Genomic DNA, 57,443 nt, shown 5'->3' with positions numbered 1-57,443 from the left:
GCACTAAGAATGACTAATTAATGAGAATAATCCTTTTTCTGTTACTTTTTATTTCCACGCTCAGTTTTGCGCAGGATAAAACTCCCGTGAAGAGAGATCCTTATTTACAGACTCCTTCAACGGCACAACCAAAGCAGGTAAAACCGGAAGACAAAGTAAAAATCATCCACGCGGATAAAATTATAAAAGACCCTGCAAAATATGAGGGAAACCAATACTTTACGGGAAATGTTCAGATAGAACATCAGGGATCTATTCTGACAGCAGATGAAGTTGTATTATATAGTGAAGAGAACTTTGTAAAAGCAATGGGCAATACAAAGCTTCAGAATGCTGATGGTTCGGTAATTACTGCCGGAGAAATGGAATATGACGGAAATACCCAAAAAGGGGTTGCCCGAAAAAATGTTGTCCTTACAGATCCGAAGCAAACCATAAAAACAGATATTCTGTATTATGACAGACTTGCCAATCAGGCCTATTTTAACACAGGAGGAACGATTGCAGACAGTCAGGGAAATGTGATGTACACAAAGTCAGCCACCTATTTTCTGAACACTAAAATGATCGACTTTGTAGGGAATGTAAAAATAGATAACGCCCAATATATTATTGAAGGGGTTAATATCAAACAGAATCAGAATACCAATACAGCCGAATTTTTCGGACCTACTACGATTACCAACAGAGCAAACCCTAAAAACAGGGTATATACCGAAAGAGGAACTTATAAAATGGGGAGTAAGGAAGCTTTCCTTAACAAGAATTCCAAGATATTTTATAACGATAAAATCCTTACCGGTGATGATATGTACTTTAATCAAATTACGGGATTTGGTAAAGCGACAGGAAATGTAACATTAGATGATCCGAAGGAGAGAAGATATATAAAAGGAGGGTACGGAGAGATTTTTGAAAAGAAAGACTCAGCGATGATGACTAAAAATCCATATGCAGTAAAAGCAATGGAAAAAGATTCAGTCTACTTTGCCGCAGAAAAAATTATCTCTTACCAAAGACCGGATTCTCTCGATATTAAAATTAAAAAAAGCTTCTTAAGAGCCTATAAAAAAGCAAGGGTTTACAAATCCAACGCTCAGGGAAGAGCCGATTCTATTGCTTTTAACGAAACCGATGGGATCATGCATATGTATACAAAACCGATTCTTTGGAGTGGAGAGAAACAGGTGACCGGTGATAAAATTGAAGCGTACTTTAATACAAAAAATGAAAATATAGATTCCTTACGGGTGATCGGAAATGCTTTTGCCATCAGTAAGGTTGATTCTTTAAATCTGAAAGATGAATTCAACCAGGTAAAAGGTAAATTTATGACCGTTTACTATGAGAAGAATGATATCAAAGAAGCCAGAGTTGTTGGAAATGCCCAGTCAATTGTATATGTTGACGATACCGATCAGGAGACCAAAAAACCGGAGAGAATAGGAATTACCCTTTCTGCCTGTGGAATTATTGGTGCACTTTTCGAAGAAAGAGCTTTACAGATTATTTCATGCAGCATCGGAGCAACTTCAGATACTTATCCGATGAGTAAGATTGAACCTGGCAGAAGGAAGTTTCCGGATTTCAACTGGAATACCAGAGACAGGATCAAGAAATGGCAGGATATCCTTGTAGACAGCCCTGAGTACGAAGAAACAAAATATACGTCGGATAGTGAACTATTTGATAAAGCGCAGAAAGCTATAGATGATGAAAAAGCTAAAGAAGAAGCGAAAAAGCCGAAGCGAACCAGAAAATAAGAAAAGAAGCAATTTGCTTCTTTTTTTGTTTTAAACCTTAAAATAGACGAGCTCTTTTTCGACAATATTGTTTTATATTTTTTTAAGATATATTAAATTCTGTGATAGCAATTAATAATACTTTTAGCAAACCAAGTTCATAAAAAAATAAAAATGAAATTAAAATTTGCCATTAGTATTTTTATTCTCACTACTATGAAAGTGAATAGTCAGGTAGGGATATCTAAAAATTTGACTTTTCAATCTGATCCCAGAACACAACTTCATGTAAAGCAAGACAACTACGCAGTGAGACTGCCAATAGCAAGCTCGGCAACAGTATTGCCGGTCTCGTTATCCGGAACCTCCGGAGATGGAACTCAGGGTTCGGTTATTTTTAACAGAGAAACCGGAAGTATTGTTCAGAATGATGGGACGAGCTGGAAAATATCAGATCCGATTGTTACCACAGTGAAGAATAATAAAATAGCCCGTTTTATTAGAAACGGAACCGTTACCACGACTTGCCAGCCATGCACTATTTTATCGCCTTGCATAGGTGGATCCGACAGGGATTGCGCAGCAGTTAATGTGCCTTTTACTTCCAATACTCCCAGTATCAATGAGATTTCAAATGATGTAAGTCTGATAAGTCCCACAAGCAATATCATTAGCTTTAAAACAAGGGGATTATACAAGCTTTCTTTTAAAAGTGGAGCGCTTGATATCGGGGAAGCTACCTGTGTAGGTGCAACAACCAATCTTTATTCCAGATTGAATTTAGAAATAAGTTCCGATAACGGAGCTTCATGGAAACCCATTAATAACACCGTAAGCAATTCCACGGGAGGACTGCTGTCGTTAGGCTCCATACCGCTAGGCTCTGTAGATGTCGGACATTCATTGGCATTCACTTATGTTGGTGTTTTCAATCAGGGAGATAGAGTGAGGCTGCGTTTTTTCGGTAATCAGACCATGTCCGTAGGAGGTTGCCTGGGTTACAATATGTATTTTGCGATGAATACCACAGGGAATTCTGTGTCAGAAATTATTGTAGAAAAAATAAATATGTAATAAGATGAAAAAAATACTACTTATAACAACATTATTTTTTCAATTTTTGTCACAAGCGCAGATTGGAATTGGAGGAAATATCTATAGTGCTAAAAATATTGTAAAAATTCAGGATGGAACCAAGGGAGTACTATTTCCTTATGCAAATAATTTTACATCTTTTCCAAAATATAATGCCTCTTTAACGGATCTTTTTAATAATTACCCTAATCTTGTTGGTGGTCTTATTTATAATAAAAGTGATGATCAATATTACAAATATGATGGTTATGCCTGGAATCCGGCAAGACAAATCCAGGGAATATTCCATTCTAAAGGATCAAGACTGGGCATCTCTTCAGGAATCACAATTCCTTGTATTGCCTTTGGATTGGGAGTATGTTTTTCAGCCGGCTCAGCAGAATATCTTGCACCGGATAATAAAAGTGAAGTTCTGGTAGATAATCTTGGGTTAAAAAACTCCGGTTCAGTAACTATCAAACAAAATGGAATCTATGACATAGGCGCTGCTTTAGGATTTACGGGCGGATCTATAGGACTTCAGGTAGGTGTTACGGAATTTAAGCTGACACTCCAGGTAAGATATACATCCGATGGAGACTGGGAAACAATTGCTACCAAATCAAACTATTCCATTGTAATTATTGTGGATACCGGCAGAAACAAGACATGCAGTTTTGCTCAGACGATTTCCTTGCCGGCTGGTGCTGAATTAAGAGTAATACCTACCATCAGAACAATTGGTGGCTCCGGTGGCTCATTATCAGCTTATGGTACAGACTCCGATTCAATCAGTTCCTATATTGCAGTACGTCTAATTAAAGCCTATTAAAATGAAAAAAAATATATTTGGATTGTTTTTGTTGATCATAAACACTTACATCGCACAGGTCAATTTCACCAATATTCCGAACCCGGATTCCAACGCAAACGGAAATGATCAGGTGATGATGTATATCACCAATACAAATGAAACTTCGGGAGTGAAAGGTTTCGGGCTTCCTGCGGTAGATGCAGAAGTGAATCTGCCTTATACAGGAGCCAATGCACCGGCAACAAGAATAGAGGAATTAAGAGGAATGCTTTTATTTGTTAAAAGTATTGGTCAGGTTATGGTTTTTGATGGTCTGATATGGACAAAAGCCTTCGAGATTGAATCTGATAACATATCGAGATTCCAGCTGAATTCTGTATCTACGACGTCAGGTGACGTTATGCTGTCAATCAATTCGTTAATCAATAAAGCAAACTTTCTTGCAGATCCATTAAAATTAAAAACCAACGTACCTACGACAGGAGCTAATCTAAACAGACTATATATCCGGCAAACCGGATTGTACAGGATTAATCTGAACTTAAATTTTACAGGTTCTGCAGGCTCATTCAGTGATAGACTAGGTGCCGGTCTGTATGTTAATGATAACGAAAGATTTCAGCTCCTCGAAGATACTGTCAATTTTGATGGAACCAATCGTAAAATCAACCTTGATTTTTCTGTATATGCCCAACAAGGTCAGTATATTACTTTGGAGGCTATTTCCGAGACAGGAGGTACAAGATCGTATAATGTTACAACAGATAGCTACGTAACGGTTGAGAAAATATTATAGAGTTGCTTGAATTAGTATGATTTTAAAATCATTTTTATTTTGTAAGATTGACTTTTTATTCTAACCAATAATTTCGGCATTTGGGTAATCTTTTATAGCTTTGCTGAAATTTTTCGTGGTCATGGAAATGCAAAAAGATTTTTTTATATATCAGGCTCAGACAACAAAGTTTGCAGCAGGTTTTGAAGTTGAAAAAGCCGTAGGAAGTTATATTTACGGTACAGATGGAAGAAAATATCTGGATTTTGTAGCCGGAGTTTCTGCCAATACCTTAGGACATTCGCATCCTAAAGTGGTAGATGCCATCAAAGAGCAGGCGGATAAATACCTTCATGTCATGGTGTACGGCGAATATGCACAGGAGAAACCGATAGCATTATGTAAATTACTTGCAGAAGCCACTCCGGATCCTTTAGAAGTTACTTATTTGGTAAACAGTGGGGCAGAAGCGATTGACGGAAGTTTAAAGCTTGCCAAAAGATATACCGGAAGAGAGGAAATTGTTTCTTTCAAAGATTCTTATCACGGAAATACCCATGGCGCTTTAAGCGTTTCAGGACATGAAGCTCATAAAAGAGAATTTCGTCCCCTTTTACCCATGGTTTCCTTTATTGAATTCAACAATGAAAATGACTTTGATAAAATCACGGAAAAAACAGCCTGTGTCATCCTGGAGACTATTCAGGGAGCAGCAGGTTTTTTAGTCCCGGATAGTGATTATCTGATCAAACTGAAGAAAAGATGTGAAGAAGTTGGAGCCCTTTTAATTCTGGATGAAATTCAGCCCGGATTCGGAAGAACCGGAAAACTTTTTTCTTTCGAGCATTTTGGAATCGTTCCTGATATTCTTGTCATGGGAAAAGGGATGGGAGGAGGAGTTCCTGTAGGAGCTTTTATGAGTTCCAGAGAAATGATGGAAACATTATCCCACTCTCCTAAATTGGGACATATTACGACGTTTGGAGGAAATCCATTAATTGCTGCCGCCAGTTATGCAACATTGAAAGAAGTTCTGGATAGCGGTTTGATGGATGAAGTGGCAGAAAAAGAAAAACTGTTCAGAGAACTTCTTGTTCATCCTAAGATTAAAAATATTAATGGAAAAGGATTAATGCTTGCAGTCAATTTAGGAACACCGGAATATACATTAGAGGTTGCTAAAAAATGTATGGAAAAAGGACTTATTGTTTTCTGGCAGCTCTATAGAAACGAATACCTGAGGATTTCTCCACCACTGACATTGTCGCTGGAAGAAATCAAAGAAGGTTGTCAGATTATTCTCGATATTCTTAACGAAAACTAAATATAAAGTCTCTCCGGAAAAGGAGAGATTTTTTTATGCCTTACATCGTAGTTTATATTGTTCTTATTTAACATAATACAGATTTAAAATCAGTGACAAATATCATGAAGATTCTTTAAAAAAGTAATCCCTTTTTTGTGTAATAAAAAAATTAATTTATATATTGCGGGACGATAAAAACAAAGATTATATGGCGAAACATAAAGTCCATTACGAATTTCCAATGCACTGTTTATCAGAGATTTTATACGAATATCTGGCAACTGCAGAAGGATTGTCTGAATGGTTTGCGGATGAGGTAACAGAGAAAGGCGATGACTTCTTTTTTAGTTGGGGCGGAGGACCTGCTGAAAAGGCCACTTTGATCAGATATAAGCCAGAAGGTTTCGTGCGTTTTAGATGGGAAGAAGACGAAGGAACTAAGAATTTCTTTGAAATGACTATCACAATTGATGATATTACAGAAGATTTGGCACTTAATATCACAGATTTCTGTGAAGAAGGTGACGAAGAAGAAAACGCAATGTATTGGGAAAATCTTATTGAAAACCTTAGAATAAAATTAGGTGCAGCATAATGTCAAGCTGTATTAAATGATAAAACTGATGAACGATTTATCGTTCATTATTTTTTTGTAAATAAATCACATCAAAAATTGGAAAATCAATATTTTACATCAGACGCATTACATGTAGAGAACAGAGCCTTTCTTTTAGGCGATGCCGTGAAGGTTTCTTTCTTTGTGAGAAACGGTAAATTGATCATGGATGAAGAATGTTATTTCTTCCTGATGGCTTCCATGAGAAAGATGAGAATGAATATTCCTTTGACTTATACCCTGGAGTTTTTTCAATCCCTTTTTCAAAAAGAAATTATAGAGGGTGCCGGAATACAAAATGGAATTATCAATTTCCAGGTATTTAGAAATAATGATGGGGTGACGTTGTCAAAATCTTCAATTTCCTATTTTTATGAAGTTCAGGAAATGAATGACGTCCTGGATGTTCACCAAAGACCACAGGAACTGGATCTGATTAAAGAAATCAATGTCAACAATAATTTGTTGAGCAATATAAGAGTGCACTGCCCTGAAAATATTTATGGCGGAATTTATGCTCAGGAAAACGATTTGGACGATGTTATTCTTTTAAATCCTAATAAAAGAATTGCCCGTACTACTTCCGGAAATCTTCTCTTTTTAGAAGGGAATGTGATTAAGGTTCCCAAGCAGACCGAAGGGGCTTACATTTCTCCTTTCATGGAAAATTTTGTTACTTTTTTACATAAAAATAACCTGGCTGATATTCAGGAACATGAAATTATTGCATTTGAATCTCAGAAAGCAGAAGAGATTCTGATGATTTCTGAGGAGAAAGGTATATTTTCTGTAGGTAAAATTAGAAATAAGACTTTTGAAACTTCCCGTTTTTCGGAACTGGTGAAAAGTTGGAGAGAAAGTTTTAATTCATAAAATTGACAAACCCGGTAAACAACACTATATAGTCCTTTACCGGGTTTTATTCTGAATACATCAGAAATTGTTTTTTATTTAGTTCTCGTTGATGACTTCAACGAATTTCTGTGCGATTTCTTGTTGCCCTTTTTCACTGGTCATGTAATTCCTGTCTGCAGCGCTATTGATAAAACCAAGTTCTACCAATACAGCAGATGCTTTGGTTTCTCTTAGTATATGAAGGTTGCGTCCTTCAATGGTACGGGCTTTGAATTTTTTTGAGATTTTGTCAGCAAGCTCTTTTGAGGCTTCCGAATTCTGAACAAATACTTCGAATCCCTGTTGAGGCGTTTCTGCCTTAGGAGAGCTATTCACATGGAGTGAAATCACCATTTCAGGGTTTAGCTTGTTGATTTGATCTGTTCTTTCAAAAAGGGTAGGGGAACTATCAGAATCCCTGGTTAAAATTACCTCATACTTGCCTTGACTTTCATTAATTCGCTGAATTTCTTTAGCGATATTCAATGAAATATCCTTTTCGGAAAAATTACCATATACAGATCCCATATCATTTCCGCCATGCCCGGCATCAATGACAATATACTTTTTGTTCAGTGGTGTAAATGATAAAAATGCAGTAGAAAAGATGGATATAGCAAGTAGATTAATACCTTTCATTTCAATGATTTTGATTTTTCAAATAACGTGAAAACTTCTTTAAAAATTGGTTAACATAATCATAAATTTTGTTAATTATTTTTAATGGATTATCAATTGAATTGTTAGTTTAGTGAAATATCCTCAGGTGAATTGGCCCACAGTAAGAATTCGCCACCCAGATTTTGCATGATTGATTTCCAAAGAGTCTGATCATTGGGTAAAGTGTAATCCAGGTTATAGACATCTACTACCGTCCACATTTTTCTTTGAACCTCAGTATCGAGCTGATTTGGCGACCATCCCGAATAGCCGGAAAATATTTTCACATTATGGATATCAAGTTCCTTAGCCAAAACAGCATTGATGATGCGCTCAATATCTTCTGTAAGATAATATTCATCAGTGATTTCAGTGTAGATTTCAGTAACTTTTTCACTGCTCTTTACGATGAAAAAGACTTTGTCATTTTCTACGGGACCACCATCGTATACTTCAATTTGAAAATCAAAGAAATCATTGAATTTAGTACTCATCTGGCTGTTCTTTTTATTTAATATCAAACCAAATGCGCCACTTTCATTATGTTCTATAACCAACACTACCGATCTTGAAAAAAGATCGCCGGAAATGTCAGGGGTCGAGATTAATATTTTACCTTTGTATGAGTGATTCATACTCAAATTTAATAAAAAATATTTATGGAAAACCTGCACGACAAAAGAAAAGTGTACGAGAAATCCCAACTTATTGAAAGTGAGATAAAACAAAATCCAATTGAACAGTTTAGAGACTGGTTTTTGGAGGCAAGTGAGAGCCCAATGATCTCAGAAGCTAATGCTATGGCCGTTTCTACTGTTGAGGAAGATGGTTGCCCGAGAACAAGAATGGTATTGCTTAAGGCATATACCCATGAAGGATTTATTTTTTATACCAATTACAATAGCAGAAAAGGAAAGGCGATAGAACATAATCATAAAGCATGTCTTCACTTTTTCTGGCCGAATCTTGAAAGACAAATTATTATTAAAGCCGATCTCGAGAAAATAGCTGAAAATCTTAGTGATGGTTATTTCCATTCAAGACCGAAAGGAAGTCAGTTGGGAGCTGTGGTGTCTCCGCAGAGCCAGGTGATTCCTGACAGAGAATTTTTGGAAAAGAAATTAAAAGATCTGGAAAAGGAATATGAGAACAGCGAAATACCACGACCTGAAAATTGGGGTGGTTATCTTGCGAAACCTTATGAAATTGAATTCTGGCAGGGAAGGCCAAATCGCCTTCATGACAGGATTATTTATCAACTCGAAGATCTGGATTGGAAGATCTCACGATTGGCACCCTAGAGAGTTGAAAATTAAAAATTGACGAGATTTATATCTCAATATCAAAATAAGCGGACTTTGGTTCGCTTATTTTATTTTTGGGCTTTAGCGTACTTATATAGACAAAAAAAAGGCTATTTCTAAGAAACAGCCCTTGAATTTTCGTAATCTGAATGATTATTTTTTCTTAGCACCAGATACTGCGTTTGATAAATCAGCTCCGGCTTTGAATTTAGCAACTTTTTTAGCAGCGATTTTGATCGGTTTTTTAGTTGCAGGGTTGATCCCTTGTCTAGCTGCTCTCTCAGCTACTGAGAAAGTACCGAAACCTACTAAAGAAACTTTTCCGTCTTTTTTCTTTAAAGTAGTAGTTACGTTAGAAATGAAAGATTCTAAAGCAGCTTTTGCTGCAACTTTAGTGATACCTGCATCTTTTGCGATTGCGTCGATTAATTCAGACTTGTTCATAATTTTTAATATTAAAGTTAGTTCGTAATTATAGCAAATATAATACTATTTTCTAATTGTGCAATTTTTTTATTAAAACTTATACAATTTTTTTACTTTTCAGTGAAAACAGTTAAAATATGATAATTCGGTTTTTCACGAAAAATCTACGTTACGCGTTACTAAAATCATGCCAAATGCTTATGTGTATTGACTTTAGCAAAAAGGTAATATTATTTCCTGTATTTATTAAATCCTAAATTGTGTGTAAACTATTAATGTTTTTGATCATATGCTTATTAATTTTATAATCAAAGTTTGTTTTTTTTGTATTTTCTAAAATTAAATACCTGTGTTAGTGGGAGTTTTAAAATAATAAAGAAGGTCTGTTTTATTAATTTTTATTAATAAATTTGCAGTATGTTAATAGAAGTTTTTAAGTCTAAGATTCACAGGGTGAGAGTAACTGCCTCTGACCTTAATTATATAGGAAGTATAACGATTGATGAAGATCTTATAGAAGCTGCCGGATTGGTAGTGGGAGAAAGAGTCTATATCGTGAATGTAAACAACGGAGAACGTTTTGATACATATGTTATCAAAGGGAAAAGAAAATCTGGAGAAGTATGCCTTAATGGCCCTGCCGCAAGAAAAGTTCAGAGAGATGATATTATTATCATTATTGCCTATGCGCAGATGACACCTGAAGAAGCCAAAGACTTCCAGCCGAAAATAGTTTTCCCGGATGAAAAAACAAACCTTCTTACGTAATTCATGGAGAAAACATCAAAAAGTCCTTTAAAATCAATACTCACAATAGTAATATCGCTTGCTTTTGCAGGCTTTTTTTTATGGCTTGCCTTAAAGGGGCTTGATTTTAAAGTGATTCAACAGTCATTGGCAAAGGCAAACTATCTCTGGGTATTATTTGCTTCCGTATTTGGTCTGCTTGCTTACTGGTTCAGAGCAATCCGCTGGAACCTGATGCTTGAACCGATGGGGCACAGAATTTCAAATTCAAACTCACTTTGGTCGATTTCTTTCGGGTATCTAATGAATCTTACCATTCCGCGAAGTGGCGAATTGGCCAGGGCAACAGCGTTATATGGAGTAGAAAAAGTTCCTGTAGATAAATCTTTTGGAACGATCATTCTGGAAAGAGTGGTAGATCTGATTTGTATGATGGGATTTTTGGGATTGACTTTATTATTTAAATATGATGCAATTTTGTCCTTTTACAAAAACTCTGGAGTTCAGGTAAATCCAAATAAAATTTTATTGGCTCTGTTGATATTGATCGGGGGTACTATTCTGTTTTTTGTATTTAAAAAGAGACTTTCAAACCTTCCTTTTCTAGGCAAAGTTGTTAGTTTTATTGATGGAATTTTTCAAGGGTTAACTACTATTTTCAAATTAAAAGAAAAAGGAAAATTCATTATATATACCCTGGGGATATGGATTTGCTATTATCTGGCTGCGTATCTGGTATGTTTTGCACTTCCTGAAACATCGGGTTTCAGCCCGGCAGACGGTTTTTTTATTATTGTAGTAGGGACACTGGGAATGATTATTCCTGCCAGTGGCGGAATCGGGGCTTATAACCTGGCTATGAAGTTTGGGTTTATGGCATTGTTTATTTCGATGGGTAAAAGTGCTGAGCTTGGAGGAGAGATGGGGCTTACGTATTCGTTTATTTCCTTACCACTTCAGATCGTTATTATGCTGGTAATGGGACTTATTTCTATTCCCATGTTGACGAAGGCCAGAAACGCTTCTGTTTCGCACAACGATTGATAAAAAATAGATTCTAACCTATATTATATAAAGTCCAATTGAAAAATTGGACTTTTTTATGCCCTAATACTACATAAAGGTATAGTGGGAGGATATTTTTTTGAAATAAATTTGGTCAATTCATAAATCAAATTTATCTTAATGGAAAAAATAAATCATAATATAAAACACTATGGCAATTAATCTACAGAAAGGACAAAAGATCGAGATCGGATTGACAAAAATGACGATAGGACTTGGTTGGGATCCTAATGAAGGGACAGGCTACGACTTCGATCTCGATGCATCTGCAATTATGATCGATTCTGACAGAAAATTAGTAAGCGAAGAATATTTTGTTTTTTATAATAACCTGCATTCTCCGGATGGGGCACTTACCCATACCGGTGATGATCCCAGTGGAAAAAACAGTGATGGGGATGATGATGAAGCTATTGTGATCGATCTTGATAAAGTAGATTCAAGGGTGGAGGAAATACTTTTTGTGGTAACCATCGAAGATTTTGAAAGGAGAAAACAGAATTTCGGACAGGTGAGGAATTCATACATCAGGGTCGTTGATAATCATTCAAACCAGGAAATTGCAAAATATGAACTGGATGAGGATTTCTCTATTGAAACCGGTGTTGAATTCGGAAGACTGTATAAAAGAAACGGAAGCTGGAAATTTGAAGCTTCAGGAATAGGATACAGGGCAGACTTAGGATTCTTCCTTGAGAAATATTATAAAGGGCAGATCATCAAATAAAACAAGCAAATACACAAAACGATAACTATGGCAATTAATTTACAGAAAGGTCAAACGATAGATTTAAGAAAAAATGACCGCGGAGAGAGTGTTTATGACCTTTCAAAAGTAACAATCGGCTTAGGATGGGACGTGAAAAAGCAGGGAGGAGGTTTCTTGGGGAAACTATTCAATAAAGAAGCTGAATATGATCTCGATGCAATAGCCTTTCTTCTGGATGGAAACGGTAAGGTAGCCAATCTTGGAAAGACGGTTCAGACAAATGATGGAAGGCAAATGGGGTTGTACCAGGGAGATGTTGTTTTTTTCAATTCTATGCAGCATCCTAGTGGAAATGTGTGGCTGACGGGAGACAACAGAACCGGTGCGGGAGATGGAGATGATGAGCAGATCATTGTCAAGCTGGATCAATTGGATCAAAGCTATCAGAAAATTGTATTTCTTGTTACAATTTATCAGGGAAGGACCAATAATCAGCATTTCGGATTGATTGAAAATGCTTTTGTCCGTGCAGTGGATGCCACAGGAAAAGAAATTACAAAATACAGTCTTTCCGGAGATTCAAGTATGAACGGAATGTGTGCGATGGTTTTTGCTGAAGCATACCGTCACAATGGAGACTGGAAATTCCGTGCAGTAGGAGAACCTCATCATACAGATAACTTCATTGATATTCTGAGACAGCAGTATTCCTATTCAAACTAAGTTTTACATTTTATTCAACATATCTAAAGCCGGCTTGGAAGTCTTCGACTTCCTCCGCCGGCTTCAGAATTAATATTGTCTTATAATGACCAGAAGATTATTAGCCTATTTTTTATTGGATACTTCCGGTTCTATGAACGGAGAACCTATCCAGGCATTGAATAACGGATTCAATGGGCTTATCAGTATGCTTCGTGCAGATCCGCAGGCGATGGACAGCCTTCACCTTAGCGTGATCACTTTTGACAGGGAGGTCAGGAATATTGTTCCATTGATTGGTCTTGCCAATTTTTATCCTATGGAAATTACCTGCCCTGATAGTGGGCCAACGCATACGGGAGCTGCATTGGAAATGGTTGCAGAGCTTGTAAAAAAAGAGATTGTGAAAGGTTCTGCCGATGAGAAAGGAGACTGGCAGCCGTTACTTTTTATATTTACTGACGGGAAGCCTTCGGACCTTCAGAAATACAGACAGATGATTCCTGTGCTCAGGGATCTTGAGTTTGGGGCTATTGTAGGTTGTGCAGCGGGTCCTAAAGCAGATGAACAGTTTCTTAAGGAACTTACAGATCACGTAGTAAAATTGGATACTACAGACGCTATTACACTTTCTTCCTTTTTCAGGTGGGTCAGTTCATCTATCACTCAGGGAGGGAAATCACAAAGTACGGGAGAAGTAATTACATTGCCTCCGCCACCATCAGAACTTAATATTATTATTTAAAAAATTGTTTGTACAGGTATGAGAAGATTACCTATTTATTTTTTAGTAGATATCTCCGAATCTATGGTAGGAGATCCTATTGAGCAGGTACAGGAAGGTATTGCCAATATCATCAGAGAATTAAAAAAGGATCCCTATTCCTTAGAAACAGTTTACATTTCTGTGGTAGGTTTTGCGGGAGAGGCAGAGGTGATTACTCCGCTTCAGGATATTATCAGTTTTTACCCACCGAAGATTCCTATCGGAAGCGGTACTTCATTATCTCAGGGTTTAATTAAAATTATGGACTGTATCGACCGTGATATTGTAAAAACCACATATGATCGGAAAGGTGACTGGAAGCCTATTGTTTTTCTGTTTACAGACGGAGTGCCAACCGATGATGCCACGAAAGCTATTGAACGATGGAACAATAAATATAATGGGAAAGCCAATACAATTGCAGTATCCATAGGTGAAAATACAAACTACAAGCTTCTGGGTTCTCTGGCCGAGAATGTTTTATTGTTTAATAATACGGATGAAAATTCTTATAAAGAATTCTTTAAATGGGTTACCGATTCTATCAAAACAACCAGCCAGAGTGTTACCGAGGCAAAGAAAGAAGGGATTAATCTTTCTAAAATAGATTCTGTTATTCTTGAAAAAGTAGATCCGGAAATGGAACAGAGATTCCCGGACAATAATTTTGTTGTTTTAAACGGAAAATGTTCGGAAACTGAAAAGTTATATCTGATGAAATTTAAAAAGACATTCGCAGAATCGAGTATTCCTGGAATGTCTACGAGATATTACAGATTAGATGGAGCTTATAAAATTGATGAAAAGGCATATTACAGGCTTTCGTCTTCACAGAGGAGTAATTTGAAGATTTCCATAGAAGAATTGCAGGGAGGGACTTCCTGTCCTCATTGTGCCAATCCTATAGCATTGGCAACTTGCTCTTGTGGAGGTATTCATTGCTTGAGCGGTGAAGGATATAATAAATGTCCGTGGTGTGGAACATCCGATTATTATGGCTTTTCCAGCGAAGGATTTGATATCAACAGAACATTGGGATAAAGCCTATGAAAATACCTTCATTTTATTTTGGAGCTTCAAAAAAAAATATGGACAAATCTGTTATTGAAAAAGAGAAAGAAGAGTTCAGGGAAGCTCATTGGGTCTTAAAAAATGCAAGTTCTAAACAGTTTTATGAATTCTGTTTTGATATGGATGGTTTTTCAAATATAAAAATCAAAAATATTGAAAACCTGGAAGAAACCGGACTTGTTTTTGAGAGTGATAAAATATCGGGAATTCCGGCAGCGGCCAATGTTTATAATTTAACTATTGAATTTTACCATACCGGTGATCCAAAGAATCTTGAAATAAAAAAAATACAGCTATTTGTCAATGCCAATCCAAAAGATTTGTGGAAGAATATTCCGGCTGACAAAAATGCTGATTTCTATAAACCGGATGAAGCCTCATTTAAAGGAAAATTTTCAGACAAAAAAATTGTCATTGCCTCGAAAAGAGGAAGATCTCACGCGCATGAAGGGAAATTCAGAGAAGATGATTTTTCCGTTCTTGAACTTCCTTCGGGGTGGAATATTATTTCCATTTCAGATGGTGCCGGATCAGCAAAGTTGGCAAGAGAAGGTTCCAGGGTTGCAGTCAATTCAATCAATCATTTTTTTAATTCTTATCAGATTATAAAGGAGGTTGATGAAAATATTCAGGAGCTTTATTCTTCTGATACATCCTGCGAGATAGAATCTGTAAGCAGACAAAATATCCTAAGGCTTTTGTATCAGGGAACTTTGTCTGCTTATCAATCGCTGGAAAAGATCGCGACAGAAAATAATCTTTCCGTGAATGACCTTAATGCCACCCTTATTTTTGCATTGGTTAAAAAATTCAGTTTCGGGTATGTGATCCTGACTTTCGGAGTGGGAGACTGTCCCATTAACCTTATCAATTCTGATTTTTCTAAAGTGCAACTTTTGAATACAATGGATGTGGGAGAATTCAGTGGTGGTACACGTTTTATCACGATGAAAGAAATTTTCAGCGAAAAGATTGTTTCCCGTTTTGGAATTACCTGTGTGGATAACTTTTCACACCTTGTCCTAATGACTGATGGTATTTATGATGCTAAATTCGCTACCGAAAATAAACTGGAAGATCTGGAAAGCTGGAAGACCTTCTTCAATGATCTGAGTGGTAATAATGATGATCAGGCACAAGTCGATTTTACTAATGATATAGAAATTGAACAACAACTCCTGGATTGGAGTGATTTCTGGAGCAGAGGAAATCACGATGACAGAACATTGGCTATAATTTATTAAAACATGAAAAAGACCATTAAGGTTGTTTCCGTTCTGGACACAGCCAAATCTTACGAATATGTTGATGAAAAGCCCATTCAGGGAGGCGTAAAGGATGTTTACTTTTCTCCGGACAGAGACTATGTTATTGCTTTTTACCGAAGTCCGCTGGATGAAGGTCAGAAAGAAAGGATCATGAGAATTGTCTCTACATATCTGCAAAATATACAAAAAGGAAATGCTGCTGAATATTTCCTGAATGAAATTTTCAGATGGCCGTACGATATTGTTGAAAAGGGAAAGCTAACAGGAATTGTTGTTCCTGTTTATCATCAGAAATTTTTCTTTTCCAAAGGGTATATAGGTTCAGATAATATTCAGGGGGAAGATAAAGTAGGGAAATGGTTTACAGCACCGATGTTCAGGAACCAGCAATACCCGCTGAGGCTTGATCAATCGGAGTTGGGTGATTGGCTTAGCTATTTTCAGATCGGAATTAATATAAGCAGGGGTGTTAAAAAATTACATCAAATGGGACTGGCGCATTCTGATCTTTCTTACAATAATATTTTGGTAGATCCTGTTACCAAATCTGCCTGTATTATTGATATTGACGGACTCGTCGTTCCGAAACTCTTCCCACCTGAAGTCATTGGTACTGCCGATTTCATTGCTCCTGAGGTTTTAAAAACAAAACACCTGGGACTTCAGGATCCAGGCAGGCATCTTCCCAACCAGAAAACGGATTTACATGCTCTTGCAGTCCTTATTTATATGTATCTGTTGAGAAGACATCCTTTGCGGGGCGGAAAAATATGGGATCTTGATTCCGAAAAGGATGAAATAATATCTATGGGTGAAAAAGCCCTGTTCATAGAACATCATAACGATCCATCCAATAAAGTAAGAGCCGACCATCTTAGAAAATGGGATGCTTTCTGGGGTGATCCTGATACCATTCCCTACACCATAACGGGACCTTATATTTCGGATTTATTTAAAAAAGCCTTTGTAGACGGATTGCATGATCCGATCAGACGCCCCACTGCTAATGAATGGGAAACTGCTTTGTTGAAAACAGTTGATCTCATACAACCTTGTCAAAATTCCGGTTGTACTGAAAAATGGTATGTTTTTGATAATACCAGCAATCCAAAATGCCCTTTCTGCGGGACTCTGCATCAGGGAACACTTCCGGTTTTAGATTTGTATTTCAAATTTGATGATGAGGTATGGAAACCGGAAAACCACCGGTTGATGGTCTATCATAATCAATATTTATTCAAATGGCATGTTTCCAGGAAAGTGATCCGCAACGAAAACCTGACGATGCAGGACAAAATGCCTGTCGGGTATTTCACCTTTCATCAGGGGAAATGGGTATTAGTGAATCAAAGCTTACCGGATATGAAAGACATTACAGAACAAAAAGAGATTCCTCCGGGTTCTATGGTAGAGTTAACGGACGGTAAAAAAATACTGTTGTCTGCGGAAGAAGGAGGAAGATTGATGTATGTGACAATGGCAAATAATGGGTGAGATTGTGTCGGAGAGTGAGAGAATATTAGAGTTAGAGGGTTTGAGAGTGAGCGTGTAATTGAGTTTGTTATTTATGCTCGGTTTTCTATTTTCATAAAGTAAGAATGTTCATCTTCGCCTACAATTTTAAAACCGAGGCTGGAATAGAGATGTTGTGCTTTATTGGTTTTTAAAACACTTAATGTTACTGTTTTTCCTTTGTTTGACGCTTCTTCCAGAATATCAGTCAGAATCATTCTTCCCAATCCTTTACCTTGTTGATTGGGATCAATCTGAAGTTGCATAACCTCTATATTATCATGCTCCTTATTTATTTTGAGTAGTCCAACGGGAAGATGATCCAGAAAAATAACGTTTGCTTTTTCAAATTCAAAAAGAACTCTTTGAAGAGTTGTTTCCCTGTCTGTTGGAAGACCGGAATCCCCATAATGCGGAACCATTGTTTTGATTCTGAGATCAAGCAGATAGTCAATATCGTTTTCTGTGGCTTTTTGATAGGTAAGTTGAGGCTTCATCATTTTTTGAGTTCCAATTAGCATTAATAAGAATCTAAGATAACAATTCTCGGATTGTTTTTAGTATTAATCATGGATTTCATTTGTATAGATTGTTTTAAAAACTCACAAGCATGATAGACGGTGTGAACATAAGGACTTCGGTCATCCGGATAAAATATCCTGACAAGAAATTTCACCTGCTCCTCAATAATCTCAAGAAGCAGAACATGATCCTGGTATTCAGTTTTTATTGTCTCGATTATCAGTTCTTCATGACTGGTCAGTTCACATTCATATTCAATTACTTTAGTATCAATAAGTCCTTTGGCTACCAGAATTACATAGTCATTGAAATGTAAAAAATCATCTGATCGGATGTTCGCACCTTTGTCTTTATACAACCGGTCAATGGGAAAAGTTTCCGTATACCATTCGTATTGATAAGAATACGCTGTACAGGCTGAATCAGGAAGTTGGTAGAGGCAGGTAATCCCTAAATAATCATACAGGTCCTCAATATATTTTACTCTTACTTCCGAAGAATCCTGTGAAAACAACGGATACAACTGACTATTGAAGAATAAGGTGATTTCAAGCAGGTCGTCAATAGTAATGAGATTAATATCATTTTTTACAGTTTCCAGAATATTTTCGAAACTGATGTTATCGGTATTAGGCTCTCTTTTTCTTTCTTCAATGTAATCCCTGAACGTCTGGGTATGATATAACCTGTGCTGAAGATCTTCATAAAGCCGGGTGGAAGCTTTGTCTTTATCAAACATATACATTGAGAGTGCTCTTTTCATGATTGGCTGGTGGAGATTATTTAAAACTTATTTTAAGTCCCATTTCTTTCTTCATGTACAGAAGAACTTCTGCGTTTCCTCTGGCATCATCCACGGGATTGTGCGTATGTTCTGTCTTGCGAAGATGCTTCCATTGGGCAAAAGTATCTTTTTCCAGACCACAATACAGGTCAGAAAGTCTTCTGGAAGAATAACCGAAAGGATTTTTGCCGGTAAAATGATGAAAATACCAACAGATAAACATCCAGTCGAAACCATTATTGTCACTGATGAAAATAGGTCTTCCTTTGGAATGTTTCTCAATCCATTCTTCAAATTCGAGCATGACCTTCTTGGGATCGTCAAACTGCATTGTTTCTTCTCTGCTGAAGCCGGAAACAGCTAAAGCATCAGGATTAAACTTCTCAGAAACAGGCTTCAGCTTTCCATAGAATGTTGTATCCAGTTCTTCATTGACAAGAACGGCACCAAAACATACCATTGAAAAATCTCCCGGAATCGGCCCATCCGATTCAATATCGACCATGATATAGCTCATTGATACTGGTTTTTAATAGAACGAAGATATTGATTTAAGATGATGCAGTAACAAAAAAGTTTCTTAGGTTGGAAGTGGGAAGCCGCAGGTTAGAAGTATTATTATCTTATCAGTTCTCGTAGCTATTAATTACAAATAATCTACAATAAGTTTTTACCCTTCAGGCAGATCCAGCTTCTGGCTTCCATCTTCGTTATACAAGCTCAAAAAATGCCCTTTTTCCAATCTTTATCTTAGTTTGAGGGAAGAGTTCAATTTTTTCATTGGGATCAGTTATTTTCAGGTTATCCACCTGAACGCCTCCGTTTTCAATTAATCTTCGTATTGCTGATTTGCTCAGATCTTTTTTCAATTGATGACAAAGTTCTATTAATAAAGCTTTGCTGTTATCATGCTGTAAAGTAGTGATCTGAACCGATTCATAGGATTTTTCCTCAAAATTTTTATTCTGAAACTGATTGGTAAAGAACTGTTCAGCATGTTCTGCTGAGGTTTCATCATGGTATTGTCTGATAATATTTTTGGCAATCAGCTTTTTGATATCCATTGGATTTTGACCGCTTTCTATTCTGGATTTTAATTCCTTTTTTTCTTCAACGGTAAAATCTGTAGTGAGGTCAATAAATTCATCGATCAAAGTATCCGGAGTAGACATGGTTTTTCCAAACATTTCGTTGGGTGCATCAGTGAGGCCAATGATGTTATGTAAGGATTTGCTCATTTTTTCTTTGCCATCAAGACCTTTCAGCAGCGGCATACACATGACAATCTGAGCCGGCATCTGATGAACTTCCTGAAGCTGTCTGCCCATGGTACAATTGAACAGCTGGTCGGTTCCTCCCATTTCAATATCACACTCGATTTTGACAGAATCAAAACCCTGAAGAATAGGATAAACCAATTCATGCATCGCAATCGGAGTGTTTTCTGTAAATCTTTTATTGAAATCATTACGATGCATCAGTTGCGCGACTGTAACTTTTGACAGGAGCTGAATGACTTCCGAAAAATCAAGAGCATCAAGCCAATCGGAATTGAACACGATCTTGGTTTTTTCTACATCAATAACCCTGGAAAGCTGATTAATATACGTTTCAGCATTATGTTGCACTTCTTCAGGAGTTAAAGACATCCTTGCCTTGTTCTTTCCTGTTGGATCTCCGATTCTGGCAGTAAAACTTCCTACAACAATAATAATCTGGTGCCCAATATCCTGAAATTGTTTCAGTTTTTTTAGTACGACGGCATGCCCCAGATGAAGATCAGGTGCTGTAGGATCAAAACCCAGCTTAATGGATAATGTTCTGTTTTCTTCTTTGGCCAACTTTAATTTTTCTTCCAATCCATTCTCAGGTAGGATGATGGCCACATTTTCTTTTAATGTATTGATCATATTGAATTATTTTAAAATGAAAAAGCCCGGACAGGTACTGTCCGGGCTCTATATATCGTTAGATTATTTTATTGAATGATAGCTATAGAAAGTTTTCCCGAACGATAGTACGGGTTGTAATACTCACTGAAAAAAGGAAGACGCAATATGCTGTTTAAATGTTTCATTAGTATTGCAAATATAGAAATTTTTGAAAGATCCAATATTTAAACCATTAAGATAATTTGTAAGGTTATAACAAGATTTGTTTTTAAAAAAAACTTAACCTTTTACGAATCTTAATGGTTTAAAATAAAGGTTCAAAACAATTTTACTTATCCTCTCTGAAGCGAATTCCATGCCACAAATCCTCTATCGGTAAAATATCCGATAATGATATGAAAGTCTTACTGAATCAGGTTTATTAATCATTCAAAACAGACTGATAATAAGTGTTTTCGATTTGCTTTTTCCACAAATCTATATTTTCAGAGGTTGCCTTATCTGCTTTATCAAAAAAGAAATGACGGATGATTTCAAAACCGGAGTAGATAAAAATACCATGATCTGAAGTAAGAGACAAGGCCTTGTCCATCCCGGATTGCTGATACTCTTCATGAGACTTCCCATGAGTATTGATAATAACTATTTTTTTTCCCTTTAAAAGACCTTTTTGAATACCTTGATCATAGCGATACGCAAAACCATAACTGAAAACACGGTCTATATATCCTTTCATCATCGCTGGTAATCCCGTCCACCATATAGGATAGATAAATGTAATCTGATCTGCCCAGGAAATATGATCCTGCTCTGTTTTAACGTCTTCCGATACTTGTCCGGTATGCCAGCCGTTCATATCATCTAAGGATAAAACAGGATCAAAATGAAGAGTGTACAAATCCCTTACTTTAATCTCGTGATTTTCTGATTGAAGAATATTTTCAACATGTTCTAACAGGTTGTGGTTTAAACTGTTTTCATTCGGATGTACATAAATGATTAAATGTTTCATTACTCTGTTTTTTTAATTTATAGGACAAAATTAGAGCAGCGATCCGTTTAAAAATTGTAAGAAAACGAAATCTGTCTATTCAGATTTCGGATTGCAGATATCCTGTTGAAATTTTACATATTGGGAAGGAGAGATATGCAAGAAATGTTTGAAATCATGGATAAGCTGGCTTTGATCATAATAGCCGCATTCATCAATAATGGCAAACCAGTTTATTTTATTCTTTTTTACCATTCCGTTTTCAATGATTTTGATGGCTTGTAAAAAGCGGTTGTACCGGGTAATTTCCTTTACAGAATAACCAAACCTTTCCTTTTGCTTGCGTTGAACATTTCTTTCAGTCTGGTGGGTTTGTTCTGCGATCGTTTTCACCGGATCCAGATGATGATTTTCAAAACGGGTCAAAAGCTGGCTGGTACAATCCTGCTGTTGCAAATAAGGTTTTGAAAATTCTAAAATATGATCAACTTTCTCAGTTACGGACCCAATTTCACTAAGCTGGTGCCATAGATCGGTAAAACAATTTTCTGCCAGCAACTGATCAGGGTGGCGTACAGAATGATTCTCATATGCTATTTTTCCAAAAAATCTGAAGAAAGCATCTTCCTTAAAATTGGCAACAAGAATCGATGTTTCCGGGAAAAGGGTGTACTCAAAGGCCTGTCGTACCGGCCCGAAAAATAAACACTGATCAACATCTACAATTGTTTCTTCCCGGGTAGACATGGATGCTTTTCCGAAGCAAAACAATAGAATAGTTTGAAAAGTAGGAAGCAGGGTTTTCGTCACAGGATGATCAGACCTGTTTTCTGCAAAATAAAAATGGGTAAATACATTTTCAAATTCAACAGATACCGGAATTCGATATTGGTGATATTCTTCTTGTGGATCCTGCATATGTCACATTTTTATTTGATGTTTTTCTGCATTTTATAGTTGATGAGGTTAATACCTTTTACAGTGACAATTTGCTCTTTCACCACCTGGAATCCTTTCTTTTCAAAAAAATGTTTTGCCGTTTTACTAACATCCGCAGACAGTGTTACCTCATTTTTCCGGAGTGCTTCCTCTTCCATCAATGCGTAAAGACCGGAGGCAATTCCATGATGTTGCTCATTTTGATGCACAAACAGGAGGTCAATATAATTTCCCTGATCTAAAGTACAAAAACCAACGATCTTATTTTCCGATAAAGCAATCAAAACAAATTGTTCCTTTATTACTTTTTCCCATCTTTGATGATTGTCAACACCGGACTTCCATGCCTGAAGCTGTTCCGGAGTATAGTCTTTTTTACAGATTTCAGTAATCGTTTCTGCAAAAAGCTGTTTCATCCCGGGCAGGTCACTTTCAACACCTCTTCTAATGATCATTTTATACATTTTGTGGTTGAATATATTGTTTCTCGTAAAGTTGTTGCTGTTTTTCAGTCAGCAAAGGATAAAAGAGATTCATCTGAAGCAATGTATAATGCCATACTGCTGCTTCTTTTTCAAGTTTTAAAATTAATCTGTTATGGGTAAGCCAGTTGTCTGCAATGATGAAAATTTGCTCAATAAGGCTGTGCATAAGAAAATCCGGAATGTCTTTTTTAAAGATATTATGTTTTTGAAATCCTGAGAATATGAGTTGAAACTCTTCCTTTCTGTTTACATGAATTTCTTCATACTGTAATTTTATTTCAGAAATTTCTTTTAGAATATCGACGAAGTTGACAAAAATAAAACGGTATGAATAAAATATTTCACAAGTAGAAAAAGTAAATGAATAAAGATCTTTAAGCGTTTTTATCTCCATTTTCTTCATCCGGTTCAAAAGCTCATCCATGTTGATAACCAGTTGTGAAAACAAAATCTTGATGATGTCTTCAGAATGCTTGAAATGATAATGCAGATTTCCGGCACTGATACCGAGCTCCGCCGCAATATGCCTTGTAGTAACAGTGTTGTAGCCTTTTTCATTAAACAATTCCAGCGCCTTAGACAGAATCTTTTCTTTGGTGTTCATAATACCTCAAAGATAAGAATATAAGAGTGGAATAAATCATATTTTTAAAATTAGAACAAATGTTCTAATTTGATATCTTTGCAATATCAAATCTTATAGCAATGGAAGGAAAACAAAAATTTAATTACGAGGCAACGGAGAAAGACGAAAATAAAAGTGAAACTGATGTACAGGAAATCATGTCGAAGATCCTGCAGGTGATTATCGGGTTAATTATGGCAATACTTCATATGTAATGAAAAGCAGGGTTTCATATTGGTTTTTGTTGGGATTGGCGGCATGGGCCGGAATTATTTTATTGAGAAGAAAGGGTATTTACATTTCTGTGATCAACAATCATTTTACAGATTTTATCACAGTACCGATGTATTGTTATCTGATAGAATTGATCATGAATTCAGTATTGAAATACCGGTGGAAACCTGATCTGAAATTTGTGATCACTTCAGTGCTATACCTGTCTTTTCTTTTTGAAGTACTTTGCCCTCAGCTATCCAACGTATTTACCGGAGATTTTTTTGATGTGCTTGCCTATTTTGCCGGTGGAATGTTATATTATATTTTTAAAATAAAACCATTTCATTTTTCTAAGAATAAAAAAGTGAGGATTTGATTTGAATCCTATCTTCATAAAAAATGGCCAACAGATCCCATAAACAGGAGCCTGTTGGCCGTGGTATAGTTTTTATCCTCTTGAACTGATCATTTTAATTACCAGAGCCACCTGCTCTGTTTGACTCTTCAAACTTAATTTGTTTTGTAGCACCCTTTACATCATTGTTTCCGAATTTATACGTCAGAGAAAGATGTACGTTTCGGGTAATTCCTTTGTATTGATAATCCACATTGTATGAGGGATAGTATTCTATTCCCTTTTCACGATTGGTATTCAGAATATCGTTTAAATACACATTGAGAAGCAGCTTTTTGTTCATCAAACTTAGCTTCATTCCGGTATAAAGCGAAGCACTTGAATAGTAATAAGTATTTCCATTTCTATTAGGAAGACTGCTCCAAAGCCCCAACAGTAAGGTTACCGTTTTCTCTTTATTAAGGAAAAAACTATTATCGAGATTAAAATTGGCACTGTATCCTGCCGGTGCGGGAAGAACCAAAGGATCGTAAGATTTCGATTGGGTATAATAACCGTTCATAAAAATACTGGATTCAAGCCATTTCAGTTTATTGTAATTGTAGCTGATATTGATTCCTGCCTGATTTTCATCGTAGAAATTTTTGACGATACTGTATTTTACATTTCCATCTACCATCTGAATTCTGTCCCAGTTATTTTTATTTTTATTGTAATACAGGGTGACATTGAAGCTGTTTTTTAAAACATATCCGAATTCAAAAATATCTGAAAATGAAGGCAGCAAATAAGGATTTCCCGTATTGTATTCATATTCCGAGGTGTAATATTTGAAAGGATTGAGGTTTCCGAAATACGGACGGGAAATTCTCCTTGAATAGTTGAGTGAAAATGCATGATTTTCATTAGGCTTATAACTTAAATAAGCTGTAGGAAAGAATTTTCCATATTTAATCTGATTGGATAGGTTATCATTCATTGAAATACCTTCCAGGGTCGTATATTCATAGCGAAGCCCTGCTTTTGCGTCCCATTTTTCACTGATTTTAAAATTGGTTGATACATAAGCAGCATAGTTTTGCTCATTGTAAAGGAAAGTATTGGTACGGGCAGGATTTAAATTGTACTGGTTATTTTCAATAGTAAAAAAATTAAATTCTGAATTATTTTTAATCCTTGTATACTTTAATCCTGCTTCCGTTTTTATTTTAGCAAAAGTTTTCTCAAAATCAGCCTGCCCTGAATAAATTCTGTATTTGCTGATAGGATTCGCCATGGTAGAAATAGTCTCAGAGGTAACGGTGTTCGACAAATTTTTCGCATTAGAATTATTGATCATCAGGTTGGCGGTAAGGTTCAGTTTACCTCCGGCACTGTCTAGTTTTACTTCATAAAATGCACTGGCATTATGAACATCTCTGCTGTTTCTGTTACTGAAATCAGAAAGAATATTAAGAATACCATCGCTATTAGCCCTTACCGAATTACTTTTGCCTTTCTCTAAAGGATTGCTGTGTGAGTAATTATAATTAATTCCTACGAGGTTTTTGTCATTGATTTTATATTCTGATTTTATGTTTCCACTGGTATACTTATAATTATTCAGATTGTCACTGTCGCGGTTCCAATAATCAGAATTGACGGTACTTTTCAGGTAATTGTAGGTATCATACTGCCAGAAGTTATCTCCGGCAGATAAATTGGTGCTGAGAGACAATTTTTCACCCTGATAATTGAAAGTTGCTCCGCCTCTTGAGGAAACAGTAGGTTTTCCCCAGAAATAATTTCCTGAAGTCTGAATAGATCCGTTCCAGTCCAGATTTGCACTTTTTTTAAGAATAATATTGATCAGTCCGCTCTTTCCTTCTGCTTCATATTTTGCAGGTGGAGTAGTGATGACCTCAATTTTTAAGATATCATCAGAACGCAGTGTTTTCAAATAGTTAATAAGTTCCTGCCCGTTGAGGTTGAGTAATCTGTCATTGATCATCACGGCCACATTACTTTTTCCGGCAATACTGATCGCATCATCACTGGTTTTTACCATTGGCGTTTTGGCTAAAGCTTCAATAGCATCGATACCCTGTGAAGCCACAGAATTTTCTACATTGAAAACCAGACGGTCTACTTTTCTTTCGAATAATTTTTTCTTTGCCGTAACGGTTACTCCCTCTATCTTTTGCTCCTGAATAGGAGCTTCTTTAATCTGGTGGTCTTTTCTTTCATTGCCTTTTACCGTAATAGTATCACTGCTAGTTTTTACACCGTCTTTTATGATTTCAAGTAAATAATTTCCTTGTTCTTTCAAAGGAATCTTAAACGTTCCTTTGTCATCTGTAATAGCAGAAAATTTAGCATTGTCTTTTGTGAGTACAACTTCGATCTCTCCCGCCGGTTTGCTGTCTTTATCTGTAATCGTTCCTTCCAGACTTTGCGCAAAAAGAAATGATGTGGAGATAAGACTTAAAAGAATAATGATCTTTCGATTCATACTTAGTTTTTTTATATAAGACAATTTTTGAACGTAGAGTATTACATGAAGTGGTGAAAAATCTTTTTAAGTTAGTGCAGGATTTTACCATTTTCTTTGAGTATTTTTGTGTCAGACAGAGAAAAATATTCACTTCAATGCACGATAAACTTCTACAGCACATTCGCTCCGAACATGATTTTAGTCAGGAGGAAATTGAAGCTGTCCAAATGTATTTTGAACCGGTTACATATTCCCGGAACACCATCATAGAAGAAGCCGGAAAAGTGCCGGAATATCTGTATTATATCGTTTCCGGATATCTCCGGATATTTTATTCGGATGAAAGTGGAAATGAAGTGACCACACATATCAATTGCCCACCCGGCTTTTTTACATCCTATTCTCATTTTATAAACGCAACAGTTTCTGCAGATCATGTGGAATGTATTACAGATTGTGAACTTCTAAGGATCAGTAAAGACAATCTTGATCTCCTGGTAACAAAAAGCCGGGCGATGAAAGATTTTAGTATTTCTGTTTTTCAAAAATCAATTACGTATAACGAGAACCGTTCAAGAGAATTGTCAGTTCTGAACGCGGAGCAACGATATCTTAAACTGATGAAAGATTATCCCGGAATCATTCAAAATGTTCCCATTCAATACATCGCCTCTTTTTTGGGAATGAAACCGGAAAGTCTCAGCAGGATCAGAAGAAAAATAATTAACTAACAAAAGTCAAGCGGTTCAGGAAGCCGAAGATTGAACTTTGTAGCATTAAAATTAATGCAATGGCAAAGAATAATTTGAGTCTGGTTTCAGGAGCAAACGGACATTTAGGAAATAATCTGGTAAGGTTTTTATTGAGTAAAGATATTCCCGTACGGGCAACAGTGCGGAATATCAATAATAAACAGCCTTTTGATGGGTTGAATTGTGAAGTGATGCAGGCTGATATTACTGATAAAGCCTCATTTGTGAAAGCGCTTCAGGGGGTTGAAACATTCTATGCCGTTGGCGCGTCTTTTAAACTTTGGGCTAAAGATCCCAAAAAAGAAATCTACGACGTCAATATGAATGGTACCCGGAATACCATTGAAGCCGCTGCTGAAGCTGGAGTAAAAAGAATTGTTTATGTGAGTTCCATCGCAGCTCTGGATTATACAAAACTTCCTGCTAAAGAAAGTAATGGCTATAATCCTGACAGAAGAGATATGTATTATAATTCTAAAAATGACGGCGAAAAGCTTGCTTTTGAATTGGCTGCCAAATATGGAATCGAACTGGTTTCCGTAATGCCCGCCGCAATGATTGGCAGTGAAGCATTTTTACCATTGAATGTTTCCTATGGAGTATTAAAACTTATCCTGAATAAAGAAATTCCCGTCGACACTAAGATTACACTGAATTGGGTCGATGTGAAAGATGTAGCGGAAGGCTGTTTCCTTGCAGCTGAAAAAGGACGACCCGGTGAACGCTATATTTTAGCAAATGAACGATGTATGACCATTACCGATACGACAATTCTGGCGGGAAAACTTTATCCTGAACTTAAACTTAAAGCCCCCAATTCCGTTCCGAAAGCTATTCTTTTTTCTATAGCGACCCTGATGGAATTTACTGCTAAACTAAGCGGAAAGGCTCCGTTGTTAACGAGAAAAGATATTTCTATGTTTTCTGGATTACAGCAGAATTTTGATATTTCCAAAGCCAGAAATGAACTGGGATTCAATCCCAAAAGTCCTGAACAGGCCGTGAAGGAAGCCTTAGATTACCTGATGAAAAAACCGGAATTTTTAAAAGGGACATAATAATGTCCTTTTATTGATGTTCCAGTTGGATAATAGATCCTTTGTAGAACTTGGTAAGATCATACAATTCCGTAAAATCATGTTGAAGAATAAGTCCCTTATTTCCATCAAAATTTTGTTCTCTGCTTTGGTTTTCAGCAAGTACATATAAATCCGGGTAGTCCGGTTTCAGATAATCGGAAAGAATATTTTCCTTGCCTTGTTCTCTGGTAAGAATTTCAGTGAAAAATATTCCATAGACCAGGAATTGATTAAAATTTTGAGCATTAACAATATAATCAAGGTGCTGTTGAGAAAATTTTTCATAATCAGAAAGAATCTGTAGAAAATGCTGTGCCTCTTCTGTAGACGGAATTTCATAAAAAAGATCTATCCCATGGACAAAAAGTTGTGTTTTAACCTCTTCATGATCTGACGGATAAAGAGCATGAAACCAGGAGAATATGTTGGAAAGCTCTTCTTTGGTGAGCTCTTCAACAGAATCTTTTACTTTTTCTTTAATGGTCTCAAGATGAGTCTGGGTGTCATTTTGTAGAAAATTCAAAATATTTTCTTCTTCACGGCAAAGTTTATTGTACAAATTAATTTTGGCAATATTCGGATTGGTTTTTATGAAATAAAGTTCTTCTGCCATGGCTGTTTTACCAAATAATTTTTGTGGAAATGGTAATTAAAGATACAAAATAACATTTAAAAAATAGTATGCAATGAATGGTAATGCTACTATTGAAAAGTCTGATCCCGAGATGGTAAGAAGAATGACGGAGATCATAACAGAAAATTTGAAACAATTATAATTCTGCTAAATTCCAAATCATAATTAAAATATGTTTCATTTGTCTTTTATACTTTAATCTTCCCGCTTTTTTTAAGAGAAGAGCGAAATATGGTAATCTCTTAGAAAATGTTTGTAAACACCCTGACTATTTCAATAAAACCAAGATAAAAATTTTATTCATTTTAAAAAATAGATAGACTTATCTATTTTTTGTCTAGATTTGTAAAAAGTTTTAGTATGAAAAAGGAAAAGGTCAGAGAGAGAATTATCCGGGTGGCTTCAGAACTATTTTATAAACAAGGTTTTAATTCTACGGGAATCAATCAGATTATAGCGGAGGCAGATATTGCTATCGGTTCGCTCTACAATCACTTTTCATCTAAAAATGATTTGCTTCAGGCTTATCTTTTAAAAGAGGAAGAGAATTGGTTCGAAGGTTTTGAGAGCAGTGTAATTAATATTTCGGAGCCTAAAGAAAAAATACTTGCTTTGGTAGATTATCGTAAAAAATTGCAGCAATCTTCGAAATTTGCAGGATGTCATTTCATTAAGATTATTTCTGAAATAGGAGACAGCAATCCTGTAGTTTTTGATTTTGTGAAAAAGCATAAAGAAAAACAGAAGGATTTAATCAAATTATTGATAATCAATTGTGGAGAAACAAGTAGCGCCTCTGAACCCGATATCACTACAGACAATATTTTCCTGTTGATCGAAGGTGCTGTCGTAACCTCAACAATCAACAAAAACAGTGATTCTTTCGGACAGGTGAAAAAAATTGTAGAGGGCTTATTACCCTAATTTTTTTTAATATTAAAAAATAGATATATCTATATAAAAATGATACATAAAAATCTGATATTGATCATTATACTTTTTGGACAGCTGCTGACCATTATGGATATTTTCATTATTAACGTCTCGATCCCTTCTATCCAGCGGGATATCCATGCCTCCAACGGTGAAATACAGTTTATGATTGCCTCTTATCTAATCGGGTTTGCCTCTTTCCTGATTACAGGGGGAAGGCTGGGAGATTTATACGGCAGAAAAAAAATCTTTGTCATTGGATTGCTGCTTTTTATGCTGAGCTCTTTGGCTTGTGGAATTTCTGCAAATGCTCTCCAGCTTGTTATTTCAAGATTTATACAGGGAATCAGTGCGGCGGCAATGGCTCCACAAGTGCTGGCGATGATACAGATTTTATTCTCAACCCATGAAGAACGGACTAAAGCTATGGGATGGTACGGAATTACAATTGGAATAGGAACGATTTTAGGGCAATTTCTGGGCGGATATTTTTCATCACTAACCGTTATTGATGAGTCATGGAGGTTGATTTTCCTGATGAATATTCCGATTTGTCTGCCGGCCATCTTTTTTAGCCTCAAATTGTTGAAAGAATCTAAATCCCCGGTTAAAAAATCCTTTGATATTCTGGGCGTTTTTATACTTTCAACAGGGTTGTTTTGTTTTACTTATGCTCTTACTGCCGTGGAACATGCAGGAATAGGTTGGCAAAATATCCTTGTAATCATTATTTCTGTTGGGATATTAATTTATTTTATAAAAAATCAGAGAACCAGAATTCTGAAAAATCGATCCTATCTGATTGATTTCAAATTGTTTCGTTATCAAAATTTTAATCTTGGGATCATAGCCGTTTCCTTCTTTTTTATCATGCTGGATTCTTATTTTTATATTTTATCCTTATACTTTCAGGATGGATTAAAGATGAATCCACTGGCAGCCGGGGAAATCATTGTTTTCCAGGGAGCAGGTTTTATACTGGCATCTTTGTTTTCTCCGGGAATGATTCTCAGACATGGAAAAAATGTTTTGATTGCGGGTCTTAGTCTCATTAGTTTGGTTCTTATTATACAAGTTCTGGTATTCAATACCCAAACTCCTTTTTATCTTTTTTATCTCCTTTTGTTTTTACATGGAGTAGGAGTAGGTTCAATAATTCCTTCATTGGCCAATATTGCTTTATCAGGAATGCCTGAATCTCTTGTAGGTAACGCATCCGGAGTGTACAATACTTTTCAGCAGGTGGCGGCTATCGTTGGGATTGTTGCTGTCGGAAGTGTTTTTTATTATTTTCTGGGTGAAAAGCCAACGTCCGGAGATTACCATATTGCATTTACCGTAGCCACTTTTATTAATATTTTTTGTTTAGTACTGGTGATGATTTTCATTATTAAAGTGCCGGATCATATCCTTCCCAAAAAAAGAATGCTGAGAATGTAAATGAATTGGAACTTTTGTAGGTTTTAGCTACTTATAAATTGGGCATTAATTCTATGGTCCTGCCTTTTGGAGCAATTATTTTTTTACCAATGCCTGGGTGATTTTTGCGATATTTCTGGTGATTTCTGTAGGAGAATGGCAATCACAGTTGCTAAGGCCTATCACATAGATGTCTTCGACGGGAATATAAACTCCCATGCTTTTAAATCCAAAAACGCTTCCACCATGTTCACGATCAGGGATTCCATTGATTTCTTTCAGATGCCATCCATAACCGTAAGTGAATTCCTCACCGTTATTAAGCTTATATTTTTGAAATGCCTTTTGTGTTTCTGCAGGATTTAACAAAATATTCTGGCCTAAAGCCTGTTGCCATTTTAGCATATCATCTACCGTTGACATTAATGAACCGGAAGAAAAAGGAACACTAAAGCTGATGACGGTTTTATTCACAAAACCATTTTCTTTTTTGTGATAACCATATGCTCTTTTTGGAATAATTTTCCGGTCGGAGGCATAATAAGAATGGGACATTCCTACTTTGTCAAAGATGTTTTTCTGTATAAAATTCTCATAGGTATCGCCGGAAACAAACTCTATAATATATCCCAAAACGACATACCCGGAATTGTTATAATCAAACTTTTCTCCCGGAGAAAAATCAACAGGTTCGTTTTTGAAGAAATCAACCATTGCTTCAGGTTTCATTTCCTTCTGTGCTATAGTCGACAGAGATTTCATCTTTGTAAAATCCTTAATACCCGAAGTATGTGTTAAAAGATGGTGAATGGTAATTTGATCACCATTAGGATAATCCTTACTATATTTTGAAATGGGATCATTAACATTAAGCTTACCTTGCTGCTCCAGCATCAGAATAGCAACGGCAGTAAATTGCTTGGTCATAGAACCAATCTGAAAAACCTGTTCCGGAGACATATTCACATCGAGTTCCAAGTTGGCTTTTCCGAAAGCTTTCCGGTAAAGTATTTTTCCATTCTTTGCCACCAGAAATACTCCACCAGGTTCATTTATGTTACCAAATTCAGTCGAAATCAAACTGTCGATTTTCTTTTCATACGTTTTTGAATGCTGTTGTGCACTCATGGTATTGCTAAAGAAAGCAAGCAGTATAAGAACGGTTATAAGTTTTTTAATAATCATATCGATGTATTTTGTTATACAAAGATATAATTTATTTTTATTACTATGTAATACAATATAGTAATTTGTGTTTTTTTGAATTAATATGATATGATTTTGATCTTTAATGACCTATGTGGAAGCTAATAAGAAGACTTCTCCGCTTGCAGGCTGCAAGTCATCAGTTCGATCTGAAAAATAGAGTTGTTTGATATTGTTGGTAGAAATAATTTCGGGCCGCTCAAATCCAGCTTCCTGAGCGAGAAGCAGTACCTCATAAGGAGCAAAGAAACTGACAAACGGTGTCCCTGATTCTTTGGCACCTTTCTCTGCAATTTCCTGCATTGGTTGATCTTCTTCGTCGAGAAGGTCTATCGGAAGATAGAAAGACATTGCCAGTTTTGAGCCGGGAGCAAGCGTCGCGATCTGTTGTAAAGTGGTTGAAATTGCTTCTCTTGTAAGGTATAGTGTAACTCCGGTACAGACAATCACAGCAGGTTCATGAATATTGAATCCGGCTTGTACAAGTTCTTCCCACCAGGAAGAAATTTCAAAATCAACCGGTACAAAATGTAAATTATCGGATAGTTGAAATCCTGTTTCTGACAGTCTGCTTTGCTTCCATGCTAAGGTTTCCGGCTGATCAATCTCATAAATCTGTAGCTGAGAAGCAACATCTGTTCTGCGTTGTGCAAAGGTATCAAGGCCTGCTCCAAGAATAATATACTGTTTTATTCCTTTTTCACTTTCCTTGATCATCAGATCTTCGATAAAGCGGGAACGAGCCACAATGGAAGCGCGCAATCTTCGGGTATACTTCATATCCGGACGTTCCTGCCAGCCTTCTTCAGGGGAAACAAGCTGCAGCCCGATTGTATCTTCAAGAATATAGGGTGCCGCATCCTTCTGAACATGCAGAGCTCTCCACAAAGCAGTTCTTACTGCCGTATTATCCGGCTTAGGAGTATTATAACTTTCCATTACTACTATTTTTGGACTGAAATTAATAACATCATGGGACGGCGAAGTTCATCCTTCATTTCAGGATATTCTTTCAGCATTTCAGGTCCCGGTTCAGGTTCAATGATTTCTTTAATTGTAAAACCGCAGCGTATCAATGTATTTAAATAAGAAGTTAAAGTTCTGTGATACTTGATGACATTTTCACCCAAAAAGGTAGTATTCCTTTTTTCTTCAATAAAATACCGGTCAACCGGCCAGCAGGTCTTTTCACCATCCTTATCATAGATCCAGTCCTGGCTGCCTTCTGCGGTAAAAACCGGATGTTCCACAGAAAATACAAAATATCCTCCGGGAACCAGCCACTGGTGTACATTTTGTGCAACAGAAGCAAATGATTCAATATAATGAAGAGTCAATGAACTGAGAACGATATCAAAAGTGTGTTCAGGATAAGTGACGTCCTCCAGGGCTTTTCTTTCGTATTGAATTCCTTCCGGATTATTAATCTCTTTAGCTTTCGCCAGCATCTTTTCCGAAAGATCAATTCCAATTACGGACTGTGCCCCATTTTCAATGGTGTAGCGGCAGTGCCATCCAAATCCACAGCCTAAATCCAATACCTTTTTATCTTTAAAATCGGGAAGCATTGTTTTCAAAGCGTGCCATTCACCGGCTCCTTCCAGTCCCAGCTGGGAGCGAAGCATTTTTTCGTACTGGTCGAAAAAAGATGGATTGTCGTATTTATTTTCTTTCATAGGATAAAAATATTGAATTGGCTTAACAGCGAATAAGACATTTTAGTGGAATAGGGCTTACGTAAAAATACAACAATTAAAAAAATCAAAAATAAAATCCTTTAAAAAATTAAAGGATCTGTAAGGTTTCAAAAAATATTTAATTATCTCTGATTCTCTTTCACCGCACGAATCAGTTTTTCGTTTCGTTTATCGGCTCTTGCATTATTCAAAGATAAAACAGCCCATATCGCAGCTGGCAGCCATCCGATTACCGTAATCTGTAAAATCAGACAGACAATTCCTGTGATAATTTTTCCACGAACCATAAAGGAAAGGAATGGAAGTAAAATAGCTAGTAACATGGTTTAAGATTTTAATTAATAAAAAATTTAATGAGCTTGAGGGTCAAAGTAAGCCTTAAAAGTGAGAGGGTCTTCAACTTTATCTTCAACTTCTTCAAGATATTCTAAATATTCTTCCTGATGCTTTTCCATATAAATAAGCACCACAGCAAGGTTTACAAACAGATTTTTGTCATTAGATCCTAAAGCTAATGCCTTTTTCAAATATCGTAAAGCTTCTTCATTTTCACCCATATCGGAATAAATTGCGCCGATATTGATTAAAGCAGCAGTGTTTTCAGGCTCAATAAGTAAAATTTCATCCAGTTCTTTCACTAACAGATCATTTAATTCATCCCAATGATCGTCATTGTCCCATCTTTTAGCCTGAAGTTTTTTAACGTTTTCTAATCTTAATGTTATATTGCTCATGATATAATAATTGCAGAACCGAAGCCTGTTTAATTTACAAATTTACTTTTCTTAAAATAAATCGATGTAGTTTTTAATGGGATGAAAAATCCCCTTTGATTTTAAAACCTAAAGGGGACTTTGTTTATTTTATCCAAATGCTCTTTTCAACAAACTCTCTACTTTCGGTTCACTTCCTCTGAAGGTTTTGTATAATTCCATAGGATCTTTGGTTCCTCCGGAGGAAAGCAGGACTTTATATTTAGCTGCAATTTCAGGATTGAAAATTCCGTTTTCTTTAAAATATTGAAATGCATCAGCATCCAGCACCTCTGCCCATTTGTAAGAATAATATCCGGAAGAATATCCACCCTGGAAAATATGCGAAAAGCTTGGGCTCATCGCTGTTTCAGAATTCACAGGATAAAGTGTAGTTGCTTTTGTATACTTATCCTCAAAGTCTTTGATACTCTCATTTTTCAGTTCTTCAACTTTGGTGTGATAACTCATATCCAGAAGTCCAAAACCAAGCTGTCTTAATGTTTGGTAACCTTCCATGAAGTTTTTAGACTGCTCAATTTTTTCAATTTTTTCGTCAGGAAGAACTTCTCCGGTTTTGTAGTGCTTTGCAAAAGTCTTTAAAAACTCAGGTTCGTAGCAGAAGTTTTCCAGAAACTGAGAAGGCAATTCTACAAAATCCCATTTTACAGAAGTTCCTGAAAGGGTAGAATATTGTGTATTGGCCATCATTCCGTGAAGCGCATGTCCAAACTCATGAAACAAAGTGGTTACCTCCTGGAATGTCAATAAACTAGGGGCATCTTTTGTTGGTTTACTGAAATTACAGACAATGGAAATATGTGGACGGGAATTTTCACCATTTTTTTGATACTGGTTTTTGTAGCTGGTCATCCATGCGCCGGCTCTTTTCCCTTTTCTTGGGAAATAATCTACATATAAAAGAGCTTTATAATGGTCACCCTGAGCGGAGGTTTCTCTCACTTCATAGACTTTTACATCTTCATGGTATTTCGGAATGTCATTTCTTTCTTCAAAAGTTAATCCGAAAAGTTTTCCAGAAAGTCCGAAAACAGCATCCTGAACCTGATTTAATGGGAAATAAGGTTTTAATTCTTCATCGTTCAGGTCAAATTTTTGTTTACGAAGTTTCTCTGCGTAGAAAGTATGGTCGTAGCTTTGCATTTCCTCAATTCCGTCGGCTTTTGCCAGGGATTTTAATTCTTGAATTTCCTTATCAGCATAAGGTTTTGCTTTGGTTAAAAGCTCATTTAAAAAATCAAAAACTTTCACCGGCGATTTAGCCATTCTTTCTTCAAGAACAAAATCTGCGTAATCCTTATATCCTAAAAGTTCAGCTTTCTGTTGTTTTAAATTGAGAAGTTCTTTGATCAGATTTTGATTGTCGAATTCGCCACCGTCAAAAGACTTTTTACCATTTGCCAATGCCAATTCTTTTCTCAATTCACGGTTTTCGGCATAGGTCATGACAGGAATGTAGCTTGGATATTGTAAAGTAACCACCCATCCTTCAAGGTCTCTTTCCTTAGCTTCTTCAGCATATTGTTCAATAATCGCTTCCGGAATACCTGCCAGTTGCTCTTTATCAGTGATATGTTTAAAATAAGCATTGGTAGAGGCCAATACATTCTGCCCGAACTGTAACGATTTTATGGAAAGATCCATGCTGATCTTTTTTAATTTTTCCTTGTCTTCTTCATTTAACAAAGCACCACTTCTTACAAAACCTTTGTAGGTTTCATTCAAAAGCATTTCCTGCTCTTCATTTAGGTGGTACTGACCTTTCTCATCGTATACTTTTTTGATTTTATTAAAAAGTGCTTCGTTTTGAGAAATTTTTGAAGAATATTCTGTTAAAATAGGAGAAACTTCCTGAGCAATCTGCTGAAGTTCATCATTGGTTTCCGCAGAATTTAAATTGAAGAAAATATTCGAAACCAGATCCAGTTGTTCCCCGGAATAAGCCAGTGCCTCAATGACGTTTTCGAAATTAGGAGCTTCGGGATTATTAACAATAGTATTGATTTCTTCTTCTGATTGCTGAATTAATTCTTTAAAAGCGGGAAGAAAATCTTCATTTTTAATATGATTGAAAGGTGCTGAATGATATGGTGTATTAAATTTTTCTGTTAAAATATTCATTTTTCGATTTTTATTTAAGGTAAATTTAATGATTCATAGGGAATCACAGCTGAAATGCTCAAAAATAATGCCCGAATGTCAGGGTATGACAAAAATGCACTATCTTTAATTGATCTTGTCACAGGAAGATGACGACATGAGGGTGAATGACTGATTTGATCAAAAAATTATCATCAGAATAACAAACACTCACATGAAAAAAATCTTTTTTTATTGTCTTTTCTTATCCGGTTTTGTTGAAGCTCAACAGGCAATTCAACCTTATGGAGCTACACCTTCTGAGAGACAGCTGGCCTGGCATGATACTGAAGTGTACGGGCTGATCCATTTTACCCCAACAACCTTTGAAGATAAAGAATGGGGATATGGCGATGCAGACCCGAAAATATTTAACCCCACTCATTTTGATGCCGAACAGATTGTAAAAGCTGCCAAAGCAGGCGGATTGAAAGGCGTTATTTTAGTTGCGAAACATCACGATGGCTTTGCGCTGTGGCCTACTAAAACTACTTCCTACAATATTTCAAAAAGTCCCTTTAAAAATGGAAAAGGAGATATGGTAAAAGAAATGCAGCTTGCTGCTCAAAAATATGGTTTGAAATTTGGGGTATACTGCTCTCCGTGGGATAGAAATAATCCGTTGTATGGAACGAATAAATATCTCAGTATTTATCAAAACCAGTTAAAGGAATTGTACAGTCAGTATGGGAACCTGTTTATGAGCTGGCATGACGGAGCAAACGGAGGCGACGGCTATTACGGAGGGGCAAGAGAAAAAAGAAATATAGACAATACTACCTATTACGATTGGAAAAACACCTGGGCAATTACCCGGAAAATGCAACCGATGGCCAATATATTCAGTGATGTGGGCTTGGATATACGATGGGTAGGTAATGAAGGTGGGTACGCTGCTGAAACGAGTTGGGCTACTTTCACACCAGCAGCTCCTCAAGGCAAAAATGAAGCAGTTCCGGGGCAGGCCAATTACCCTGAAAGCCCTACCGGTATCAGAAATGGAAAATTCTGGATGCCTGCAGAATGTGATGTACCCCTTAGAAAAGGGTGGTTTTTTCATGCTCAGGAAAAGCCAAAATCACCGGAAATTTTATTTGATCTTTATCTCAAAAGTGTAGGGCGTGGTGCAGGACTTGATTTGGGGCTGGCACCGGATAGCACAGGTCAGTTGCATGCAGATGATGTGGTGGCTTTACAAACTTTCGGGACGATGGTAAAAGAAACTTTTGCTCATAATCTGGCAAAGGGGGCCACTGTCCAAGCCAGTAATACACGGGATAAAACCCATGCAGCTACTACCTTGCTGGATGGAGATAAGCAAAGTTTTTGGGCCACTGAAGATAAGGTTCATGAAGCAAGTCTGGAAATAAATCTTCCATCTCCCCGTACATTCGATATCATCAGTTTGCAGGAATTCATTCCTTTGGGACAAAGGATTGAAGCTTATTATATTGAAGTTTTTAAAGATAATACCTGGAAAAAGATCTATGAAGGAACAAGTATTGGAGCAAAGCGCTTGATTAAACTGGATAAACCCATTACCACAAGTAAACTGAGACTGAATATTACAAAATCTCCGGTTTGCATTACCTTAAGTGAAATCGGACTTTATAAACAAGCTAATTTGTGATATTACTATTGATTGAAATGTTATTTATTTCAATATTTATTCTCAAATAATAACGTGCTAATGAAAAAAATATTCTTTTGCTGCCTTTTATTAAGCAGTTTTATCGGTGCACAAAAATCTATTCAGCCATACGGAGTAACTCCTTCCGAAAGGCAATTAGCCTGGCATGATGTTGAGGTTTACGGCCTGATTCACTTTACACCCACTACTTTTGAAAATAAAGAATGGGGATACGGAGATGCGGATCCAAAAATTTTCAATCCCTCCCAATTTGATGCTGAGCAGATTATAAAAGCAGCCAAAGCGGGTGGATTAAAAGGAATTATACTGGTTGCCAAACATCATGACGGTTTTGCGCTTTGGCCAACACACACTACGTCTTATAATATTTCTAAAAGTCCTTTCAGAAATGGTAAAGGAGACATGGTAAAAGAAATACAGCTGGCAGCCCAAAAAAATGGGCTTAAGTTTGGCGTATATTGTTCACCATGGGATAGGAATAATCCTGATTACGGAACATCAAAGTATCTTGCCACCTACCAGGCACAGCTAAAGGAGCTATATAGCAATTATGGAAACCTGTTTATGAGCTGGCATGATGGAGCGAATGGTGGTGATGGCTATTATGGCGGTGCCAGGGAAACGAGAAGTATCGATAGTTCAACTTATTATGATTGGATAAATACTTTTGCGATCACTAGAAAAATGCAGCCTATGGCAAGTATATTTAGCCGTGATGTGAGATGGGTGGGGAATGAAGAAGGGTATGCTGCTGAAACAAGCTGGGCCACTTTTACCCCCGGAACTCCACTAGGAAAACATGAAAAAATCCCCGGGCAACCCGACTATCCGGAAGGGACAACAGGTACACGGAATGGAAAACTCTGGATGCCTGCAGAATGTGATGTCCCTCTCAGAAAAGGCTGGTTTTTTCATGCGGAGGAAAAGCCCAAGTCAGCCGAAGTTCTGTTTGATCTTTATCTTAAAAGTGTAGGGCGTGGAGCGGCTTTAGATCTCGGGTTGGCTCCCGATACTACTGGCCGTCTACATGATGACGACATTGCTGTATTACAGGCTTTTGGTAATATGGTACAAAAGACTTTTTCCAAAAATCTGGCTGAGGGAGCGACCATTAAAGCAAGTAATATCAGAGATGAAATTCATGGAACCCAAACATTATTGGACAGAGATAAACAAAGTTTTTGGGCAACTCAGGATGATGTTTATCAGGCTGATCTGGAAATTGTTCTGCCTAATGAGAAGACATTTGATATCATCAGTCTGCAGGAGTTTATTCCTTTAGGGCAAAGAATAGAAGGATATACCCTTGAAGTCTTTACAAATAACAAATGGGGAAGAATTTACGAAGGGAAAAGCATAGGTGCCAAAAAATTGATTAAATTAGATCAGCCTCTTACCACAAATAAGTTGAGGCTTAGTATTACAAAATCTCCGGTCTGCATTACCTTAAGTGAGCTTGGGCTTTATAAAAAAGCAAGTTTGTAATAATCTTGTCATAGGAGAAGTTGAAGCAAAATGAGAATAATTAATTTTGAAACCAGTTATCAATGAAGATAAAAAGTTAAAACCCAAAAAATAATAATACTATGAAAACACTCTTAAAAATTATCGGGATCATCATTCTGTTGGTGGTTGTATACGCAATCATTGCAATGCTAGCCTTTAGTAAGGATTATCATTATGAAAAATCTGTAGTGATCAATGCTCCTAAAGAGAAAGTATGGCAACACACTGGTTCTCTGAAAGCCTATAATACCTGGGATCCTTTTTCGAAAGAAATTAAAAACTTCTCTGTTACCTATTCTGGAGATGGAGAAAAAATGGGAGATTCTTACCATTGGAAAGGAGATGATAGTGAGGGAGAACAAACGATCACTGAGATTGTACCGAATGAAAAATTAGGCACCCAACTTCATTTTATAAAACCTTTCGATGGAAATGCTAAAAGTAACATTATCCTCACTCCTGATGGAAACGGAACAAAAGTAACCTGGACGATTGACAATGAATTGAACACCATGATGAAAATTATGAAACCTATGATGGATCATAATATGGATAAGATGTTTGGACAAGGATTGGGTGATCTCAAGAAACTGGCTGAAAAATAAAGAACAAAGCTGTACCATAAAGAGGTGCAGCTTTTTTATTGTGCTTTGGTTTAAAATTATATGGATCATTAGTTTGTTTTTATGAAGAGCCGAAAAAGTATATTATTATTCTAAAAATATTATCTTTATATAAAGATTCGATTTATGGAGAAGATTGTATTTGAAAAAAGTGGTATCAGAGACTTTGTAAAGGCAACCATCGCAGAAAAAATAGAAAAGCTTAAAAATTTCATTGAGTTTACGCTGGAGGCAAGTCGTGATATTAAAAAAACTCCTAAATATGACAGCATGAGAGAAGAAATGCAGGAAGAAATTTATCAGATGCAGCGGCAGCTGGCAGCTCTTAATGACCTTAAGAGAAATATGGCAAAGGTCCTGAATACTTCTACTGAAAGGGTACAGCTGGGTTCTCTGGTGATTACCAATAAGGCTCGGTTTTATATTTCGGTTTCATTAGGAGAATTTTTCTATGAAGGAGATCGGTTCTACGCCATTTCCCCGGAAAGCCCAATGGCTAAAAAAATGATGGGGATGAAACCCGGAGACGAGTTTACCCTGAATAAAATTCATCAGAAGATTGTGGAAGTGTTGTGACAGGTAAGGATAGATGATGAATGATAGATGATAGATGATAGATGATAGATGATAGATGATAGATGATAGATGATGCGGATAGAGCTGAATATGTGGTTGACGATTATCAATCGGGAACTAAAAAACGCCTGTTAAATTTTTCTTCATCTCATGGATATTAAGTTACATGTTGTAATTTTGTATCTATGAACAACGCAGAAATTTTAAAAGAAATCATAGAGCAAAGAAGGAGTATTTTCCCAAAAGATTACACTGACGCAGAAATTTCTCAGGAAGTTATTGATGAGATTTTACATTCGGCGACCTTGGCTCCCAATCATAAACGTACCAAACCCTGGCGTTTCAAAATATTCAAAGGGGAAGAAAAGGCAAAACTGGCTTCAGAAATGCAGACCATCTATAAGGCTACTCAACCTGAACATCTTTTCTTAGAGAAAAAATACAATGACATAGGCTTTAAGATCAATAAAGCAGATACTGTTATCTCGATCGTAGTCAATTTTAGCGGAATGGTTCCTGAGTGGGAAGAAATCGCGGCCACTTCTATGGCGGTACAGAATATGTATCTTACCTGTACAGCTCATCATATCGGCTGTTATTGGAGTTCTCCCAAAATTGTAGATGACTTGAAAGAATCTCTTACCATAGAAGAAAACCAGAAATGTCTGGGACTTTTCTATATGGGAAACCTGGAGTAATAGCCCTGATTGAGCGGCCTGTTTGAGCTCTTTTTCTTTGCAAAAGAAAAAAGCGAGTAGCGAAAGCAGGTTCCCGGCTTCCTGAAAAATAATTTGAATTTAGAAAACTTTTTACCCGGAGCTTTTTACTTCAAACTTTTTTACTATCTTTGCACTCTTAAATATTTAACTGGGACGAGTTCCCGTAAAATTCAAACATTATGTCAGTAAAAATCAGATTACAAAGACACGGTAAAAAAGGAAAACCTTTTTTCCACATCGTGGTTGCAGATTCTAGAGCTAGAAGAGATGGTAGATTCATCGAAAAACTAGGAACTTACAACCCAATTACTAACCCAGCAACTATCGAATTGAACGTTGATTCTGCTGTACAGTGGTTAAACAACGGTGCTCAGCCTACTGATACTGCTAGAGCTATCCTTTCTTACAAAGGTGCTCTTTACAAAAAACACTTACAAGGTGGTGTAGCTAAAGGTGCTTTTGACGAAGCTGAAGCTGAGAAGAGATTCAATGCTTGGGTAGACGCTAAAGACTCTAAAGTACAAGGTAAAGTTGATGGTTTAGCAACTGCTAAAGCTGATGCTAAGAAAGCTGCTTTGGAAGCTGAAGTAAAAGTAAACGAAGCTAGAGTTGCTGCTGTTGCACAAGCTGAAGCTGATGCTAAAGCTGCTGAAGAAGCTGCAAACGCACCTGCTGAAGAAGTTGTTGCTGAAGCTACAGAAGGAGAAGCTCCTGCTGCTGAAACTGAAGAAAACACTGAAGCTTAAGAACAAATCCTGTTATGCGTAAAGAAGATTGCTATTTTTTAGGTAAAATCACACGCAGACATGGACTTGCGGGTAACGTAATCCTTAAATTGGATACCGATCAACCCGAGCTTTACAATAAATTGGAATCAATATTCGTTGAAATCAACGGATTATTGGTTCCATTTTTTATTGCTAAGTCAGCATGGAGCAAATTAGATGCTCTGAATCTTGCATTCAAAAACTCTTCTGAAGCAATGGTAGACCAGGTTTTAGGTAAAAGTGTTTACCTTCCGCTGGATTCTCTTCCAAAACTTACAGGAAAACAATTCTATTACCACGAAATCATCGGATTTGAAATTTTTGATGAAAACGATAACAACTGTGGAGTGATCAGATCCGTAAACGATCAGACGGCACAGGTGTATTTCGTTACCAATCTGGATGGAAAAGAAGTGGTAATCCCTATGATCAAGGACTGGATTCTTGATGTTGACAGAGAAGAAAGAACGATCAAAATGGAACTTCCTGAAGGCCTTGTTGACGTTTTTCTCGTACCCTCTAAAAAAGATGAATAATTATTGTCATAAGCAATAATTATTTCTTTCTCACTTTTTAACATTACTCATTACTGATTATTCATTACCCATTTTTAACGCGGGTAAAAGATATTCCTGTACAATTTTTTCAGATTGTGAATGAGCATAAGGTTTATTGTAAGCTGTTGCTGTAATCACTATGACAACCGGAATATCTGTGAAAATAATAATTTTATTGCCTCCATTTCCACTGCATTGATAGGCCTCAAAATTTTTGCCGCCTGATTGATACACTTTTCTCCAGAACAGATATCCATATCCATCAGAATCTTTATCCTTCGTAAAATAATTGGTGAAAGATTTTTGAATCCATGCTTTGTCTATAATGGTTTTACCGTTCCAATTTCCGTTATTTTTATAAAGCTGGCCAAATTTGGCGAAATCCAGTGCTTTCATTCGTAATCCTCCGGCTAATGAAGGTTTTTTCTGAGGCGTAAACTGCCATTTGTAATTTGTGATTCCAAGAGGTTGAAATAATCTTTGAGCAGCATAATTTTCCAGGCCTTTTGGAACGGCTTTATCCAGAATATCTCCGGTTACCACCACACCGGCGGTGAAATAGCTCCAGTTTTTTCCTGTTTCATTTTCTGTCATGGGCAGATCTAAGGTAAATTGTACCCAATTTTCTGTTGGATACATATTTTCTTCATTTCCGGCAGATTCAGAATCGGCATCGTTTCCGTCAAATCCGGAACTCATCGTCAATAAGCTTTTTATGGTAACATTCTCTTTTCGGGAAGAATAATTTTTAAATTGTTTCAGGTTGTAAAACTCTTTCAGGTTTTGATTCTCACTTTTTAAATATCCTTCTTTTATTGCAATACCGGTTAAAGCCGAAGAAAAGGATTTTCCTACCGATCGGGTGTCCTGTAAAGAATCTCTTCCGGAGCCGCTAAAGTATTCTTCGAGAAGTAATTCGCCATCCTTTATAATAACAATTCCGGTCAGATCTTTGAATCTGTTTTCTGCTATTTTCTTATTCAGTGTTCTGATCGATTCTTTATTGATTTTCTCCTGAGAAACTTTCCACCCACTATTGGGTTTGATAGGTTGAATAGCAATCTGTTTCTCAGAAATATTTTGAGTAGGAACGGTAAGGTTAATCTGTCCTTCCGCGATGACAGGTCCTGTTTTGATGGCAGAGATCTTCAGATAAGGACGAATTTCAATTTTTAAGATATGATTTCCTGCTGCCAGAGCATCGATTCCGTCATGACCCATGTAAAAACGCATCCATAGGTATCTTCCCCAGGAATCTTCGTTTTTACTGCTGACAAGAGGGATTTGTAATGCCGTTTTAAGTTTTTTATTTTCCGCAGTACCGGCACCTGCATTGAGATTTTCTGTGTAGATCAGCTTCCCGTCGACCCAAAATGAGAATTGATAATTTCCGTTTTTCAGTAGCTCATCAATTGTCCAGGCAGGTTCAATTTGATGAAGATAATTAACCAGAGAATTATCAAAATAGGCATGAATAGCCAGATCGCCATTTTCCTGAAATACAGAATTGGTGAGAATGTCCGAATCTTTTAAATTTTCAAGGGGAGTTGTTTTGTTGAGGAAAATAATTTTCCCGGAATATTTTTTATGAACCGGATTTTCAATTTTCTCAGGAACGATTATATTTTTACTTTGTCCCTGGTAATGATAGAAGATGAAAATAAAGATCAATAATAGAGCTGGTCTCATGGCAAGAAGTATTTAATCAAAAATAATAAACTTCTTTACAGTAAAATAGAATAAAATTAACATTGCTGTTTTATAACACATATTCTAATTAAACAGCTTTCTGAATTCTCCCGGAGACTGATTTGTTTTTTGTTTAAATAACTTACTGAAAGACTGAGGATGTTCAAAACCAAGTTCATAAGCAATTTCACTCACGGATAAACTTGTGGTACTCAAACGTTCTTTCGCGGAATCAATTAATTTGTTCTGAATATGCTGCTGTGTGTTTTGCAGAGTATGGAGGCGAAGCAGTGTCCCAAGGTAATTGGGCGAAATATTCATCTGTTCGGCTATACATTTCACGGAAGGAATTCCATTTTCTATGAGGTTTCCGTTTTCGAAATATCCTGAGAGAATCTCTTCGAATTTATGAAGCAGTTCATGACTTGATTTCTTTCTGGTAAAAAACTGACGTTCATAAAAACGGTCAGAATAAATCAGCAATAATTCTATCTGTGCAATAATCAGTTCCTGTGTGAATTTATCAATGTTTGACTGATATTCACGCTCAATATTTTTAAGAATTTCAACAATGATATTCTCTTCTTTATCTGAAAGAAAAAGGGCTTCCTTCACCTGGTAGCTAAAGAAATCGTAAGATTTTATTTTTTTGGTTAATGACGTATTCCAAAGAAAATCAGGGTGAATCAACAATAAAAATCCCGTAGGTTCTACCTGGATATCTTTTCTTATTTCCAGACTTAAAAACTGCTGTGGCGAAACAAAACACAAGACTCCTGAATCAAAATCATACTGCTGCTGCCCATAATTGAATTTTGGATTGACATTTTTCTTCAATCCGATTGAGTAAAAATTCTGAATCCATTTCAATTCTTCATCTTCCACAATATAATGTACCTTACTGTAATCTATCAGACTGATCAGGGGATGCTCAGGGTTTGGAAGACTACAGAAAGCATGAAAATCTGAAATAGAATTAAAACGAAGAGGCTGTTTCATAATGGCTAAGTTAATGGTTTTTGTAAAAAGTATAAGATATTGTTTCAGAAAGACTTCAACTCTGCTCAGACTGACTTTTCTAAAAAACCAATGTTCAAATTATTCAAACAAAGTTGTTAGAATGTTATCCTGAGCGGAGCCGAAGGATATTATTGCAAATTTAGATCGCTGTTGAAACCGTCAGACTTTCCCATTTTTCAGCATCTTTCTTTAATATATCAATTTTATTATCTAGAAATTCCATTGTTCCTACACCCAATAATAAATGAACAGGAGGATTCTTCTCTTTGCTGATCTGGATCAGAACATCAGCTGCTTTCACCGGATCATTAGGCTGATTGCCATTGATTTCCTGAAGGTGGGCCTGCTCAGAATTCCTTGCCGCTTCATAGGCCTGAATAGGATTTGAAGGAGTTTTCACAGAATCTTTATGTAAGAAATCCGTACGGAAGTATCCCGGGTAAACAACTGTAGCATGAATACCAAAATCTTTTACTTCTTCAGCTAATGCCTCCGTAAATCCGGCAACGGCAAATTTTGTTGAACAGTAAATTCCCCAACCCGGAAAATTAGCAGAATATCCGCCGACAGAAGAAATATTGAAGATGTTTCCTGATCTTTGCTCACGAAGATAAGGCATGGCATTTCTGATCACATTTAAGGTTCCGAAAACATTCACTGCATAATTTTCTCTAGCTTCTTCATCGCTAAGTTCCTCCAGGGTTCCGATTTGTCCGTAGCCTGCATTGTTGACAACCACATCAATTCGTCCGAAATGTTCAACGGTCTTGGCAATCGCAGATTTTATATCGTCGTTATCTGTGATGTTGACGCTAAGCGGAAGGAAATTTTCTGAAGTTTCTCCAATTGTAGAAATGAGGGATTCAACGGTACGGCTGGTGGCCGCAACCTGAAATCCTTCGGATAATAATTTTTTTACCAGCTCGAATCCTAAGCCCTTTGAAGCTCCTGTCACGAACCATACTTTTCTTGTTTCCATTTTTAAATATTTTTTTGTTTAAATGATGGTACAAAGATGAAAACTTACAGGAGGGGAAATGTAGCCGAATCGGGGAATGATGTATCCAAATCGTGAACAGTGATTTCTCAGAATGTCATTTTGAATGAAATCAAAAATCTCAAACGATTGATCACTAATAAGGTTCTTTGAAATTCGTTTGCAGACCTGTGGTCGTTGGCGGAAACCGAAGATCAATGACAAAACCTGAGAATTTAACTTTTAAGCAGCTTCTCTGCTTTAGGATAATTTTCAGTGAGTTTTCAGAAGATTCCTGTATTTCAAAGGGGTAATTCCAATATTTTCTTTGAAACACCGGATAAAATGACTTTGATCAGCAAAACCGCATTCCAGAGCAATATCCGTTAATGAAGAAGGTGAATTGAGAAATTCTATTGATTTATTAATCTTTAATTTTCGGAGATATTCTCCCAGATTGCAATGGAAATATTTATGAAAATCTCTGCTCAGATGAATAGGATGGATATTTAATGTTTTAGAAAGTTCTGTAAGACTCAGGTTTTCTGCGAAGTTTTCATGTAAGATTTCATTAATCTGGCCTACCCACAGCGGTTTTCTTTCTTTGCTTTCCTTCTCATAGGTTAATTGACTGAAAAGATGCAATAATAACTGATTGATTGCCATTTCGGGAGATGTATCATTGGTTTTTGTTTCTTTAAAAATCTGATGTACCAATAATTTGAAGGCCGGATTTTTTATATTGAAACTACCTTCAACTTTGTTTTTCTGAATGTCAAACCGTTCAAACCAATTTTGCGTGATTTCGATGTGAAAACCTCTGGTAAAAACCTCCGGTTTAATATTATAATGCGGATCTTCCCAATGATGGTACAATAATGTTCCTGCAGAACAGCCATAAGTTTCTTTTCTGTTTCCTTCTGTCATATTGCCCTGAAGCAAAAAGGTGAAATAGGCATTTTCATGATAATGCCAGTCTACGAAAGGATGTGTATATTCCGTATCTGTGATAGTCAATCCTTCTAAATTGACCATTTGATTGGTTTCCCCGAAATATTCGCCGTTTCGTAGAGTGTTCATGATAGATTTTGTTTTAAATGTTCAATCTGGTCATACATTTTGTTGAAAAAAATTCTCCTTTCCCTGTTTCCTGACTCATTAAGTGATCTTGAGTTTTTGATCTGATGCTCAAAGTAACTTAAAGAATCCTCACACGTCAGTTTATCACTGGTCATCATATATCCGAACATACTAAAAGGGATAAAAAACGAACATTGCTGCTCATTTTTAAATAAAATACTATTGTTTAAAATTACCAAATCATTGACATAGATCTGGAAATTGGATTTTTCCAGTGTTTTGTTTTCAAGCTCCTGCAATAATTTCTTAACGTCATCAAGAATAAGATCAGCATCATTCTTCTTTAAAAGACCCATTTCGAAATAAAAAGAAATTTGCCTTAAAGCACTCATAATGGTGGTATCATTCCATATCTCTGTTACATTTTGCTTATCATACAAATCTTTAAGCATTTCATTTTTAACTGAATGATATTCAATATTAAATTCATGGAATGGACTTAAAAATTTATCCTGATTCAGAAGATTCATCCATACATAAAATTTGAAACGTGATAAAATTGAATCTGAAATAGTATAAAAAAACGGAATATCTTTCGCAGAATAATAGACTTTAGAATCTGTGATGTTCTGGAAAACATTCAAGATCTTAAGGGAACTTTCAAAATAGTTTAATAAATCTTCGGTAGTCTTTACCGGTTGTGTTCTTCTGACCACCAGTTGGTTTTCTGTTCCCAAAAATTGATCGAGAGAAATCTGGTAATATTTTGCCAGTTCCAACGCTTCATCAAAACTAAATTTCGCTTTCAAAGAAGTCCTTCTGTGGGCTGCATCATAGCTGATGTTGAGAATATTGGCGATCTCATCGTTTAACGACCGGTCCCCGATTTTTCTACGGATTTCCTTTAGTAAAGCTTCCTGGTGCATAGTTTTGTGATTTTCACAAATGTAGTATTTTTTTTAATTTTTTTTCACATTCGAAATTTTGTGTTCTGCTGATAATTTTGAAACATAAATTTAAAATAATCAGTTATGAAAAAATTTATTTTGAGCAGCGCAGTAAGTATGGTATTACTCAGCTCATGCACTACTTTCAATAGGAAAATGATCAAAAATGATCTTTCTGTTATTAAAAAAGAGAATGCTTTTAATATTGATGGGCGGTATGAATTTAAAGGATATGAACATATCGATGCTGCCAATAAAAAATCTGAGGAAGCAGGTGACATAGCCCGGATGTTTGATATAAAGAACATCAATGTTGAAAATTGTGATCAGCTGGTCATAAAATCTGTACCAATGGAAAAGAAGAATACTTATGAACTTCAGTTTACATTTTTGAAGGAAAGTAAAACTAAATATTCCTTTAAATATAGTGCGGTATTGAAAAATGACTTCTTTATTCTGGATAATTACACTTCATTCTGCCACGGGATTCCTTATCTGTTTGGAGGTTGCAGAAGCTTTCAGTCGAGGATTGGCTTAACCCGCGATCATCATTTGGTCATACAGGATTACTATGACAATAGTGGTGCTGCACTATTTGTGATGGGAGCAGGCTACACTATTAATTACGCTGAAAAATATAAAAGAATCAGTAACGAATAATGATCAATAGCCGGAATGTAATTTTAAAACAACATCATATGAAAACACAATTTTTATTTGTCATTATCTTCCTGATCGGAGGTATGATAAGTGCTCAGGACAGTTTGAGAACTGAAGAAATACAATCAAAGATCATCACTTTTAATCCTAAAAGCATTCCCGAAAATACCAATGGAATCAACCTTGGGGTGATGGATGATTATCAATCCAAAAAAATAAATGGAATTAATCTGCAGGGAAACCCGTTATCTATTATCTATCTGCTGATCCCGAAGCCGATCGAGATTCCTTCTGACGAATCAGCGACGGTTTCTATTAACGGCCTCCATATTTCTACGGGAGGGATTACCGATGGTAAACAATTAAATGGCGTGGGGATTTCCATGTATCATATTGCCCAGGTGACGAACGGGGTAACGATAAACGGATTTAATAATAATTCGGGAAAACTCAACGGCGTGCATGTTTCTTTTCTTAATAATTCGGCAGATACCGGAAATGGGCTGCTGATCTCTTTAAGTAACTCAACGGGAAGTTATAATGGAGCTCAGTTGGGGATCCACAATAAAAGTGATGTGTTGAAAGGAATGCAGATCGGAGGGATTAATATTGCTAAAGAAAACAACGGTTTGCAGATTGGAGTCATCAATAAAACTGAGAAGACAAAAGGTTTTCAAATTGGTTTCTGGAATAAAAACGCGAAAAGGTCTTTACCTCTTGTCAATTTCTAATATCATGAAAACGATAGCTTTTTATATATTCACGTTAATCTCCATACAAGTAGCAGCACAGGCTACAGAGATCAATAACGAAGATAAAAGATCCCTTATTGAGGCAGGAAGTTTTTTTAATTTTTCCCCAATGAAAGCAAAACAAATTCCGGGATTTTATGTAGGATATTGGTACCGTTATCCCATTGATGAATCCAAAACGCACCTGGAAATCGGAGGAAATTTTAATTACAGTACAAGTCTTTATAGTTTTAATTACGGTAAAAATGGGACATTATATCCTATGCAGTCAAAAGAAACGATAGTGAATCTGGGAATTCGAATGGTAAAGGAATATCCTGTTAAAAATAATAAAATAGAATGGGTAAGCGAGCTTTCTTTTCATACGCTGTTCCTGAATGGGAAAGATATTCCTGATAGTGAGCCGGTAAAAAATGACAATGATGGTATTTCCTTTAATGTTGATGCAGAAAGTGTTAGTTCATTGAAATTTGGGCAGGGAATACGTTTCTGGAAAAATAATTTAGGAATAGGAATTCAATTTTCATATATGCCTTATCGTCTTTGGTATAAAACGGTTGTTCCAAAAGGGTTTAATACTTTTTCAATAGAAACCGGATTGAATTTCAAATTTTAGTGTAAATAATTGATATTTTAAAAGGCAGTATTACAAGTTAAGCTGTCTTTTTTGCAACTTGTATCCAATAATCATATTTTTGTAAGATACCCTGGAAAAACTGATGAGAATAAAATATTTTATCCTGTTATTCATTCTAAGTAACATATTGAATGCACAAAGCAATACTGCCGGAAAAAAGCCCTTGGAAAAAAACACTTACCAGGAACTTGAAAATGCGTTCTATAATAGTAAACCGGATGATATAGACGGTAAAAGAAGTATTGCAAAGTATTATGTGAAAAAGGCAAAATCTGAGAAAAATACCACTCAGATTGCTGAAGGATATGTCATGTTACATCTTGATGAAACTTTACCCAATGCTTTAAAGTATCTTGACAGCTTACAAGTTATTACAAAAAACTCCCAGGAAAATTACTATCCTGCCAGAACCTTTTTATTAAGAGGAAACTTATATTACAGGTCCAATAACCTCCAGGCGGCATTGAATAACTATTTGCTAGGTCTGAAATATGCCAAAGAGAAAAAGAATAAAAGGCAGATTGCCATGGCAGATATCAGCATAGCCTACATGAATAACTATATAGGAAAACACGCCGAAACTGCCAAAACGCTCCGGTATTATCTCTACAATGGCGATTATATGAATGAAGATGAGCGGAATAATATGAGATTAAACCTTGCAGATACTTATATTGAAATCAATAAAATGGATTCTGCTTATATTCTGATTCAGGAAGGTCTGCAAATTTCCAAAAGAAATAAAAATGTCTATAGTTACCATCAGAACCTGGGTTTGCTGGGTTATTATAATTTGCAGTCAAAAAAATATCAGAAGGCCATTGATAATCTATTAGAATGTAAAAAATATTTCTTTGAAAGTGGTAATGGAAGCAAAAGAAACGAAAATTATACTTTGTTATACTTAGGGAAATCCTATGCAGGTCTTCAGGAAAAAGATAAAGCGATAGCGTATTTTGCTACAGTTGATTCTCTGGTTCAAAAAACAAATTATGTATACCCGGAATTGCGTGAGATGTACAGTTATCTTATTGATCATTATAGACAAATAAAGGACAAAGAAAAGCAATTGTATTATGTGGAAAGGTTTTTTAAAGTAGATCCTATCCTTCATTCGCAGTTCAGATATATATCCCGTGAATTACCCAGAAGATATGATACTCCCAAATTACAGGAGGAAAAAGAAAGTATTGCTGCTGAACTTCAAAACAGAAAGACCCTCTTTTATATTGTCCTGAGCCTTTTACTGGTGTCTCACTTATTATTTATCAACTTTTATTTTAAGTATAAAAGAACAGAAAAGAAATACAAAAAAATTGCACAGGATCTGATTCATTCCGTCAATGAAAATAAATTTAAAAAAGATCAGGAGATAAAAACAGGATTTCTCCCGAATCCTTTTTCGGTAGAAGATGAACATGCGGAAGATAAGACAAGCAAAACTATTTCTGAAGATATCGCTCATGCTATTTTAAAAGAACTTGAAACTTTTGAAAGCAAAGAGCAGTTTTTAACCAGAGGAATTACATTAGGCGCACTTGCCAAAAAAATAAAGACGAATTCCCGATATTTATCAGAAATTATCAACACTTATAAAGGGAAGAATTTTGCCACTTACCTTAATGACCTTCGCATCGATTATGCCATCAGAAGATTGGCGACCGATAGAAAATTCCGGTCCTATAAAATCCCTTTTATTGCCGAAGAATTAGGCTACAATAATGAGCAGGCTTTCACTTTAGCCTTCAAAAAACGAACCGGAACACCACTTTCTATTTACTTGAAAGAAATTGAAGAAATGAAAGTAAATTAATTATAACTCATTTATTTTAAGTTATTTAATATTATAGATTCATGATTTTAGCTATATAGATTTATGAATCTATAGACTATTTGTTTGTATCATTCTTCTTCTTGCTGCATCTTTGTTCCAGGTAAAAACACACAACATTTTTGTTTTGTACGTGCACAGTATAAAATGAAAATTATAAAACGGCTGATCAGCAAAACTCCATGTCAGGAATTGTATGACAAAAAATTAATCGAACTGAAAATTGAGAATAATAACAGTTAAAAAAAAGAGGTAAAAGGATGAAGTAATTATTGAGAAAAAGTTAGGTACGTAAAAAAATAGTAATCATTTAAAATTATAAAGTATTAGAAAAAGGTCATTCGATCCATTCACAATAGTTAAATATGAGAATCAAAAATTAGAACCGGATGAATGACCTTAAACCAATTTTTTTGTCTGAAACATAAAGAATATCACAAAAAACTAATAACCATTTCTATACAGGATAAAACTAAACCATGAAAACTCAGAGTAAATAATTTTATTCTTTTTAAAAGTGATATTCGTTTACATAAGGACGGATTTTTATAAAAATTCAAGATTCTATTAAGGTGAAAAAGGGAATGTGGGAACGAATAAAAAGTAGCCAAAAATAATAGATTTCCTGAATTGAAAAGTTTTAATGCTTGTTAAATGATTTTAAGGACGGCGCAATCATCAAGTTGCGCTGTTTTTTTGTAACTTTGCAGACATTAATTTTTACATAAAAAATTTATCATCAACAAATGAAAAAGCAAACGATCAAAGAAATCCTAAAGGATTACAAGAAAGTATTACATCATGACATTACAGTTTACGGATGGGTAAGAACATTCCGTGCCAATCGCTTTATTGCACTTAATGATGGTTCTACGATTAATAATTTGCAGGTAGTTGTTGATTTTGAAAATTTTGATGAAGAGGTCATCAAAAAAATTAATACAGCTTCTTCGCTTAAAGTAGTAGGTGAAGTCGTAGAAAGTCAGGGAGCAGGACAGTCTGTAGAAATTATCGCTAAAAAGATCATTATTTTAGGAGATAACTTTACTGAAGAGCTTCAAAGCACCATCCTTCAGCCAAAGAAACACAGTCTGGAGAAACTTCGCGAGCAGGCACACCTGAGATTCAGAACAAATCTGTTTGGAGCTGTTTTCAGAGTGCGTCACGCAGTGAGCTTTGCCGTGCACTCATTCTTCAACCAAAATCAGTTTTTCTATATCAATACACCGGTAATTACAGGAGCAGATGCAGAAGGAGCGGGAGAAATGTTTGGAGTAACCAACTTTGACCTGAACAATATGCCAAAAACTGAAGAAGGTGAAATTGATTTTGCACAGGATTTCTTCGGTAAAAAGACAAACCTTACTGTTTCAGGACAGCTTGAAGGAGAAACTGCAGCCATGGGATTGGGAAGAATCTATACATTTGGTCCTACTTTCCGTGCTGAAAATTCAAATACAACAAGACACCTTGCGGAATTCTGGATGATTGAGCCGGAAGTGGCTTTCAACAACCTTGAGGATAATATTGACCTTGCAGAAGATTTCCTGAAGTATGTGATTCAATATGTGCTAGACAACTGCAAAGATGATCTTGAATTCCTTGATAAACGTTTTGAAGAAGAACAAAAAACAAAACCGGAAAAAGAAAGAGCAAAAGAAGGTCTTATCGAAAAACTTCAAAATGTCGTTGCTAAGCGTTTCAAGCGTGTAAGCTATACGGAAGCAATCGAGATTTTATTGAACTCGAAGGAAAATAAAAAAGGAAAATTTGCATACCCTGTTGAAGAGTGGGGAACAGACCTTCAGTCTGAGCATGAAAGATATCTTGTTGAAAAACATTTTGAAAGCCCGGTAGTATTATTTGACTATCCGAAAGAAATCAAAGCTTTCTATATGAAGTTGAACGATGACAACAAAACTGTTGCAGCAATGGATGTTCTTTTCCCTGGTATCGGTGAAATCATCGGTGGATCGGAGAGAGAAGCAAGATTAGATGTTTTAAAACAAAAAATGACAGATATGCATGTTGATGAGCACGAACTTTGGTGGTATCTTGATACCCGTAAGTTTGGTTCTGTACCGCATGCAGGCTTTGGTTTAGGGTTAGAAAGGCTTGTTCTTTTCGTAACAGGAATGACTAACATCAGAGACGTTATTCCTTTCCCAAGGACGCCGAAAAGCGCTGAATTCTAGAACAATAAAAAAAGCCTTAATGAAAATTTAAGGCTTTTTTTATTATTTAATAGTTTATTATGATAAGAGGTATCATGCAAAAATCATGCTAAATGCGTATTTTATCAAATTAATTTATTAAATTCGTAGAATATGTTATGTTAAAACGCAAACACGAATATGCTTAAACAACACTTACAACTCAAATTAGGACAGAAACTGGCCCCTCAGCAGATCCAGTTGATGAAGCTGATTCAGCTGCATACTCTTGAATTTGAAGAGGAGTTGGAGAGAGAGTTAGAAGAAAACCCTGCTTTGGAAATTGCAAAGGAGGATTCTAAAGAAGATGAATACTCTTCTTTAGAAGACGCTTATCAGGATGAGGGTACAGAAAGCATTGAAACAGATTTCGACGTCAATGAATATATTTATGACGACGAACCAAGCTATAAAACCGCGTCCAGCAACTACTCTCCGGATGATGAAGAGTTTGATAATGAAAGCCTTCTCACAGAGGGACAATCCTTATACGATTATCTTACAGAACAGATTCACCTTGTAAATATCAGTGAAGAAGATCTTAAGATTGCTGAATATCTTATTGGAAATTTAGATACAGACGGATATCTCAGAAGAGAGATCAAATCTATTGTTGATGATCTGGCTTTTTCACAGGGAATTTATACAACCAAGGAAAAAGTTGATGATATCCTGGAAAATTATGTACAGAAACTTGATCCGCCAGGTGTAGGAGCAAGAGGGCTGCAGGAATGTTTATTATTACAGATTGAAAAGAAAGTAAGCTCAGATAAGGCTGTTTCTTTAGCTGCAAATATCTTGAGAAATCAGTTTGATGCACTGACCAATAAACACTATAACAAGATTATTCAGAAATACGATATTGAAGAAGATGATCTGAAAGATGCGCTGGATGAAATATCAAAATTGTCTCCAAAAGTAGGAGGTAACTTTGATACTCAGACAATTACGATTAATCAGGAAATTATCCCGGATTTTGTAATTCAGGTGAAAGATGGTCTTGTGATTCCTATGCTTAACAGCAAGAATGCGCCTACTTTAAGAGTTTCTGAAGAGTATAAAGATATTCTTACAACCTATTCACACGATAAAAATTCATCGGAACATAAACAGGCTGCATTATTTATTAAGCAAAAGCTTGATGCTGCCAAGTGGTATATTGATGCGATTAATCAGCGTCAGAACACCTTATTGCAGACGATTACAGCGATCGTTAAGTTCCAGAAAGATTATTTCATCACAGGAGATGAAAAATCGCTGAAACCGATGATCTTAAAAGATGTTGCCGATATTACCGGATTTGATATTTCTACCATTTCCAGAGTCGTAAAAAGCAAATATGCAGATACTCCAAACGGAATTGTTTATCTAAAGGATCTGTTTTCAGACAGCTTAACGAATGATGATGGTGAAGAAGTTTCTACCAAAGAGATTAAAACTCATCTTCAGGAAGTGATCAGTAAAGAAAATAAGAGAAAACCGCTGACAGATGATGCCTTAGTGGTGATCTTAAAAGAGCAGGGATATAATATTGCTAGAAGAACGATTGCAAAATATCGTGAACAGCTCAATATTCCAGTTGCCAGGTTAAGAAAAGAACTTTAAATAGTATCCAACATATAAAAAGGTGAACATCTGATGTTCACCTTTTGTTTTTTATAAAATTGATCGCAAGATCTATCCTTATCAGGAAATTAGTTATAAATTTTTCACATTTTCCAGCCCCAATTCTTTCATAGAAATTTCCCGCATTTCAACTTTTCTTATCTTTCCGGAAATAGTCATGGGGAAGTCATCTACAAACTTCCAGTATTTTGGAACTTTGTAATGAGCAATTCGTCCTTTACAGTACTCCTGCAATTCTTCCTCGGTGA

The 57,443-nt window shown here is 36.1% G+C and carries 61 protein-coding genes (2 of these 61 cut by a window edge); 36 read left to right on the top strand and 25 right to left on the bottom strand.

Annotated elements, in window-relative coordinates:
- The 8 genes from EG342_RS00575 to EG342_RS00540 all read left to right on the top strand — a co-directional run.
- Positions 1-17 carry the final stretch of a Fur family transcriptional regulator gene (locus EG342_RS00575; protein WP_027374694.1) on the top strand. 457 nt of this gene lie to the left of the window's left edge, so only the last 17 of its 474 coding nucleotides appear in the window; its start codon lies beyond the left edge, outside the window; it ends in the stop codon at positions 15-17.
- Between the two features lie 3 nt (positions 18-20).
- Positions 21-1,763 carry an OstA-like protein gene (locus EG342_RS00570; protein WP_103293952.1) on the top strand — a complete coding sequence of 581 codons (1,743 nt, stop codon included), beginning with the start codon at positions 21-23 and terminating at the stop codon, positions 1,761-1,763.
- Between the two features lie 153 nt (positions 1,764-1,916).
- Entirely contained in the window at positions 1,917-2,816 is a 900-nt protein-coding gene (locus EG342_RS00565; RefSeq protein WP_123868008.1) for a hypothetical protein, read from the top strand.
- A 4-nt stretch (positions 2,817-2,820) separates the two neighbouring features.
- Complete coding sequence (locus EG342_RS00560) at positions 2,821-3,648, top strand: hypothetical protein (protein WP_103293954.1); 828 nt, start codon at positions 2,821-2,823, stop codon at positions 3,646-3,648.
- Between the two features lies 1 nt (position 3,649).
- Positions 3,650-4,426: a hypothetical protein gene (locus EG342_RS00555; RefSeq protein ID WP_103293955.1), complete on the top strand. Its 777-nt coding sequence runs from the start codon at positions 3,650-3,652 to the stop codon at positions 4,424-4,426.
- A 127-nt stretch (positions 4,427-4,553) separates the two neighbouring features.
- Positions 4,554-5,729 carry an aspartate aminotransferase family protein gene (locus EG342_RS00550; RefSeq protein WP_103294027.1) on the top strand — a complete coding sequence of 392 codons (1,176 nt, stop codon included), beginning with the start codon at positions 4,554-4,556 and terminating at the stop codon, positions 5,727-5,729.
- Between the two features lie 190 nt (positions 5,730-5,919).
- Entirely contained in the window at positions 5,920-6,306 is a 387-nt protein-coding gene (locus tag EG342_RS00545) for an START-like domain-containing protein (RefSeq protein ID WP_034696870.1), read from the top strand.
- 78 nt (positions 6,307-6,384) lie between these two features.
- Complete coding sequence (locus EG342_RS00540; RefSeq protein WP_103293956.1) at positions 6,385-7,200, top strand: aminotransferase class IV; 816 nt, start codon at positions 6,385-6,387, stop codon at positions 7,198-7,200.
- 78 nt (positions 7,201-7,278) lie between these two features.
- On the opposite strand, the gene EG342_RS00535 is transcribed toward EG342_RS00540, so the two are convergent.
- Complete coding sequence (locus EG342_RS00535) at positions 7,279-7,860, bottom strand: N-acetylmuramoyl-L-alanine amidase family protein (RefSeq protein WP_103293957.1); 582 nt, start codon at positions 7,858-7,860, stop codon at positions 7,279-7,281.
- 104 nt (positions 7,861-7,964) lie between these two features.
- A complete protein-coding gene (locus tag EG342_RS00530; protein WP_103293958.1) occupies positions 7,965-8,516 on the bottom strand; it encodes a YqgE/AlgH family protein in 552 nt (183 codons plus the stop codon).
- 24 nt (positions 8,517-8,540) lie between these two features.
- On the opposite strand from EG342_RS00530, the gene pdxH reads away from it, so the two are divergent.
- The gene (pdxH, locus tag EG342_RS00525; RefSeq protein WP_103293959.1) at positions 8,541-9,182 is read left to right on the top strand and encodes a pyridoxamine 5'-phosphate oxidase; all 642 of its coding nucleotides are present in this window, start codon (positions 8,541-8,543) and stop codon (positions 9,180-9,182) included.
- Positions 9,183-9,338: 156 nt separating this feature from the next.
- Here the strand turns inward: pdxH and EG342_RS00520 are convergent, their stop codons facing one another.
- The gene (locus EG342_RS00520) at positions 9,339-9,629 is read right to left on the bottom strand and encodes an HU family DNA-binding protein (protein ID WP_062702846.1); all 291 of its coding nucleotides are present in this window, start codon (positions 9,627-9,629) and stop codon (positions 9,339-9,341) included.
- Between the two features lie 399 nt (positions 9,630-10,028).
- On the opposite strand from EG342_RS00520, the gene panD reads away from it, so the two are divergent.
- The 8 genes from panD to EG342_RS00480 all read left to right on the top strand — a co-directional run bounded on the left by panD (position 10,029) and on the right by EG342_RS00480 (position 17,433).
- Positions 10,029-10,379: an aspartate 1-decarboxylase gene (gene panD / locus EG342_RS00515; RefSeq protein WP_029294648.1), complete on the top strand. Its 351-nt coding sequence runs from the start codon at positions 10,029-10,031 to the stop codon at positions 10,377-10,379.
- A gap of 3 nt (positions 10,380-10,382) precedes the next feature.
- The gene (locus tag EG342_RS00510) at positions 10,383-11,402 is read left to right on the top strand and encodes a lysylphosphatidylglycerol synthase transmembrane domain-containing protein (protein WP_103293960.1); all 1,020 of its coding nucleotides are present in this window, start codon (positions 10,383-10,385) and stop codon (positions 11,400-11,402) included.
- Positions 11,403-11,574: 172 nt separating this feature from the next.
- Positions 11,575-12,150 carry a TerD family protein gene (locus EG342_RS00505; RefSeq protein ID WP_103293961.1) on the top strand — a complete coding sequence of 192 codons (576 nt, stop codon included), beginning with the start codon at positions 11,575-11,577 and terminating at the stop codon, positions 12,148-12,150.
- A 27-nt stretch (positions 12,151-12,177) separates the two neighbouring features.
- Positions 12,178-12,855 (top strand): TerD family protein, encoded by a 678-nt coding sequence (locus tag EG342_RS00500; RefSeq protein ID WP_103293962.1) that lies wholly within the window; start codon positions 12,178-12,180, stop codon positions 12,853-12,855.
- 85 nt (positions 12,856-12,940) lie between these two features.
- The gene (locus EG342_RS00495) at positions 12,941-13,579 is read left to right on the top strand and encodes a vWA domain-containing protein (protein ID WP_103293963.1); all 639 of its coding nucleotides are present in this window, start codon (positions 12,941-12,943) and stop codon (positions 13,577-13,579) included.
- An 18-nt stretch (positions 13,580-13,597) separates the two neighbouring features.
- The gene (locus EG342_RS00490; RefSeq protein WP_103293964.1) at positions 13,598-14,641 is read left to right on the top strand and encodes a TerY-C metal binding domain-containing protein; all 1,044 of its coding nucleotides are present in this window, start codon (positions 13,598-13,600) and stop codon (positions 14,639-14,641) included.
- Between the two features lie 47 nt (positions 14,642-14,688).
- Entirely contained in the window at positions 14,689-15,915 is a 1,227-nt protein-coding gene (locus EG342_RS00485; protein ID WP_164465137.1) for a PP2C family serine/threonine-protein phosphatase, read from the top strand.
- A 3-nt stretch (positions 15,916-15,918) separates the two neighbouring features.
- Complete coding sequence (locus tag EG342_RS00480) at positions 15,919-17,433, top strand: helix-hairpin-helix domain-containing protein (protein WP_103293966.1); 1,515 nt, start codon at positions 15,919-15,921, stop codon at positions 17,431-17,433.
- 71 nt (positions 17,434-17,504) lie between these two features.
- On the opposite strand, the gene EG342_RS00475 is transcribed toward EG342_RS00480, so the two are convergent.
- From EG342_RS00475 to EG342_RS00440, 8 genes are all read right to left on the bottom strand, one after another.
- Positions 17,505-17,951, bottom strand: a complete 447-nt coding sequence (locus EG342_RS00475; RefSeq protein WP_246008700.1) for a GNAT family N-acetyltransferase — start codon at positions 17,949-17,951, stop codon at positions 17,505-17,507.
- Positions 17,952-17,971: 20 nt separating this feature from the next.
- Positions 17,972-18,736 (bottom strand): hypothetical protein, encoded by a 765-nt coding sequence (locus EG342_RS00470; RefSeq protein ID WP_103293967.1) that lies wholly within the window; start codon positions 18,734-18,736, stop codon positions 17,972-17,974.
- Between the two features lie 16 nt (positions 18,737-18,752).
- Positions 18,753-19,274, bottom strand: coding sequence for a 3'-5' exonuclease (locus EG342_RS00465; RefSeq protein ID WP_103293968.1), 522 nt, complete (start codon positions 19,272-19,274; stop codon positions 18,753-18,755).
- Between the two features lie 193 nt (positions 19,275-19,467).
- Positions 19,468-20,667, bottom strand: a complete 1,200-nt coding sequence (tyrS, locus tag EG342_RS00460) for a tyrosine--tRNA ligase (protein WP_103293969.1) — start codon at positions 20,665-20,667, stop codon at positions 19,468-19,470.
- A 403-nt stretch (positions 20,668-21,070) separates the two neighbouring features.
- Positions 21,071-21,661 (bottom strand): NAD(P)H-dependent oxidoreductase, encoded by a 591-nt coding sequence (locus tag EG342_RS00455; RefSeq protein WP_103293970.1) that lies wholly within the window; start codon positions 21,659-21,661, stop codon positions 21,071-21,073.
- A 75-nt stretch (positions 21,662-21,736) separates the two neighbouring features.
- The gene (locus EG342_RS00450) at positions 21,737-22,558 is read right to left on the bottom strand and encodes a helix-turn-helix domain-containing protein (protein WP_103293971.1); all 822 of its coding nucleotides are present in this window, start codon (positions 22,556-22,558) and stop codon (positions 21,737-21,739) included.
- 11 nt (positions 22,559-22,569) lie between these two features.
- On the bottom strand, positions 22,570-23,034 hold the full coding sequence (locus EG342_RS00445) for a GNAT family N-acetyltransferase (protein WP_103294029.1): 465 nt from the start codon (positions 23,032-23,034) through the stop codon (positions 22,570-22,572).
- A gap of 1 nt (position 23,035) precedes the next feature.
- Positions 23,036-23,668: a TetR/AcrR family transcriptional regulator gene (locus tag EG342_RS00440; protein ID WP_103293972.1), complete on the bottom strand. Its 633-nt coding sequence runs from the start codon at positions 23,666-23,668 to the stop codon at positions 23,036-23,038.
- Positions 23,669-23,769: 101 nt separating this feature from the next.
- Here EG342_RS00440 and EG342_RS25580 point away from each other — a divergent pair, with 101 nt between their 5' ends.
- Positions 23,770-23,904 (top strand): hypothetical protein, encoded by a 135-nt coding sequence (locus EG342_RS25580; protein ID WP_260232381.1) that lies wholly within the window; start codon positions 23,770-23,772, stop codon positions 23,902-23,904.
- Positions 23,904-24,281 carry a hypothetical protein gene (locus EG342_RS00435; protein ID WP_103293973.1) on the top strand — a complete coding sequence of 126 codons (378 nt, stop codon included), beginning with the start codon at positions 23,904-23,906 and terminating at the stop codon, positions 24,279-24,281. The genes EG342_RS25580 and EG342_RS00435 overlap by 1 nt, the downstream gene beginning before the upstream one ends.
- A 94-nt stretch (positions 24,282-24,375) precedes the next feature.
- On the opposite strand, the gene EG342_RS00430 is transcribed toward EG342_RS00435, so the two are convergent.
- Positions 24,376-26,751 (bottom strand): outer membrane beta-barrel family protein, encoded by a 2,376-nt coding sequence (locus EG342_RS00430; RefSeq protein WP_103293974.1) that lies wholly within the window; start codon positions 26,749-26,751, stop codon positions 24,376-24,378.
- Between the two features lie 137 nt (positions 26,752-26,888).
- Between EG342_RS00430 and EG342_RS00425 the strand changes: the two genes are divergently transcribed.
- Together EG342_RS00425 and EG342_RS00420 are read left to right on the top strand one after the other, a co-directional pair.
- A complete protein-coding gene (locus EG342_RS00425) occupies positions 26,889-27,464 on the top strand; it encodes a Crp/Fnr family transcriptional regulator (RefSeq protein ID WP_103293975.1) in 576 nt (191 codons plus the stop codon).
- Between the two features lie 59 nt (positions 27,465-27,523).
- A complete protein-coding gene (locus EG342_RS00420) occupies positions 27,524-28,543 on the top strand; it encodes an NAD-dependent epimerase/dehydratase family protein (RefSeq protein ID WP_103293976.1) in 1,020 nt (339 codons plus the stop codon).
- Positions 28,544-28,553: 10 nt separating this feature from the next.
- Here the strand turns inward: EG342_RS00420 and EG342_RS00415 are convergent, their stop codons facing one another.
- Positions 28,554-29,177 carry a hypothetical protein gene (locus EG342_RS00415; protein ID WP_103293977.1) on the bottom strand — a complete coding sequence of 208 codons (624 nt, stop codon included), beginning with the start codon at positions 29,175-29,177 and terminating at the stop codon, positions 28,554-28,556.
- A gap of 381 nt (positions 29,178-29,558) precedes the next feature.
- Between EG342_RS00415 and EG342_RS00410 the strand changes: the two genes are divergently transcribed.
- The gene (locus EG342_RS00410) at positions 29,559-30,122 is read left to right on the top strand and encodes a TetR/AcrR family transcriptional regulator (protein ID WP_103293978.1); all 564 of its coding nucleotides are present in this window, start codon (positions 29,559-29,561) and stop codon (positions 30,120-30,122) included.
- A gap of 39 nt (positions 30,123-30,161) precedes the next feature.
- Positions 30,162-31,571 (top strand): MFS transporter, encoded by a 1,410-nt coding sequence (locus EG342_RS00405; protein ID WP_103293979.1) that lies wholly within the window; start codon positions 30,162-30,164, stop codon positions 31,569-31,571.
- 75 nt (positions 31,572-31,646) lie between these two features.
- On the opposite strand, the gene EG342_RS00400 is transcribed toward EG342_RS00405, so the two are convergent.
- The 6 genes from EG342_RS00400 to EG342_RS00375 all read right to left on the bottom strand — a co-directional run bounded on the left by EG342_RS00400 (position 31,647) and on the right by EG342_RS00375 (position 37,347).
- Positions 31,647-32,735: a serine hydrolase domain-containing protein gene (locus tag EG342_RS00400; protein ID WP_103293980.1), complete on the bottom strand. Its 1,089-nt coding sequence runs from the start codon at positions 32,733-32,735 to the stop codon at positions 31,647-31,649.
- Between the two features lie 111 nt (positions 32,736-32,846).
- Complete coding sequence (locus tag EG342_RS00395; protein ID WP_103293981.1) at positions 32,847-33,695, bottom strand: class I SAM-dependent methyltransferase; 849 nt, start codon at positions 33,693-33,695, stop codon at positions 32,847-32,849.
- Between the two features lie 5 nt (positions 33,696-33,700).
- Positions 33,701-34,432, bottom strand: a complete 732-nt coding sequence (locus EG342_RS00390) for a class I SAM-dependent DNA methyltransferase (protein WP_103293982.1) — start codon at positions 34,430-34,432, stop codon at positions 33,701-33,703.
- Between the two features lie 143 nt (positions 34,433-34,575).
- The gene (locus EG342_RS00385) at positions 34,576-34,776 is read right to left on the bottom strand and encodes a YqaE/Pmp3 family membrane protein (RefSeq protein WP_103293983.1); all 201 of its coding nucleotides are present in this window, start codon (positions 34,774-34,776) and stop codon (positions 34,576-34,578) included.
- 27 nt (positions 34,777-34,803) lie between these two features.
- The gene (locus EG342_RS00380; RefSeq protein ID WP_103293984.1) at positions 34,804-35,187 is read right to left on the bottom strand and encodes a tetratricopeptide repeat protein; all 384 of its coding nucleotides are present in this window, start codon (positions 35,185-35,187) and stop codon (positions 34,804-34,806) included.
- Between the two features lie 129 nt (positions 35,188-35,316).
- Positions 35,317-37,347, bottom strand: coding sequence for a M3 family metallopeptidase (locus EG342_RS00375; protein ID WP_103293985.1), 2,031 nt, complete (start codon positions 37,345-37,347; stop codon positions 35,317-35,319).
- 193 nt (positions 37,348-37,540) lie between these two features.
- Here EG342_RS00375 and EG342_RS00370 point away from each other — a divergent pair, with 193 nt between their 5' ends.
- From EG342_RS00370 to rimM, 7 genes are all read left to right on the top strand, one after another.
- Positions 37,541-38,995 (top strand): alpha-L-fucosidase, encoded by a 1,455-nt coding sequence (locus tag EG342_RS00370; protein WP_103293986.1) that lies wholly within the window; start codon positions 37,541-37,543, stop codon positions 38,993-38,995.
- A gap of 60 nt (positions 38,996-39,055) precedes the next feature.
- A complete protein-coding gene (locus tag EG342_RS00365) occupies positions 39,056-40,501 on the top strand; it encodes an alpha-L-fucosidase (RefSeq protein WP_103293987.1) in 1,446 nt (481 codons plus the stop codon).
- A gap of 101 nt (positions 40,502-40,602) precedes the next feature.
- On the top strand, positions 40,603-41,127 hold the full coding sequence (locus EG342_RS00360; protein WP_103293988.1) for an SRPBCC family protein: 525 nt from the start codon (positions 40,603-40,605) through the stop codon (positions 41,125-41,127).
- 144 nt (positions 41,128-41,271) lie between these two features.
- Entirely contained in the window at positions 41,272-41,721 is a 450-nt protein-coding gene (locus EG342_RS00355; protein ID WP_103293989.1) for a hypothetical protein, read from the top strand.
- Positions 41,722-41,906: 185 nt separating this feature from the next.
- A complete protein-coding gene (locus tag EG342_RS00350; protein WP_103293990.1) occupies positions 41,907-42,419 on the top strand; it encodes a nitroreductase family protein in 513 nt (170 codons plus the stop codon).
- Positions 42,420-42,619: 200 nt separating this feature from the next.
- Complete coding sequence (locus tag EG342_RS00345; RefSeq protein WP_103293991.1) at positions 42,620-43,186, top strand: 30S ribosomal protein S16; 567 nt, start codon at positions 42,620-42,622, stop codon at positions 43,184-43,186.
- Between the two features lie 14 nt (positions 43,187-43,200).
- Positions 43,201-43,743 (top strand): ribosome maturation factor RimM, encoded by a 543-nt coding sequence (rimM, locus tag EG342_RS00340; protein WP_103293992.1) that lies wholly within the window; start codon positions 43,201-43,203, stop codon positions 43,741-43,743.
- A gap of 57 nt (positions 43,744-43,800) precedes the next feature.
- Here rimM and EG342_RS00335 read toward each other — a convergent pair whose 3' ends face one another.
- The 5 genes from EG342_RS00335 to EG342_RS00315 form a co-directional block, all read right to left on the bottom strand.
- On the bottom strand, positions 43,801-45,453 hold the full coding sequence (locus EG342_RS00335; protein WP_103293993.1) for a serine hydrolase domain-containing protein: 1,653 nt from the start codon (positions 45,451-45,453) through the stop codon (positions 43,801-43,803).
- Between the two features lie 84 nt (positions 45,454-45,537).
- Positions 45,538-46,452, bottom strand: coding sequence for a helix-turn-helix domain-containing protein (locus EG342_RS00330; RefSeq protein ID WP_103293994.1), 915 nt, complete (start codon positions 46,450-46,452; stop codon positions 45,538-45,540).
- A gap of 160 nt (positions 46,453-46,612) precedes the next feature.
- Positions 46,613-47,452, bottom strand: coding sequence for an SDR family NAD(P)-dependent oxidoreductase (locus EG342_RS00325; protein WP_103293995.1), 840 nt, complete (start codon positions 47,450-47,452; stop codon positions 46,613-46,615).
- Between the two features lie 270 nt (positions 47,453-47,722).
- Complete coding sequence (locus EG342_RS00320; protein ID WP_103293996.1) at positions 47,723-48,529, bottom strand: helix-turn-helix transcriptional regulator; 807 nt, start codon at positions 48,527-48,529, stop codon at positions 47,723-47,725.
- Positions 48,526-49,455: a helix-turn-helix domain-containing protein gene (locus EG342_RS00315; protein WP_103293997.1), complete on the bottom strand. Its 930-nt coding sequence runs from the start codon at positions 49,453-49,455 to the stop codon at positions 48,526-48,528. The genes EG342_RS00320 and EG342_RS00315 overlap by 4 nt, the downstream gene beginning before the upstream one ends.
- 105 nt (positions 49,456-49,560) lie before the next feature.
- Here EG342_RS00315 and EG342_RS00310 point away from each other — a divergent pair, with 105 nt between their 5' ends.
- The 6 genes from EG342_RS00310 to rpoN all read left to right on the top strand — a co-directional run bounded on the left by EG342_RS00310 (position 49,561) and on the right by rpoN (position 57,174).
- Positions 49,561-50,136 carry a hypothetical protein gene (locus tag EG342_RS00310; RefSeq protein ID WP_246008699.1) on the top strand — a complete coding sequence of 192 codons (576 nt, stop codon included), beginning with the start codon at positions 49,561-49,563 and terminating at the stop codon, positions 50,134-50,136.
- Positions 50,137-50,174: 38 nt separating this feature from the next.
- The gene (locus EG342_RS00305) at positions 50,175-50,867 is read left to right on the top strand and encodes an LA_2272 family surface repeat-containing protein (protein ID WP_123868007.1); all 693 of its coding nucleotides are present in this window, start codon (positions 50,175-50,177) and stop codon (positions 50,865-50,867) included.
- Positions 50,868-50,871: 4 nt separating this feature from the next.
- Positions 50,872-51,504, top strand: coding sequence for a hypothetical protein (locus tag EG342_RS00300; RefSeq protein WP_103293999.1), 633 nt, complete (start codon positions 50,872-50,874; stop codon positions 51,502-51,504).
- A 103-nt stretch (positions 51,505-51,607) separates the two neighbouring features.
- On the top strand, positions 51,608-53,338 hold the full coding sequence (locus EG342_RS00295) for a helix-turn-helix domain-containing protein (RefSeq protein ID WP_103294000.1): 1,731 nt from the start codon (positions 51,608-51,610) through the stop codon (positions 53,336-53,338).
- Positions 53,339-54,102: 764 nt separating this feature from the next.
- Positions 54,103-55,551 carry an asparagine--tRNA ligase gene (asnS, locus tag EG342_RS00290; RefSeq protein ID WP_103294001.1) on the top strand — a complete coding sequence of 483 codons (1,449 nt, stop codon included), beginning with the start codon at positions 54,103-54,105 and terminating at the stop codon, positions 55,549-55,551.
- Between the two features lie 159 nt (positions 55,552-55,710).
- Complete coding sequence (rpoN, locus tag EG342_RS00285) at positions 55,711-57,174, top strand: RNA polymerase factor sigma-54 (protein WP_103294002.1); 1,464 nt, start codon at positions 55,711-55,713, stop codon at positions 57,172-57,174.
- A gap of 93 nt (positions 57,175-57,267) precedes the next feature.
- Here rpoN and EG342_RS00280 read toward each other — a convergent pair whose 3' ends face one another.
- Positions 57,268-57,443, bottom strand: partial view of an AMP-binding protein gene (locus EG342_RS00280; RefSeq protein WP_103294003.1) — the end only. 1,450 nt of this gene lie beyond the right edge of the window; the window shows 176 of its 1,626 coding nt (coding positions 1,451-1,626); its start codon lies beyond the right edge, outside the window; its stop codon occupies positions 57,268-57,270.

This window comes from Chryseobacterium lactis (genome assembly GCF_003815875.1).
GTDB lineage: Bacteria > Bacteroidota > Bacteroidia > Flavobacteriales > Weeksellaceae > Chryseobacterium > Chryseobacterium lactis.
This window is presented reverse-complemented; position numbering and strand designations above follow the sequence as displayed.

What these genes read in the sequence shown, in the direction of transcription:
- rimM (WP_103293992.1), top strand. Translation starts at nt 43,201, where the DNA reads ATGCGTAAAGAAGATTGCTATTTTTTAGGTAAAATCACACGCAGACAT.
- EG342_RS00410 (WP_103293978.1), top strand. Translation starts at nt 29,559, where the DNA reads ATGAAAAAGGAAAAGGTCAGAGAGAGAATTATCCGGGTGGCTTCAGAA.
- EG342_RS00400 (WP_103293980.1), bottom strand. Translation starts at nt 32,735, where the DNA reads ATGATTATTAAAAAACTTATAACCGTTCTTATACTGCTTGCTTTCTTT.
- EG342_RS00370 (WP_103293986.1), top strand. Translation starts at nt 37,541, where the DNA reads ATGAAAAAAATCTTTTTTTATTGTCTTTTCTTATCCGGTTTTGTTGAA.
- EG342_RS00425 (WP_103293975.1), top strand. Translation starts at nt 26,889, where the DNA reads ATGCACGATAAACTTCTACAGCACATTCGCTCCGAACATGATTTTAGT.
- EG342_RS00500 (WP_103293962.1), top strand. Translation starts at nt 12,178, where the DNA reads ATGGCAATTAATTTACAGAAAGGTCAAACGATAGATTTAAGAAAAAAT.
- EG342_RS00315 (WP_103293997.1), bottom strand. Translation starts at nt 49,455, where the DNA reads ATGCACCAGGAAGCTTTACTAAAGGAAATCCGTAGAAAAATCGGGGAC.
- EG342_RS00335 (WP_103293993.1), bottom strand. Translation starts at nt 45,453, where the DNA reads ATGAGACCAGCTCTATTATTGATCTTTATTTTCATCTTCTATCATTAC.
- panD (WP_029294648.1), top strand. Translation starts at nt 10,029, where the DNA reads ATGTTAATAGAAGTTTTTAAGTCTAAGATTCACAGGGTGAGAGTAACT.
- EG342_RS00530 (WP_103293958.1), bottom strand. Translation starts at nt 8,516, where the DNA reads ATGAATCACTCATACAAAGGTAAAATATTAATCTCGACCCCTGACATT.
- tyrS (WP_103293969.1), bottom strand. Translation starts at nt 20,667, where the DNA reads ATGATCAATACATTAAAAGAAAATGTGGCCATCATCCTACCTGAGAAT.
- EG342_RS00350 (WP_103293990.1), top strand. Translation starts at nt 41,907, where the DNA reads ATGAACAACGCAGAAATTTTAAAAGAAATCATAGAGCAAAGAAGGAGT.
- EG342_RS00355 (WP_103293989.1), top strand. Translation starts at nt 41,272, where the DNA reads ATGGAGAAGATTGTATTTGAAAAAAGTGGTATCAGAGACTTTGTAAAG.
- rpoN (WP_103294002.1), top strand. Translation starts at nt 55,711, where the DNA reads ATGCTTAAACAACACTTACAACTCAAATTAGGACAGAAACTGGCCCCT.
- EG342_RS00505 (WP_103293961.1), top strand. Translation starts at nt 11,575, where the DNA reads ATGGCAATTAATCTACAGAAAGGACAAAAGATCGAGATCGGATTGACA.
- EG342_RS00445 (WP_103294029.1), bottom strand. Translation starts at nt 23,034, where the DNA reads ATGATCATTAGAAGAGGTGTTGAAAGTGACCTGCCCGGGATGAAACAG.
- EG342_RS00520 (WP_062702846.1), bottom strand. Translation starts at nt 9,629, where the DNA reads ATGAACAAGTCTGAATTAATCGACGCAATCGCAAAAGATGCAGGTATC.
- EG342_RS00480 (WP_103293966.1), top strand. Translation starts at nt 15,919, where the DNA reads ATGAAAAAGACCATTAAGGTTGTTTCCGTTCTGGACACAGCCAAATCT.
- EG342_RS00375 (WP_103293985.1), bottom strand. Translation starts at nt 37,347, where the DNA reads ATGAATATTTTAACAGAAAAATTTAATACACCATATCATTCAGCACCT.
- EG342_RS00440 (WP_103293972.1), bottom strand. Translation starts at nt 23,668, where the DNA reads ATGAACACCAAAGAAAAGATTCTGTCTAAGGCGCTGGAATTGTTTAAT.
- EG342_RS00550 (WP_103294027.1), top strand. Translation starts at nt 4,554, where the DNA reads ATGCAAAAAGATTTTTTTATATATCAGGCTCAGACAACAAAGTTTGCA.
- EG342_RS00455 (WP_103293970.1), bottom strand. Translation starts at nt 21,661, where the DNA reads ATGAAACATTTAATCATTTATGTACATCCGAATGAAAACAGTTTAAAC.
- EG342_RS00485 (WP_164465137.1), top strand. Translation starts at nt 14,689, where the DNA reads ATGGACAAATCTGTTATTGAAAAAGAGAAAGAAGAGTTCAGGGAAGCT.
- EG342_RS00385 (WP_103293983.1), bottom strand. Translation starts at nt 34,776, where the DNA reads ATGTTACTAGCTATTTTACTTCCATTCCTTTCCTTTATGGTTCGTGGA.
- EG342_RS00295 (WP_103294000.1), top strand. Translation starts at nt 51,608, where the DNA reads ATGAGAATAAAATATTTTATCCTGTTATTCATTCTAAGTAACATATTG.
- EG342_RS00365 (WP_103293987.1), top strand. Translation starts at nt 39,056, where the DNA reads ATGAAAAAAATATTCTTTTGCTGCCTTTTATTAAGCAGTTTTATCGGT.
- EG342_RS25580 (WP_260232381.1), top strand. Translation starts at nt 23,770, where the DNA reads ATGGAAGGAAAACAAAAATTTAATTACGAGGCAACGGAGAAAGACGAA.
- EG342_RS00300 (WP_103293999.1), top strand. Translation starts at nt 50,872, where the DNA reads ATGAAAACGATAGCTTTTTATATATTCACGTTAATCTCCATACAAGTA.
- EG342_RS00545 (WP_034696870.1), top strand. Translation starts at nt 5,920, where the DNA reads ATGGCGAAACATAAAGTCCATTACGAATTTCCAATGCACTGTTTATCA.
- EG342_RS00435 (WP_103293973.1), top strand. Translation starts at nt 23,904, where the DNA reads ATGAAAAGCAGGGTTTCATATTGGTTTTTGTTGGGATTGGCGGCATGG.
- EG342_RS00565 (WP_123868008.1), top strand. Translation starts at nt 1,917, where the DNA reads ATGAAATTAAAATTTGCCATTAGTATTTTTATTCTCACTACTATGAAA.
- EG342_RS00310 (WP_246008699.1), top strand. Translation starts at nt 49,561, where the DNA reads ATGAAAAAATTTATTTTGAGCAGCGCAGTAAGTATGGTATTACTCAGC.
- EG342_RS00345 (WP_103293991.1), top strand. Translation starts at nt 42,620, where the DNA reads ATGTCAGTAAAAATCAGATTACAAAGACACGGTAAAAAAGGAAAACCT.
- EG342_RS00570 (WP_103293952.1), top strand. Translation starts at nt 21, where the DNA reads ATGAGAATAATCCTTTTTCTGTTACTTTTTATTTCCACGCTCAGTTTT.
- EG342_RS00510 (WP_103293960.1), top strand. Translation starts at nt 10,383, where the DNA reads ATGGAGAAAACATCAAAAAGTCCTTTAAAATCAATACTCACAATAGTA.
- EG342_RS00470 (WP_103293967.1), bottom strand. Translation starts at nt 18,736, where the DNA reads ATGAAAAGAGCACTCTCAATGTATATGTTTGATAAAGACAAAGCTTCC.
- EG342_RS00405 (WP_103293979.1), top strand. Translation starts at nt 30,162, where the DNA reads ATGATACATAAAAATCTGATATTGATCATTATACTTTTTGGACAGCTG.
- EG342_RS00430 (WP_103293974.1), bottom strand. Translation starts at nt 26,751, where the DNA reads ATGAATCGAAAGATCATTATTCTTTTAAGTCTTATCTCCACATCATTT.
- EG342_RS00535 (WP_103293957.1), bottom strand. Translation starts at nt 7,860, where the DNA reads ATGAAAGGTATTAATCTACTTGCTATATCCATCTTTTCTACTGCATTT.
- EG342_RS00560 (WP_103293954.1), top strand. Translation starts at nt 2,821, where the DNA reads ATGAAAAAAATACTACTTATAACAACATTATTTTTTCAATTTTTGTCA.
- EG342_RS00360 (WP_103293988.1), top strand. Translation starts at nt 40,603, where the DNA reads ATGAAAACACTCTTAAAAATTATCGGGATCATCATTCTGTTGGTGGTT.
- EG342_RS00555 (WP_103293955.1), top strand. Translation starts at nt 3,650, where the DNA reads ATGAAAAAAAATATATTTGGATTGTTTTTGTTGATCATAAACACTTAC.
- EG342_RS00420 (WP_103293976.1), top strand. Translation starts at nt 27,524, where the DNA reads ATGGCAAAGAATAATTTGAGTCTGGTTTCAGGAGCAAACGGACATTTA.
- asnS (WP_103294001.1), top strand. Translation starts at nt 54,103, where the DNA reads ATGAAAAAGCAAACGATCAAAGAAATCCTAAAGGATTACAAGAAAGTA.
- EG342_RS00465 (WP_103293968.1), bottom strand. Translation starts at nt 19,274, where the DNA reads ATGAGCTATATCATGGTCGATATTGAATCGGATGGGCCGATTCCGGGA.
- EG342_RS00495 (WP_103293963.1), top strand. Translation starts at nt 12,941, where the DNA reads ATGACCAGAAGATTATTAGCCTATTTTTTATTGGATACTTCCGGTTCT.
- EG342_RS00395 (WP_103293981.1), bottom strand. Translation starts at nt 33,695, where the DNA reads ATGGAAAGTTATAATACTCCTAAGCCGGATAATACGGCAGTAAGAACT.
- EG342_RS00305 (WP_123868007.1), top strand. Translation starts at nt 50,175, where the DNA reads ATGAAAACACAATTTTTATTTGTCATTATCTTCCTGATCGGAGGTATG.
- EG342_RS00475 (WP_246008700.1), bottom strand. Translation starts at nt 17,951, where the DNA reads ATGATGAAGCCTCAACTTACCTATCAAAAAGCCACAGAAAACGATATT.
- EG342_RS00330 (WP_103293994.1), bottom strand. Translation starts at nt 46,452, where the DNA reads ATGAAACAGCCTCTTCGTTTTAATTCTATTTCAGATTTTCATGCTTTC.
- EG342_RS00320 (WP_103293996.1), bottom strand. Translation starts at nt 48,529, where the DNA reads ATGAACACTCTACGAAACGGCGAATATTTCGGGGAAACCAATCAAATG.
- EG342_RS00490 (WP_103293964.1), top strand. Translation starts at nt 13,598, where the DNA reads ATGAGAAGATTACCTATTTATTTTTTAGTAGATATCTCCGAATCTATG.
- pdxH (WP_103293959.1), top strand. Translation starts at nt 8,541, where the DNA reads ATGGAAAACCTGCACGACAAAAGAAAAGTGTACGAGAAATCCCAACTT.
- EG342_RS00380 (WP_103293984.1), bottom strand. Translation starts at nt 35,187, where the DNA reads ATGAGCAATATAACATTAAGATTAGAAAACGTTAAAAAACTTCAGGCT.
- EG342_RS00390 (WP_103293982.1), bottom strand. Translation starts at nt 34,432, where the DNA reads ATGAAAGAAAATAAATACGACAATCCATCTTTTTTCGACCAGTACGAA.
- EG342_RS00325 (WP_103293995.1), bottom strand. Translation starts at nt 47,452, where the DNA reads ATGGAAACAAGAAAAGTATGGTTCGTGACAGGAGCTTCAAAGGGCTTA.
- EG342_RS00415 (WP_103293977.1), bottom strand. Translation starts at nt 29,177, where the DNA reads ATGGCAGAAGAACTTTATTTCATAAAAACCAATCCGAATATTGCCAAA.
- EG342_RS00450 (WP_103293971.1), bottom strand. Translation starts at nt 22,558, where the DNA reads ATGCAGGATCCACAAGAAGAATATCACCAATATCGAATTCCGGTATCT.